The 50,558-nt window shown below is 63.8% G+C and carries 52 protein-coding genes and 1 pseudogene; 23 read left to right on the top strand and 30 right to left on the bottom strand.

Annotated features, from left to right (window positions below):
• The 6 genes from smc to B3H47_RS02945 form a co-directional block, all read left to right on the top strand.
• On the top strand, positions 1–2,355 hold a 2,355-nt coding region (gene smc, locus B3H47_RS02970), incomplete at its 5' end, for a chromosome segregation protein SMC (RefSeq protein ID WP_286985979.1).
• Positions 2,356–2,404: 49 nt separating this feature from the next.
• Positions 2,405–3,460 (top strand): cell division protein ZipA C-terminal FtsZ-binding domain-containing protein, encoded by a 1,056-nt coding sequence (locus tag B3H47_RS02965; protein ID WP_286985977.1) that lies wholly within the window; start codon positions 2,405–2,407, stop codon positions 3,458–3,460.
• A 33-nt stretch (positions 3,461–3,493) separates the two neighbouring features.
• Positions 3,494–5,974, top strand: coding sequence for an NAD-dependent DNA ligase LigA (ligA, locus tag B3H47_RS02960; protein WP_286985975.1), 2,481 nt, complete (start codon positions 3,494–3,496; stop codon positions 5,972–5,974).
• Positions 5,975–6,091: 117 nt separating this feature from the next.
• On the top strand, positions 6,092–6,298 hold the full coding sequence (locus B3H47_RS02955; protein WP_286985973.1) for a hypothetical protein: 207 nt from the start codon (positions 6,092–6,094) through the stop codon (positions 6,296–6,298).
• Positions 6,291–6,506, top strand: a complete 216-nt coding sequence (locus B3H47_RS02950) for a type II toxin-antitoxin system HicA family toxin (protein WP_156052562.1) — start codon at positions 6,291–6,293, stop codon at positions 6,504–6,506. Before B3H47_RS02955 ends, B3H47_RS02950 begins: the two co-directional genes overlap by 8 nt.
• 26 nt (positions 6,507–6,532) lie before the next feature.
• Positions 6,533–7,519, top strand: a complete 987-nt coding sequence (locus B3H47_RS02945; RefSeq protein WP_286985971.1) for an ROK family protein — start codon at positions 6,533–6,535, stop codon at positions 7,517–7,519.
• Here the strand turns inward: B3H47_RS02945 and msrB are convergent.
• Together msrB and B3H47_RS02935 are read right to left on the bottom strand one after the other, a co-directional pair.
• The gene (msrB, locus tag B3H47_RS02940) at positions 7,471–7,917 is read right to left on the bottom strand and encodes a peptide-methionine (R)-S-oxide reductase MsrB (protein ID WP_286985970.1); all 447 of its coding nucleotides are present in this window, start codon (positions 7,915–7,917) and stop codon (positions 7,471–7,473) included. The two genes, B3H47_RS02945 and msrB, sit on opposite strands and share 49 nt — an antisense overlap.
• A 12-nt stretch (positions 7,918–7,929) precedes the next feature.
• Positions 7,930–9,471, bottom strand: a complete 1,542-nt coding sequence (locus tag B3H47_RS02935; protein WP_286985965.1) for a protein adenylyltransferase SelO — start codon at positions 9,469–9,471, stop codon at positions 7,930–7,932.
• A gap of 81 nt (positions 9,472–9,552) precedes the next feature.
• Here B3H47_RS02935 and B3H47_RS02930 point away from each other — a divergent pair, with 81 nt between their 5' ends.
• The 6 genes from B3H47_RS02930 (at position 9,553) to B3H47_RS02905 (ending at position 13,189) form a co-directional block, all read left to right on the top strand.
• Positions 9,553–10,065 (top strand): methylated-DNA--[protein]-cysteine S-methyltransferase, encoded by a 513-nt coding sequence (locus B3H47_RS02930; protein ID WP_286985962.1) that lies wholly within the window; start codon positions 9,553–9,555, stop codon positions 10,063–10,065.
• Positions 10,058–11,011 carry a site-specific tyrosine recombinase XerD gene (xerD, locus tag B3H47_RS02925; protein WP_286985953.1) on the top strand — a complete coding sequence of 318 codons (954 nt, stop codon included), beginning with the start codon at positions 10,058–10,060 and terminating at the stop codon, positions 11,009–11,011. The genes B3H47_RS02930 and xerD overlap by 8 nt, the downstream gene beginning before the upstream one ends.
• Positions 11,012–11,029: 18 nt before the next feature.
• Positions 11,030–11,626, top strand: a complete 597-nt coding sequence (locus B3H47_RS02920) for a MarC family protein (protein WP_286985952.1) — start codon at positions 11,030–11,032, stop codon at positions 11,624–11,626.
• Between the two features lie 81 nt (positions 11,627–11,707).
• A complete protein-coding gene (locus B3H47_RS02915) occupies positions 11,708–12,208 on the top strand; it encodes a Crp/Fnr family transcriptional regulator (protein ID WP_013105874.1) in 501 nt (166 codons plus the stop codon).
• Between the two features lie 37 nt (positions 12,209–12,245).
• Entirely contained in the window at positions 12,246–12,647 is a 402-nt protein-coding gene (locus B3H47_RS02910; RefSeq protein ID WP_286985947.1) for a DUF488 domain-containing protein, read from the top strand.
• A complete protein-coding gene (locus B3H47_RS02905; protein ID WP_286985942.1) occupies positions 12,644–13,189 on the top strand; it encodes a DUF924 family protein in 546 nt (181 codons plus the stop codon). The genes B3H47_RS02910 and B3H47_RS02905 overlap by 4 nt, the downstream gene beginning before the upstream one ends.
• A 10-nt stretch (positions 13,190–13,199) precedes the next feature.
• On the opposite strand, the gene B3H47_RS02900 is transcribed toward B3H47_RS02905, so the two are convergent.
• The 4 genes from B3H47_RS02900 to B3H47_RS02885 form a co-directional block, all read right to left on the bottom strand.
• A complete protein-coding gene (locus B3H47_RS02900) occupies positions 13,200–13,712 on the bottom strand; it encodes a DUF2237 family protein (RefSeq protein WP_013123131.1) in 513 nt (170 codons plus the stop codon).
• A 149-nt stretch (positions 13,713–13,861) separates the two neighbouring features.
• Entirely contained in the window at positions 13,862–14,686 is an 825-nt protein-coding gene (locus tag B3H47_RS02895) for a ferritin-like domain-containing protein (protein WP_286985940.1), read from the bottom strand.
• Positions 14,683–15,588, bottom strand: a complete 906-nt coding sequence (locus B3H47_RS02890; protein WP_286985938.1) for an SPFH domain-containing protein — start codon at positions 15,586–15,588, stop codon at positions 14,683–14,685. The genes B3H47_RS02895 and B3H47_RS02890 overlap by 4 nt, the downstream gene beginning before the upstream one ends.
• Positions 15,589–15,627: 39 nt before the next feature.
• Complete coding sequence (locus B3H47_RS02885) at positions 15,628–16,104, bottom strand: NfeD family protein (RefSeq protein ID WP_276710090.1); 477 nt, start codon at positions 16,102–16,104, stop codon at positions 15,628–15,630.
• 93 nt (positions 16,105–16,197) lie between these two features.
• Between B3H47_RS02885 and B3H47_RS02880 the strand changes: the two genes are divergently transcribed.
• The gene (locus tag B3H47_RS02880; RefSeq protein ID WP_276710093.1) at positions 16,198–18,462 is read left to right on the top strand and encodes an arginine/lysine/ornithine decarboxylase; all 2,265 of its coding nucleotides are present in this window, start codon (positions 16,198–16,200) and stop codon (positions 18,460–18,462) included.
• Positions 18,463–18,596: 134 nt separating this feature from the next.
• Here the strand turns inward: B3H47_RS02880 and B3H47_RS02875 are convergent, their stop codons facing one another.
• The 6 genes from B3H47_RS02875 to mltG all read right to left on the bottom strand — a co-directional run bounded on the left by B3H47_RS02875 (position 18,597) and on the right by mltG (position 23,133).
• Positions 18,597–19,232 (bottom strand): ankyrin repeat domain-containing protein, encoded by a 636-nt coding sequence (locus B3H47_RS02875; protein WP_286985937.1) that lies wholly within the window; start codon positions 19,230–19,232, stop codon positions 18,597–18,599.
• 73 nt (positions 19,233–19,305) lie between these two features.
• Positions 19,306–20,088 carry a TatD family hydrolase gene (locus B3H47_RS02870; protein ID WP_286985936.1) on the bottom strand — a complete coding sequence of 261 codons (783 nt, stop codon included), beginning with the start codon at positions 20,086–20,088 and terminating at the stop codon, positions 19,306–19,308.
• Positions 20,089–20,111: 23 nt separating this feature from the next.
• Positions 20,112–20,486 carry a PilZ domain-containing protein gene (locus tag B3H47_RS02865; protein WP_013105864.1) on the bottom strand — a complete coding sequence of 125 codons (375 nt, stop codon included), beginning with the start codon at positions 20,484–20,486 and terminating at the stop codon, positions 20,112–20,114.
• 3 nt (positions 20,487–20,489) lie between these two features.
• Positions 20,490–21,494 (bottom strand): DNA polymerase III subunit delta', encoded by a 1,005-nt coding sequence (locus B3H47_RS02860; protein WP_286985935.1) that lies wholly within the window; start codon positions 21,492–21,494, stop codon positions 20,490–20,492.
• Positions 21,491–22,138 carry a dTMP kinase gene (gene tmk / locus B3H47_RS02855; protein WP_286730171.1) on the bottom strand — a complete coding sequence of 216 codons (648 nt, stop codon included), beginning with the start codon at positions 22,136–22,138 and terminating at the stop codon, positions 21,491–21,493. The genes B3H47_RS02860 and tmk overlap by 4 nt, the downstream gene beginning before the upstream one ends.
• Entirely contained in the window at positions 22,135–23,133 is a 999-nt protein-coding gene (gene mltG, locus B3H47_RS02850) for an endolytic transglycosylase MltG (protein ID WP_286985934.1), read from the bottom strand. Before mltG ends, tmk begins: the two co-directional genes overlap by 4 nt.
• A 118-nt stretch (positions 23,134–23,251) precedes the next feature.
• Here mltG and B3H47_RS02845 point away from each other — a divergent pair, with 118 nt between their 5' ends.
• Complete coding sequence (locus B3H47_RS02845) at positions 23,252–24,196, top strand: YgfZ/GcvT domain-containing protein (RefSeq protein ID WP_286985932.1); 945 nt, start codon at positions 23,252–23,254, stop codon at positions 24,194–24,196.
• On the opposite strand, the gene B3H47_RS02840 is transcribed toward B3H47_RS02845, so the two are convergent.
• From B3H47_RS02840 to B3H47_RS02820, 5 genes are all read right to left on the bottom strand, one after another.
• Positions 24,172–25,167: an alpha/beta hydrolase gene (locus tag B3H47_RS02840; protein ID WP_286985931.1), complete on the bottom strand. Its 996-nt coding sequence runs from the start codon at positions 25,165–25,167 to the stop codon at positions 24,172–24,174. The two genes, B3H47_RS02845 and B3H47_RS02840, sit on opposite strands and share 25 nt — an antisense overlap.
• Positions 25,155–26,021, bottom strand: a complete 867-nt coding sequence (locus B3H47_RS02835) for a CoA transferase (protein ID WP_286985930.1) — start codon at positions 26,019–26,021, stop codon at positions 25,155–25,157. Before B3H47_RS02835 ends, B3H47_RS02840 begins: the two co-directional genes overlap by 13 nt.
• Positions 26,022–26,037: 16 nt before the next feature.
• Positions 26,038–26,466 carry an RNA-binding S4 domain-containing protein gene (locus tag B3H47_RS02830; RefSeq protein ID WP_286985928.1) on the bottom strand — a complete coding sequence of 143 codons (429 nt, stop codon included), beginning with the start codon at positions 26,464–26,466 and terminating at the stop codon, positions 26,038–26,040.
• Positions 26,463–27,461 (bottom strand): LLM class flavin-dependent oxidoreductase, encoded by a 999-nt coding sequence (locus tag B3H47_RS02825; protein WP_286985927.1) that lies wholly within the window; start codon positions 27,459–27,461, stop codon positions 26,463–26,465. Before B3H47_RS02825 ends, B3H47_RS02830 begins: the two co-directional genes overlap by 4 nt.
• A 114-nt stretch (positions 27,462–27,575) precedes the next feature.
• Complete coding sequence (locus tag B3H47_RS02820) at positions 27,576–28,043, bottom strand: winged helix-turn-helix transcriptional regulator (protein ID WP_013105855.1); 468 nt, start codon at positions 28,041–28,043, stop codon at positions 27,576–27,578.
• A gap of 119 nt (positions 28,044–28,162) precedes the next feature.
• Between B3H47_RS02820 and B3H47_RS02815 the strand changes: the two genes are divergently transcribed.
• Positions 28,163–29,464, top strand: coding sequence for a D-amino acid dehydrogenase (locus B3H47_RS02815; protein ID WP_324344996.1), 1,302 nt, complete (start codon positions 28,163–28,165; stop codon positions 29,462–29,464).
• Between the two features lie 38 nt (positions 29,465–29,502).
• Here B3H47_RS02815 and ftsH read toward each other — a convergent pair whose 3' ends face one another.
• Positions 29,503–31,392 (bottom strand): ATP-dependent zinc metalloprotease FtsH, encoded by a 1,890-nt coding sequence (gene ftsH / locus B3H47_RS02810; RefSeq protein ID WP_414718221.1) that lies wholly within the window; start codon positions 31,390–31,392, stop codon positions 29,503–29,505.
• Positions 31,393–31,799: 407 nt separating this feature from the next.
• Here ftsH and B3H47_RS02805 point away from each other — a divergent pair, with 407 nt between their 5' ends.
• The gene (locus tag B3H47_RS02805) at positions 31,800–33,041 is read left to right on the top strand and encodes a molybdopterin-dependent oxidoreductase (protein ID WP_286985925.1); all 1,242 of its coding nucleotides are present in this window, start codon (positions 31,800–31,802) and stop codon (positions 33,039–33,041) included.
• A 14-nt stretch (positions 33,042–33,055) separates the two neighbouring features.
• Positions 33,056–33,400: a cytochrome c gene (locus tag B3H47_RS02800; protein WP_013105850.1), complete on the top strand. Its 345-nt coding sequence runs from the start codon at positions 33,056–33,058 to the stop codon at positions 33,398–33,400.
• Between the two features lie 56 nt (positions 33,401–33,456).
• On the opposite strand, the gene B3H47_RS02795 is transcribed toward B3H47_RS02800, so the two are convergent.
• From B3H47_RS02795 to B3H47_RS02755, 9 genes are all read right to left on the bottom strand, one after another.
• The gene (locus tag B3H47_RS02795) at positions 33,457–33,822 is read right to left on the bottom strand and encodes a c-type cytochrome (protein ID WP_156052587.1); all 366 of its coding nucleotides are present in this window, start codon (positions 33,820–33,822) and stop codon (positions 33,457–33,459) included.
• Positions 33,823–33,833: 11 nt separating this feature from the next.
• The gene (locus B3H47_RS02790) at positions 33,834–34,181 is read right to left on the bottom strand and encodes a c-type cytochrome (protein ID WP_013105848.1); all 348 of its coding nucleotides are present in this window, start codon (positions 34,179–34,181) and stop codon (positions 33,834–33,836) included.
• Between the two features lie 190 nt (positions 34,182–34,371).
• Positions 34,372–34,998: a hypothetical protein gene (locus B3H47_RS02785; protein WP_286985924.1), complete on the bottom strand. Its 627-nt coding sequence runs from the start codon at positions 34,996–34,998 to the stop codon at positions 34,372–34,374.
• Between the two features lie 9 nt (positions 34,999–35,007).
• A complete protein-coding gene (locus B3H47_RS02780; protein ID WP_286985923.1) occupies positions 35,008–35,739 on the bottom strand; it encodes a cytochrome c oxidase assembly protein in 732 nt (243 codons plus the stop codon).
• Complete coding sequence (locus B3H47_RS02775) at positions 35,736–36,401, bottom strand: SCO family protein (protein ID WP_064135049.1); 666 nt, start codon at positions 36,399–36,401, stop codon at positions 35,736–35,738. Before B3H47_RS02775 ends, B3H47_RS02780 begins: the two co-directional genes overlap by 4 nt.
• Before the next feature lie 4 nt (positions 36,402–36,405).
• Entirely contained in the window at positions 36,406–38,109 is a 1,704-nt protein-coding gene (locus B3H47_RS02770) for a cbb3-type cytochrome c oxidase subunit I (RefSeq protein WP_013123107.1), read from the bottom strand.
• Positions 38,106–38,642: a cytochrome c oxidase subunit II gene (locus tag B3H47_RS02765; protein WP_013105843.1), complete on the bottom strand. Its 537-nt coding sequence runs from the start codon at positions 38,640–38,642 to the stop codon at positions 38,106–38,108. Before B3H47_RS02765 ends, B3H47_RS02770 begins: the two co-directional genes overlap by 4 nt.
• Before the next feature lie 8 nt (positions 38,643–38,650).
• The gene (locus tag B3H47_RS02760; protein ID WP_276708382.1) at positions 38,651–38,845 is read right to left on the bottom strand and encodes a hypothetical protein; all 195 of its coding nucleotides are present in this window, start codon (positions 38,843–38,845) and stop codon (positions 38,651–38,653) included.
• Positions 38,846–39,009: 164 nt separating this feature from the next.
• On the bottom strand, positions 39,010–39,498 hold the full coding sequence (locus tag B3H47_RS02755; protein ID WP_286985922.1) for a group III truncated hemoglobin: 489 nt from the start codon (positions 39,496–39,498) through the stop codon (positions 39,010–39,012).
• Between the two features lie 67 nt (positions 39,499–39,565).
• On the opposite strand from B3H47_RS02755, the gene B3H47_RS02750 reads away from it, so the two are divergent.
• Together B3H47_RS02750 and B3H47_RS02745 are read left to right on the top strand one after the other, a co-directional pair.
• Entirely contained in the window at positions 39,566–40,030 is a 465-nt protein-coding gene (locus B3H47_RS02750; RefSeq protein WP_286985921.1) for an RrF2 family transcriptional regulator, read from the top strand.
• Between the two features lie 6 nt (positions 40,031–40,036).
• Positions 40,037–40,489 carry a DUF2214 family protein gene (locus B3H47_RS02745; RefSeq protein ID WP_286985920.1) on the top strand — a complete coding sequence of 151 codons (453 nt, stop codon included), beginning with the start codon at positions 40,037–40,039 and terminating at the stop codon, positions 40,487–40,489.
• A gap of 17 nt (positions 40,490–40,506) precedes the next feature.
• Here the strand turns inward: B3H47_RS02745 and B3H47_RS02740 are convergent, their stop codons facing one another.
• The 3 genes from B3H47_RS02740 to purL all read right to left on the bottom strand — a co-directional run bounded on the left by B3H47_RS02740 (position 40,507) and on the right by purL (position 45,597).
• On the bottom strand, positions 40,507–40,692 hold the full coding sequence (locus B3H47_RS02740) for a hypothetical protein (protein WP_286985919.1): 186 nt from the start codon (positions 40,690–40,692) through the stop codon (positions 40,507–40,509).
• 3 nt (positions 40,693–40,695) lie between these two features.
• On the bottom strand, positions 40,696–41,415 hold the full coding sequence (locus tag B3H47_RS02735) for a DUF1624 domain-containing protein (RefSeq protein WP_286985918.1): 720 nt from the start codon (positions 41,413–41,415) through the stop codon (positions 40,696–40,698).
• Positions 41,416–41,589: 174 nt separating this feature from the next.
• A complete protein-coding gene (gene purL, locus B3H47_RS02730; protein ID WP_286985917.1) occupies positions 41,590–45,597 on the bottom strand; it encodes a phosphoribosylformylglycinamidine synthase in 4,008 nt (1,335 codons plus the stop codon).
• On the opposite strand from purL, the gene map reads away from it, so the two are divergent.
• The 4 genes and pseudogenes from map to B3H47_RS02710 all read left to right on the top strand — a co-directional run.
• Positions 45,540–46,535, top strand: coding sequence for a type I methionyl aminopeptidase (gene map / locus B3H47_RS02725; RefSeq protein ID WP_286985916.1), 996 nt, complete (start codon positions 45,540–45,542; stop codon positions 46,533–46,535). The genes purL and map overlap by 58 nt on opposite strands.
• Positions 46,536–46,581: 46 nt before the next feature.
• Positions 46,582–49,194 carry a [protein-PII] uridylyltransferase gene (locus B3H47_RS02720; protein WP_286985915.1) on the top strand — a complete coding sequence of 871 codons (2,613 nt, stop codon included), beginning with the start codon at positions 46,582–46,584 and terminating at the stop codon, positions 49,192–49,194.
• A 19-nt stretch (positions 49,195–49,213) separates the two neighbouring features.
• Positions 49,214–49,528 (top strand): nucleotide pyrophosphohydrolase, encoded by a 315-nt coding sequence (locus B3H47_RS02715; protein WP_013105833.1) that lies wholly within the window; start codon positions 49,214–49,216, stop codon positions 49,526–49,528.
• 405 nt (positions 49,529–49,933) lie between these two features.
• Positions 49,934–50,558 (top strand): annotated as a pseudogene (locus B3H47_RS02710) (type I secretion system protein TolC); the annotation flags it as partial.

The following is a 50,558-nucleotide window of genomic DNA, read 5'->3' as shown; positions in this document are numbered from 1 at the left end:
GCCCAGCAGGCGCTGCAGGCCGAGGCGACACGGCAGCGCGGCCTCGGGCAGCAAATCCAGCAGTTGCAGCAGCGCGCCGAGCGGCTGCGCGCCGAGCAACGCGCCGTGGTCGCGCCCGACAGTCTGCGTCTGGCCGATCTGCAGCGGCAGCAAGAAACCCTCACCGACGCGCTCGACACCACCCGCGCGCAGCGCGAACAACTCGACGATACCTTGCCCGAGCTGCAACAGGCGCGGCAGCAGGCGCATCAGTCGCAGCAGGCCGCCGCCGCGCAGCTTGCCGCGACCAGCGCGCGCCTGGCTGCGCTCAAAGCCCTGCAGGAACGGGTGCTCACCGAAGGCAAGCTGCGGCCCTGGCTGGCCAAGCACGGGCTCGACGGCCTGTCGCAACTCTGGTCGCGCCTGCAGGTGGAAAACGGGCTGGAAACCGCGCTCGAAGCCGTGTTGCGCGAGCGCCTCTCCGCGCTGGAACTACGCCAGCTCGACATGGCCGCAGGCTTTGCCAGCGATGCGCCGCCGGCCAAGCTGGCGTTTTATTCAGCAGCGGTGCAGCCCCCGGCCACCGAAGCGCGGGCGATCTCCGTCCCGCCCGCAGGCTGTCGGCCCTTGCGCGAGGGCGTGCGCAGCGGTGATGCGGGGCTGGCCAGCTTGCTCGACGACTGGCTGACCGCCGTTTTTATCGCACCGACGCTGCAGCAGGCGCTGGCGCTGCGCGCCACTCTGCCTGCGCAGACCGTGCTGCTCACGCGCGAAGGCCACGCGGTGTCGCGCCAGAGCGTGAGTTTTTACGCCCCGGATTCCGAGCAGTCCGGCGTGCTCGCGCGGCAGCAGGAAATCGACAATCTGGAGCGCCAGATCAAGGCCGAGCAACTCATCGCCGAGCAAAGCCGCGCCCAGCTTCATCAGGCCGAACACGATCTGGGGCAGGCGCAGGAGCAGCTCGCCGCGCTGCAACGCCGCCAGCAACAAGACACCCAGCAACTGCACACCGTGCAGGTGGAACTGCTCAAACTCACCCAGCAGGCCGAGCAAAGCGCCGCGCGCAATGAGCAGATCGCCACCGACCTTGGCGACATCGACGCCCAGCAGGGTGAATTGCAGGCGCAGCAGGCCGAGAGCGAAGCGCGATTCGAGGAGCTAGACGCGCGCCTGGCCGACCAGCAGCAGCTGCAGGCCGATCTCGAAACCGAGGTGATGGCCGCGCAGCAGGCGCTCGCCGATGCGCGGGCGCAGCAGCGCCAGCTCGAATCACAAGCGGCCGAGAGCGGCTATGCGGTGCGCAGCCTGCAACAAAAGCGGGCCGATCTGCAACGCGAGGCGCAGATGGCGCTGGAACAGATCGCGCGTCAGACCAGCGCGCGCGAAGCGGCGCAGGCCGAACTCGCGCGGCTCAACGAAGAAAGCGCCCAAACCGGTCTGCAATCGGCGCTGGCCGAGCAGCAAAGCGTGCAAGCCGTGCTGGGCGCCCGCCGCAGCGAAGCCGACGACATCGCCCAGCAACTGCGAAAGCAGGAGGAGGCTCGGCTGACGCTCGACCGCGACCTCGACCCGCTGCGCCAGCGCATCACCGAATTGCAGCTCAAGGAGCAGGAGTTCCGGCTGCAGGCGGAGCAGTTCGCGCAGCAGCTCGCCGAGGCGCAGGCCGATATCGAAGCGGTGCGCGCCAGTCTGCCGACCGATGCCCAGGCCCCCGCGCTGGCGCGCGAGCATGAACGGCTGCAGCGCGACATCGCCGCGCTGGGGGCGGTGAATCTGGCCGCGCTCGACGAGCTGGGTCAGGCGCGCGAACGCAAACAGTTTCTCGACGCCCAGCTCGAAGACCTGCAGACCGCCATCACCACCCTCGAAGACGCCATCCGCAAGATCGACGCCGAAACCCGCGACATGCTGGCCACGACTTTCGAGCAGATCAACGACCACTTCGGCCGTATGTTCCCGCTGCTGTTCGGCGGCGGCAATGCGCGGCTCATCATCACCGGCGAGGAGATTCTCGACGCCGGGGTGCAGGTCATGGCGCAGCCGCCGGGCAAGAAGAACAGCTCGATTCACCTGCTCTCCGGCGGCGAAAAGGCGCTGGTGGCCATCGCCCTGGTGTTCGCCATCTTTCAGCTCAACCCCGCGCCGTTCTGTCTGCTCGATGAAGTGGACGCGCCGCTGGACGACGCCAATACCGAGCGCTACGCCCGGCTGGTCAAAGACATGTCGACGAGCACGCAGTTCCTGTTCATCTCGCACAACAAAATCGCGATGGAAATGGCCGACCAGCTCATCGGCGTGACCATGCAGGAGCAGGGCGTCTCACGCACCGTTGCCGTGGAAATGGACGCGGCGCTACGCTTTGCCCAGGCTGCTTGATCCACACACTAAGCCGCGCACACACTCACACACCCCCGAGGATTCCTGGATGGGACAGTTGCAAATCGCCTTGATCGTCATCGGCGCCATCATCATCGCCGCCGTCATTGCCTATAACACCTGGCAATCCGGCAAATTCAAGCGCCAGCGCGCCGCCGTCGAAGACGATGTGCAGACCGCGATCGAGCCAGCCGGGCTCGATACCCTGACCTCCGACACCCACGGCCACACGCTCGAACCCGTTGCGCTTAGCCCCGAAGTCGCCCCCAGGCCGCGGCTGATGCCCTTGCAGATCGACCCGCTGATCGACGCCATCGCCAGCTACCTGCTCGAACCCGTGCGTTCGGGCGAGGTGCTGCTGCCGCGCCTGCCCAAAACCGCGCGCGCCGGGGCCAAGCGCATGTTGTTCGAGGGCCGCAACGCCGAAACCGGGCAATGGGAGCCGCTGCAGCCGCAGCATCCCTACGCCGAACTGCAGGCCGCGGTGCAACTGAGCAACCGGGCCGGGCCGATCAATGCCATCGAGTTTTCCGAATTCATCGCCAAGTGCCACGAACTTGGCGAGGCGCTGAGTGTGGCGCCCGATCTGCCCGATATGGCCGAGGCCCTCGAGCAGGCCCGGTCGCTCGACGCCTTCGCCAACGACAACGACGCACAGCTCTCCATCACCCTGCGCGCCCGCAGCGTGCCCTGGGGCATCGACTTCCTGCGTCAGCGCGCCCAGGCTGCCGGTTTCGTTCCCGGCGCCGAGGCCGGGCGCATGGTGCTGCTCTATCAAGATGTGGAGCAGGCGCCCACGCCGCTGGTGCATCTGCAATTCGACGCCCGCGCCGACCTTTCCGACAGCGCCGCCGCCGTCAGCCATGCCACCTTGCTGCTGGAAGTGCCGCAGGCTCCGGCCGCGCAAAAGCCCTTCGGCCGTATGCGCCAGGCCGCCCGTGAACTGGCGACCGCACTCGACGCCGCCGTGGTGGACGACAACAACGCCCCCTTGGCCGACGCCGCGCTCGACCACATCGAAAAACAGCTCGATCTGCTGTACGAAGTGCTGGAACAACGCGGCCTGCCCGCAGGCTCCGCCGCCGCGCAGCGGCTGTTTTCTTGACGCACAGGCTTTGACGACCCGCTTGCTTTCCTGATGACCCAGCCCGATCTTTTCACGCAGCCCGCCGAGCGCGCGGCGCAATTGCGCGCCGAAATCGCCCGCCTCGATCACGCCTACTACGTGCTCGACGCCCCGCTGGCGCCCGATGCCGACTACGACGCGCTGTTTCGGGAGTTGCAGCAAATCGAGGCCGATCATCCCGAGCTACGCACCCCCGACTCGCCGACCCAGCGCGTGGGCGGCGCGCCCCTGCCCGAGTTCGCCCCGGTGCGGCACGCCGTGCCCATGCTGTCCATCCAGACCGAAACCGACACCACGCCCGAAGGCGCGGTGGCTTTCGACCAGCGGGTGCGCAACCGCCTCGGCCTGAGCGCCGACGATCCACCCGTGAACTACTGCGCCGAACTGAAGTTCGACGGCCTGGCCATCAGCCTGCGCTACGAGCACGGCCAGCTGGTGCAGGCGGCCACCCGCGGCGACGGCGAAACCGGCGAAGACGTCACGCAGAACGTGCGCACCATACGCAGCGTGCCGCTGCAATTGCGCGGCAACCCACCGGCGGTGCTCGAAGTGCGCGGCGAAGCCCTGATGAAGCGCGCCGACTTCGAGCGCTACAACGCCCGCCAGCGCGACAAGGGCCTGCCCACCCTGGTCAACCCGCGCAACGGCGCGGCGGGCAGCATTCGCCAGCTCGACCCGGCCATCGCCGCACAGCGCCCGCTGGCCTTCTACGCCTACGGCTGGGGCGAGATTGTCGGCTGGGCGCAGCAGCCCGAAACTCACCACGCCATGCTCGATGCCTTCGAGACCTTCGGCCTGCCCGTTGCCCCGCAGCGCGTGCATGGCCCCGGCGCGCAAACCCTCATCGACTTCCACGCCCGCATCGCCGCCGAGCGCGACAGCCTGCCCTTCGACATCGACGGCGTGGTCTACAAGGTCGATAGTCTCGCTCTGCAGCGCGAACTGGGCTTTCGCAACCGCGAGCCGGTGTGGGCCGTGGCGCACAAATACCCCGCGCAGGAACGCAGCACCAAGGTCATCGGCATCGACATTCAGGTCGGCCGTACCGGCAAGCTCACCCCGGTCGCCAAGCTGGAGCCCGTGTTCGTCGGCGGCGTAACCGTGACCAACGCCACCCTGCATAACGAGGACGAAGTGCGCCGCAAAGACGTGCGCGTGGGCGACACCGTCATCGTGCGCCGCGCGGGCGACGTGATTCCCGAAGTCGTCAGCGTCCAACTCGACCGGCGTCCGACGGATGTGGGCGCACCGTTCGATCTTTACAAGGTGCTGGATGGCCGCTGTCCGGTTTGTGGAGGGTCAATCGAGCGTCGACCGGGGGAGGCTGATTGGCGTTGTGTGGCTGGATTGGCATGCCCAGCCCAATTAAAAAGGGCGGTACAGCATTTCTGCAGTCGGCTAGCTCTCGATATTGAAGGATTTGGTGAGGAAATCGTCGATGTATTAGTTGATCAGGGATTGATTAAGAATCTTGCTGACGTGTACAAACTTAAAAAACAAAATCTCATCGGATTGCATCTTGGAGGTAACTCCTCAATCCAGGAGCTTATGGCGTCTAATTTGGTTGAATCAATTGAAAGATCGCGGAAAGTGCCGTTACACCGCTTCATATATGCTTTGGGTATCGATGGCGTGGGCGAGGTGACGGCGCGTGACATCGCTATTTTTTACGGCGATCTGGATCCATTCCTCAAGGCATCTCGCTGTACTCACATGCTTATTGATGGAATTGGCTTATCTATCGCGGCAGGCATTGAAGATTTTTTTGCAGACAAAAAAAATCTTGAAGTCATTTCATCTTTGCGTAATGATTTAACAATAGAAAAAAGCAAAAAAAGCATACCGGACGATCTTTTTAAAAGATTTCTTTTGAATTTAAAGGAAATTGATTTTAATAAGGGGAAAAGTGAGCGAACTCTCGCTGGAATCGGTAAGACTTCTATTATTGAAATATCAGAAAAATATTTAACAATAGATAATTTTATTAAGTCTGACGTGAATAATTCAACAGAGATTCGTTTGAAGAATTTTATGTCAGAAAGCATAATTTGTGCTAGTTCCATTGATTTTATTCGATTAGCTGAGATGGATCTCAACTTAAAAAAAACAACAGCGCGAACGAAAATTTCTGATAAGTTGGAGCGAATTTTGTATTCTAAATTCGGCTTAACTGAAGAGCAAATTAAAACAATCTCAGAGTCTGAGGGTTGGGCTCTAGTCTATGCTGCGTCAGGCAATAATAAAAGAAACAAACGCTTAACGCTGTCTGTATGTTTTACCGGATTTTCTTCGGTTGAAAAGGAAAATTTGGAAAATGTTGCGCGCCAGAATGGGGTCGAAGTAAAATCATCAGTAGTAAATAATTTAACTTTTCTAGTTGCCGGAGAAAAGCCTGGCCCCGCGAAATTAAACAAGGCCCACGAAATGAAAATACCTGTGATTGACCGGGAAGGCTTTAATCAATTTATTGAAACAGGTGAAATCCCAAGTTGATGAGAGCTTTGCATTCGGCCTCGCCCTCAGTGGTACCAAAATCGAATGTTTGGTGCCGCCACCCGGATTAAGCTACGCATCCAATAGCAAATTTATTTTCTCCCCTGGAGGCAAGTCATGGAACTAACCGCCGTACTAACCCCCGCCGAAGAAGGCGGTTACGTTGCTTTGAATCCAGAAACAGGCACAACGACGCAAGGTGAAACCATCGAGGAAGCCATCGCCAACCTCCAAGAGGCGACGACGCTCTATCTGTCCGAGTTTCCTGTCGCCACGTCAGGGCACCCGCTGATTACTACATTCAGCGTTCCTGCACATGCCTAAGTTGCCTCACGTTTCGGGGGCTGCGGTAGTTCGAGCCTTGGAGCGTCTGGGGTTCCAGAAGATTCGCCAATCCGGAAGCCATGTCATCATGCGTCGTGGCACCAAAGGCTGTGTGGTTCCACTGCATGATGAAGTCAAAGCAGGCACATTGGCAGGCATTTTGCGTCAGGCCGAGGTATCGCCTGACGAATTCATCGCTGCTCTGTAAACGTGATACCCAACCCACCCAGCAACGTGGACCGGTCTAAACCGACGGCCTATCTCGGCCTCGATTTGGGCGGCACCAAGATCGAGGTGGCGGCGCTCGACGGCGATGGGCGGTTTTTGCTGCGCGAGCGGTGCGACACGCCGCAGGGCGACTATGCCGCGACCATCGAGGCCATCGCCGCGCTGGTGGCGGCGTCCGATGGGCAACTCGGCTGCAGGCTGCCGCTGGGCGCGGCGATTCCGGGTTCGGTGTCGCCGGTTTCCGGGCTGATCCGCAACGCCAATTCCACCGTGCTCAATGGTCGCCCGCTGCTGCAAGACCTGCAACGGCGGTTGGATCGGCCTGTGCGCTTACACAACGATGCCAACTGTCTGGCGATCAGCGAGGCGGTGGACGGCGCGGGGCAGGGCGCTCGCATGGTGTTTGCGGTGATTCTGGGCACTGGCGTGGGCGCGGGCATCGCCATCGACGGCGCGGATTGGCTGGGCTGCAATGGGGTGGCGGGGGAGTGGGGCCACAACCCGCTGCCCTGGCCGCGCCTGCCATCTGCCTGGCGCGAACTGCCGGGGCCGCGCTGTTGGTGTGGTTTGCAGGGCTGCATCGAAACCTGGCTGAGTGGGCCGGGCTTCGTCGCCGATCATTTCGCGCGGATTGGGCAAGCGAGGGGCCAGCAACGCAGCGCCAAGGAGCTGATCGCAGCCATGCGCGCGGGTGATCGCGCCGCGCGGGCGAGTTTTATCCGCTATGCCGACCGGCTGGCCCGGGCGCTGGCGCAGGTCATCAATCTGCTTGATCCGGACGTCATCGTGCTGGGCGGCGGCATGAGCAATGTGACTGAGCTGTACGACGAAGTGCCGCGCCGCTGGGGCGCCTGGGTGTTTTCCGATACGGTGCGCACCCGGCTGCTGCCCGCGCAGCATGGCGATTCTTCCGGGGTGCGCGGGGCGGCCTGGTTGTGGCGCGATCAGCTTCGCTCGGTTGCGCCTTCTTCTCCCTCTTCGCCTTCCGCCTGACGCTCTGAAAAATCGAGCGCGGCCGAGTTGATGCAGTAGCGCAGGCCGGTGGGATTGGGGCCGTCGGGGAAGACGTGGCCGAGATGCGCGCCGCATTGCCCGCACTGCACTTCGGTGCGCACCATGCCGTGACTGACGTCGCGTACTTCGCGGATCACGGCTTGCGCGGCGGGCTGCCAGAAGCTGGGCCAGCCGCTGCCCGATTCGAACTTGGTGCGCGAGTCGAACAGCGGCGTGCCGCAGCAGACGCAGCGATAGACGCCGTCGCCGTGGTGGTCCCAGTACAGGCCGGTGAACGGCGGCTCGGTGGCGCTGCAACGCGTCACGCGGTATTGCTCCTCGCTCAGTTTGCTGCGCCAGAGGGCGTCATTCGTGTCTTCGGGGGTGGGCTTGGACATGATGCTTTCCTTTCAAGAGGAGCAGGACAGGCAGGCGGGCGGCGCGTGTTCCGGCGGGGGTTCAGCGTAATGCGCTGGCGCGGCGTGCGCGTCGAAAGGCCGCGTGAGCGCGTGCAGCAGGCGGCGCACTTCGCTGAAGTCGCCGACCTCGGCTTGGGCGATGGCGGCCTGCGCCAGATGGTGGCGCAGCACCACGAGGGGATTGACGGCATTCATCGCCACGGCGCGCGCTCCGTCGTCGCGGCCTTCCGCCCGCAGGCGCTCGCGGTAGCGGGCCGCCCAGTCGGCGAAGCGTTGCGGCTCGCGCGCGAATTGCGCTGCGAGGGCGGGGGGGATGGGCGCGTGTGCGTCGGCGGCAAGCTGGGCGAGATGGCGAAAGCTCAGCGTCCAGTCGCTGCGGTTGGCCGCCATGGTGTCGAGCAGATCCTGAAACAGATCGCCGTCGCCAGGATGCGGCTCGGTCAGCCCGAGCTTGGCGGCGAGTTGCTGCTGCATGGCTTGCACATACTGCGGGCGAAATTGATCGACCGCGGCCAGCGCCGATTCGGGCTTGTCGATCAGTGGCAGCAGGGCTTGGCCCAGCGCCAGCAGATTCCAATGCGCCACGGCGGGCTGTCGGCCGTAGGCGTAGCGCCCGCCGCGGTCGGTGGTGTTGGGGGTGTGCAGCGGGTCGTAGGCGTCGAGAAAGGCGAAAGGGCCGTAATCGATGGTCCAACCCAGGATGGACATATTGTCGGTATTCATCACCCCGTGAATGAAGCCCACGGCCTGCCACTGGGCGATGAGCCGCGCGGTGCGGGCCACCACCCATTGCAATAGCGCCAGCGCGGGCTGCGGGGCGTCGGCGCAGTCGGGGCAGTATTGGGCGATCACCCAGTCGGTCAGCGCGCGCAACTGCTCGGTCTGCCCGCTGTAGCTGAAATGCTCGAAATGCCCGAAGCGCACGAAACTCGGACTCAGCCGGGTGACCATGGCCGCGGTTTCGATGCGCTCGCGCCGCACCGGGCGGCTCGATCCCACCAGGCACAGCGCCCGCGTGGTCGGGATGCCCAGCGCCGCCATGGCTTCCGAGCACAAAAATTCGCGGATGGAAGAACGCAGCACCGCCCAGCCGTCGCCCATGCGCGAAAACGGCGTGCGGCCGCTGCCCTTGAATTGCACTTCCCAGCGGGCATAGCCGCCGCTGTGCCGCCCGCCACTGGCATCTGGCCAGTCGCCCAGCAGCAGCGCGCGGCCGTCGCCAAGCTGCCCCGCCCAGTTGCCGAACTGATGTCCGGCGTACACCGTGGCACGGCTGCCGCCGCTGATCGCCGCGACATGGCCGCCGAAAGCCCGCGCCCAGTCCTGCTCGTCTTGCGGGGTGACGGGCGCAGTCAGGCCGACCAGCGCCGCGGCGTCGGCGCTGGTGGCCACCAGCACGGGGTCGGGCAGGGGGCTGACCGCGACCGGCACGCTGAATGCGTCGCCTAAGGCGGCAAACTGCTGCGCCAGCGGCGGCCAAGAGCGGCTCGCGGGGGGAGCAGAAGCGGGAAAATCCAGAGCAGCGGAAGTCATGCCTGCATTCTCGGAGAAAGCCGCAGCCCCGGTGGGTATCGGGGTATCCTGTGCGTCTGCTTTTTGCCTGATGTTCAAGCCATGCCGCTCACACAAAATCCGGCCCATCCAGATGCGGTCATCGCGTTGCCTTTCGGTCGCATGGGCCTGTTCTGCACCGACGACGTGGTGTTGCGCCTGGAATATCTTCCGCCAGAAACCCCTCTCACCCCGCCCTCCACGCCGCTATGCCGCGCTGTGGCTGCGCAACTGAGCGCCTACGGTGACGATCCGGCGTATCGCTTCGATCTCCCGCTGGCGGCGGCGGGCACGGAGTTTCAGCGCCGGGTCTGGGCGCTGTTGCAGCAAATTCCGCCAGGTCAGACGCGCACTTATGGCGATGCCGCGCTGGAGTTGCACAGCGCAGCACGGGCCGTGGGGCAGGCTTGCGCCGCCAATCCCTTCGCCCCCGTAGTGCCATGTCACCGCATCGTCGCGCAAGGCGGGCTGGGCGGATTTGCCCATTCCACCGCGCAAGACGGGTATCTGCTGGGCATCAAACGCTGGCTGCTGCAGCATGAAGCCAGCTTGCGATCGGCTCGTCCCCATGCCTGAAGCCCCGCTTTACCTCGAATGGCCGCCCGCGCCCGAAGCTTGCGCCGCCACGATCGACCGGTTCTGCGACGCCCTCTGGCTGGAAGACGGCCTCTCGCCCAACACCCTCGCCGCCTACCGCCGCGACCTCACCCTGATGGCGCGCTGGCTGGCTTTTTCGCAGCGCCCGCCCTTGATCGAGGCGACGCTGCGCGATGTGCAGGCGTATATCGCCGCCCGTTTCATGCAAAGCAAAGCCACCTCGTCCAACCGGCGACTGGTGGTGTTGCGCCGCTTTTACCGCTGGGCGTTGCGTGAGCACTTGCGCACCGACGACCCCACGCTGCAGCTCGACACCGCCCGCCAGCCACCGCGCCGCCCCAAGACCCTGAGCGAAGCGCAGGTGGAAGCGCTGCTCGCCGCACCCGAGGTGGAGACGCCGCTGGGCCTGCGCGACCGCGCCATGCTCGAACTGCTCTACGCCAGCGGCCTGCGGGTGAGCGAGCTGGTGGCGCTGCCGGTGGTGCGCGTGTCGCTCGATCAGGGCGTGGTGCAGATTGCGGGCAAAGGCGGCAAAGAGCGACTCGTGCCGTTCGGCAGCGCCGCGCAAGACTGGCTGCAGAACTACCTGCGCACTGCGCGCCATGAGTTGCTGCAGGGGCGCGACAGCCCCTTTCTGTTCGTCACCGCGCGCAGCGGGCAAAGCGCCCGCGAAACCACCGGCATGACGCGGCAGATGTTCTGGATGCGCATCAAGGCCTATGCGCGCAAGGCCGGCATCGACGTACCGCTGTCGCCCCACACCCTGCGCCACGCTTTCGCCACCCATCTGCTCAACCACGGCGCCGACCTGCGTGTGGTGCAATTGCTGCTCGGTCATGCCGATATTTCCACCACGCAGATCTACACCCACATCGCGCGCGAACGGCTCAAGACGCTGCACGCCCGCCACCACCCCCGCGCCTGATCGCGCTCAAGCCCCGCTATGGCCCAAGACAATTTCTGGTCCGCCTTCGTCCTGCTGCTGCTGATCCTCGATCCCTTCGGCAATCTGCCGTTTTTCATCGCGGTCATGCGCAAGCTGCCGATTCAGCGTCGCCTACCCGTGGCGATGCGCGAAATCGGCATCGCCTACGTCGTGCTGCTGGCTTTCATGTTCGGCGGACACGGTTTTCTGAAACTGATGAACCTCAGCCAGCCTTCCATCGAAGTGGCCGGCGGGGTCATTTTGCTGCTGGTGGCGATCAAGATGATTTTCTCCACCACGTCTGAAATTTTCGGCGGCGAGGGCGGACGCGAACCCTTGATCTTCCCCCTGGCCGTACCGCTGCTGGCCGGGCCGTCCGCTCTCGCCACAGTCTTGCTGCTGGCCTCGCGCCAGCCCGGCGAAATCTGGACCTGGGTGGGCGCGCTCAGCTCGGCGGTGGCCGTCACCGGCGGGTTGCTGCTGATGAGCGAAACCCTGCTCAAGTGGCTGGGCGACTCGGTGATGAACGCCGCCGAAAAACTCATGGGCCTCATCCTCACCGCCATTGCCGTCAATATGCTGCTGTCGGGTATTCGCAGCTATTTCGGGCTATGAATTCGCCAGTGCTGCCGATAGCATGCCTCTGTGCAACGCTTTGAAGCGATTTCCCTCCAACCTACTCAGCAATCAATCACCATGGAACGCCTGACTTTCACCCCGGAAGACCGCGAAGCCCTGGCCCATTTTCTGGGTCAGCTCGTGGACACCACCATCCTCACTCGCCGAGAAATTCATGACTTTCTCGACTACTGCGATCTCATGGCGCCGAAAAAAGGCGAAGTCATCGCCGATATCGGCCAGGTCGGCGAGAGCCTGTTTTTCGTGCTCGAAGGGCAGGGCTGCCTGATGGCGCAGTTGCCCGAAAGCGAAATGGAAATCGGCAAGATCATGCCCGGAGAAATGCTCGGCGAGATGAGCTTTTTCGACCGCAAGCCGCGCGAAATCCGCCTGCGCGCTGGCGAAGACACCCGCCTGCTGCGCATCAGCCGCGCCATGTACAACCGTCTGCGTCTTGAGCGCCCGCTGCTCGCCGTGCTGCTGCTCGAAGTGGCCATCATCAGCCTCGATCACCTCTACCGCCGCACCTCCTCGGAGATGGCGCAGATCAACCGTTATATGTACCGCACCGGGCGGTAAACGCCGTACCGCCCGCCGTTTCGCCCGCTGTTTCGTCATGACCGCGCCACGACTCGATCTGCAGATTCGGCGGGCCTACGACCCGCCGAGTTCTGACGACGGCACGCGCATCCTCATCGACCGCCTCTGGCCGCGCGGTCTGCGCAAAGACGGCGCCCACATCGACCATTGGTTGAAAGACCTCGCGCCCAGCCCGGCGCTGCGCGTCTGGTTCGGCCATGAGCCGGAGCGTTTTGCCGAGTTTTCAAAGCGCTACACGGCCGAGCTCGATGCCTTGGCGGATGACGCTGCGGCCCTACAAACCCTGGGCGAAGCGCTGCGGGCAGGGCGCGTCACCCTGCTGTTCGCTGCGCACGACCCGCAAATCAACCACGCCCGGGTGCTCGAAGACTGGCTGCGTCGGCCGCACGGCTGGCTCTCGGCAAGAAAGGCCAAATGATCTTCGCGCCCGATGCCGTCCTCGATTTCTGGTTTCGCGAAATCGAGCCCGCGCAATGGTTTAAATCCGACCCGGCTTTCGACGCGCTGCTGCGCACGCGTTTCGGTGCACTTCATAACCAGGCGGTGCGCTGTGAACTGTTTACGTGGAGATCTACGCCGCAGGGTCGGCTGGCGGAAATCATCGTGCTCGACCAGTTTTCGCGCAATCTGTTCCGGGGCGATCCGCGCGCCTTCGCCGCCGATGCGCAGGCGCTCACCCTCGCGCAGGAGGCGGTGGCCTGCGGCGCCGATCAGGCGCTGACGCAGCAACAGCGCATCTTTGCGTACATGCCCTATATGCACAGCGAATCGGCCTCGATTCATGTCGTGGCCGAAACCCTGTTCCGCGCCAACGGACTGGCGAACAACCTCGACTTCGAGCTACGCCACAAGGCCATCATCGACCGCTTTGGCCGCTACCCCCACCGCAACGCCATCCTCGGGCGGGAATCGACGGTCGAGGAAATTGAATTTTTGAAGCTGCCGGGCTCCAGTTTCTGAGTGCCACCCCCTACGGAAGCTGAGGGGGCGGCAAATGGGCGGGCGGGTCTACCGCATGCTTGGCCAGATCGTCCAGAAATAAGGAGTCCAGCACGTCCTTGCTCGTCGCAGCAAGAACAACCTTGGGTGCCACACCGGCGTCAAGTGCTTGCTGCCAGCGCCCAGCACAGACGCACCAGTGGTCGCCGGGTTTCAACCCAGGGAAGCGCAGTTTTGGGTTGGGTGTGGACAGATCATTGCCTTGCGATTTTGTGTATGCGAGGAACTGTGCGTCCATCAAAGCGCACACGCCATGCACTCCAGCGTCCTGTGCTGTCACCGCGCAGTAGCCGTTGCGCAAATATCCCGTCTGTGGAGCCTGGCTGCAAGATTGCAAAGGCTGATTCAGGACATTGAGCAAGGCCGGATCGGCCTCAGACTTATTGGGCGTTTGCGCAAACGCGGAGGTTGAAATCAAGACCGTACCAAGGCATGCGATGCTGGACGCAAAAAAACGACGGTAGTGCGCGGTGATGGTTGCCAAAACTCTTCTCCGAACCCAAACGAGGCTCAAGAATATGGCGCTGTGAGTGCCCTCATCCGTTGTGAGGGGGATTTGACGTCGCGTACCCAATTAGCCAGGGCCGTGCACGGAGCGTTTTTGCGCCCGTCAGCAGGCGAAGCGAGCAGGCGTTAGATCGCGCGCTCAAGCTGGGCTAGCTCTTCAGCGCTGAACCCCGCCTGCAGCCGTGCGTGGCGATTGAACGGAGGTTTGATCCGCGGGGCGTCGAAAGCGGCGGCCAGTTCGTCGTGTGCGGTGAGGGGGTTGCGGCCCGTCTGGGTGCAGGCCCAGTGATACCAGCGGTTGCCGATGGCAACATGGCCGATTTCGTCGGCCAGAATGTGGTCGAGAATTTCCGCGCCGCGCGCATCGCCAGCGGCGGCCAGCTTGGCGCGAATGCTGGGGTTCACGTCCAGCCCCCGGGCTTCGAGGGTGCGCGGCACCAGCGCCATGCGGGCGAGAACATCGCCAGCGGTTTTTTCGGCCATGTCCCACAGGCCGTTGTGGGCGGGAAAGTCGCCGTATTCAGCGCCGATCCCGCACAGGTGATTGCGCAGCAGGGTGAAGTGTTCGGCTTCTTCGGCGGCCACGCGAATCCAGTCGCGGTAAAAATCTTCAGGCAAATTCTGAAAACGCCACACGGCATCGAGGGCGAGGTTGATGGCGTTGAACTCGATGTGCGCAATGGAGTGCAGCAGGGCGGCGTGACCCTTGGGGTCGCGCGGGTTGCGGCGGGGCATCTGTTGCGCGGGGATCAGTTCAGGCTTTTCCGGGCGGCCGGGGAGGGCGGCGTTTGGCGGCCTCTGCACACAGGTGGGCGGATCGATGCTCACGCGCCCTTGGCGCAGATCGTCGCGCAGGGCCAGCGCCAGCGCTACCTTGTGCGCCGGGTCGGGCTCGATCAGTGCGGCCAATGCGGCCTGGCGCGCCGAGCTGGAAGAGATGGGCGCACTCACTGTGTTTTCTTCAGCACCGTCATGGCCGAGGCGATGAGGCCGGCGGCCTGGCTCATGTCTCCAGGCACGATGAGGGTGGTGCTCGATTTGGCGAGGTTGGCATAAGTGTCCAGACCTTGCTGGGCAACCTTGAGCTGCACGGCTTCGGCGCCGCCGGGTTTTTGAATGGCATTGGCCACGACTTCCAGCGCGTGCGCGGTGGCGTCGGCCACGGCCTCGATGGCGGCGGCTTCGCCTTGCGCATTGTTGATGGCCGCCTGCTTCTGCCCCTCAGATCGCGCGATGAAGGCCTGGCGCTCGCCTTCGGCGACGTTGATGGCCTGCTGACGCGCACCTTCCGAGGTGGCGATCACGGCGCGCTTTTCACGCTCGGCGGTGATCTGGCGCTGCATGGCGTGCAGGATTTCGTTCGGCGGTGTGAGGTCCTTGATTTCGTAGCGCAACACCTTCACGCCCCAGGTGGCGGCGGCATCGTCGAGAGAATTCACCACGCTGTGATTGATGAACTCGCGTTCTTCGAAAGTCTTGTCGAGTTCGAGCTTGCCGATCACCGAGCGCAACGTCGTCTGCGCCAGTTGGGTGATGGCGACGATGTAGTTCGACGAGCCGTAGCTGGCACGCATGGCGTCGGTCACCTGGAAATACAGCACGCCGTCCACGGTGAGCTGGGTGTTGTCTTTGGTGATACAGATCTGGCTGGGCACGTCGAGCGGAATTTCTTTCAGCGAGTGTTTGTAGGCCACGCTGTCGATGAAGGGAATGATGATGTTCAGCCCCGGTTGCAGGGTGGCGTGGTAGCGGCCGAGACGCTCCAGAATCCAGGCGTTTTGCTGTGGCACGATCTTGATGCCGCGGCTGACGAACAGCACGGCGATGACGGCCAGGATGATGGCGATTTCCATGAAAGACTCCCTTGGGTTGATCAAAGCGGGCTAAGCGCGTCAGCCCGGATTATGTTGTGCATACGTGTCGAGCGATGGCGCGGCTTGTGCGCCGGGCAGCGGTTCGATCAGCAGCACATTGCCGTCTTGCCCGGCAATGCGGTGCGGGCCGGTTTGCAGCGGGCCACGCCGCAGCAGCCGCGCAGACCAGTCCGAACCCCGGTAATGCACCCGCGCCACGCCGTCTGCCGACCAGGCGGACACATCGACCGTGGCGCCGAGGTCGAGGTTGTCGTGCCGCACATCGGCGGCGGTGCGTTTACCGAAAATACGCCGGGTCAGATACAACGCGATCACCGCGCCGCCGCCCACCACGGTGAACGCCACCCAATGCCAGGGCATGGGCAGCCCGGCATGCGCCGCCAGTGCGCCGGCCACGGCGCCCACGGCCAGCATGAGCAAATAGAAGGTGCCGCTGACCAGTTCCATCGCGACAAAGAAACCGGCCAGAATCCACCAGGCGGTCGGGTTGTCCATCTCGGGTGCTCCCAATATTGATGGCGCGAAGCAGGGCGCTTCACACAGATTTCCTACACTCTCGCACTTTATCCCTTCCGCGTCGGAGCCGTCATGCACTTTCGTTTTCCCATTGTCATCATCGACGAAGACTTCCGCTCGGAAAACTCGTCAGGCCTCGGCATTCGCGCGCTGGCGCAGGCCATCGAGAAGGAAGGCATGGAGGTGCTGGGCGTGACCAGCTATGGCGATCTCTCCAGCTTCGCGCAGCAGCAAAGTCGGGTGAGCGCATTCATTCTCTCTATCGACGATGAGGAATTCGCCACCGCGGAGGAGGGCGTGGAACCGAAGGCTTTGCACAACCTGCGCGCCTTCATCGAGGAGATTCGCTTTCGCAACGCCGAGATTCCCATCTACCTCTACGGCGAAACGCGCACTTCGGGGCATATTCCCAACGACATCCTGCGCGAACTGCACGGCTTCATCCATATGTTCGAGGACACGCCGGAGTTCGTGGCGCGGCACATCATCCGCGAGGCACGCTCGTACATGGATTCGCTGGCGCCGCCATTCTTTCGTGCCCTGGTCGGCTACGCCGCCGATGGTTCCTACTCCTGGCATTGCCCTGGGCATTCCGGGGGGGTGGCCTTCCTGAAGAGCCCGGTGGGGCAGATGTTCCACCAGTTCTTTGGCGAAAACCTGCTGCGCGCGGACGTGTGCAACTCGGTGGATGAGCTTGGCCAGTTGCTCGACCACACCGGCCCGGTGGCGGCGAGCGAGCGCAACGCGGCGCGCATCTTCCACGCCGATCATCTGTTTTTCGTCACCAACGGCACCTCCACCTCGAACAAGATGGTTTGGCACAGCACCGTGGCGCCGGGCGATGTGGTGGTGGTGGACCGCAATTGCCACAAATCCATCCTGCACGCCATCATCATGACCGGTGCGCTGCCGGTGTTCCTCACGCCGACGCGCAATCATTACGGCATCATCGGGCCGATTCCGCTGGCCGAGTTCCACCCGGACAACATCGCCCGCAAGATTGCCGAGAATCCGCTCACGCGGCATCTCGTCGGCAAAATCAAGCCGCGGGTGCTGACCATCACCCAGTCCACCTACGACGGCGTGCTTTACAACGTGGACACCATCAAGCAGATGCTCGATGGCCACATCGACACCCTGCATTTCGACGAAGCCTGGCTGCCACACGCCTGTTTTCACGACTTCTATCGCGGCATGCATGCCATCGGGCCCGACCGCGAGCGCACCAAAGAGACCATGGTGTTCGCCACGCAATCCACCCACAAGCTGCTTGCGGGCCTGAGCCAGGCCTCGCAGATTTTGGTGCAGAACGCGCAAAACCAGCAACTCGATTTCCATCGCTTCAACGAGGCCTATCTGATGCACAGCTCCACCTCGCCGCAGTACGCCATCATCGCCTCGTGCGATGTGGCCGCGGCGATGATGGAGCCACCGGGCGGCACCGCGCTGGTCGAAGAAAGCATTCTGGAGGCCATGAACTTCCGCCGCGCCATGCGCAAGGTCGACGCCGATTACGGACAGGACTGGTGGTTCAAGGTGTGGGGGCCGAACGGCTTGGCGGAGGAGGGCACCGGCGAGCGCGACGACTGGCTGCTGCACGCCACCGACGACTGGCACGGCTTCGGCGCCGTGGCCGACGGCTTCAATATGCTCGACCCGATCAAGTCCACCATCGTCACGCCGGGGCTGAACATCAACGGCGATTTCGACGCCACCGGCATCCCGGCCGCCATCGTCACCCGCTTTCTGGCCGAGCATGGAGTGATTGTCGAAAAGACCGGGCTTTACAGCTTTTTCATCATGTTCACCATCGGCATCACCAAGGGCCGATGGAACACCCTGGTCACGGCGCTGCAACAGTTCAAGGACGACTACGACCGCAATCAGCCGCTATGGCGCATCCTGCCTGAGTTCGTGGCGCAGAATCCGCGTTACGAGCGCATCGGTCTGCGCGATCTGTGTCAGCAGATCCACGAAGCCTATCGAGAGCAGGACGTGGCCCGTTTGACCACCGAGATGTACCTCTCCGATTTGCAGCCAGCCATGACGCCGACCGACGCCTACGCCAAGATGGCGCACCGCGACATCGAGCGGGTGGAGATCGACCAGCTCGAAGGTCGCATCACCGCGGCGCTGGTCACGCCGTATCCGCCGGGCATTCCGCTGCTCATTCCGGGCGAGCGCTTCAACGCGCCCATCATGCGCTACCTGAAGTTCGCCCGCGATTTCAACCTGCGCTTTCCGGGATTTGCCACCGACGTGCATGGACTGGTGACCGAAACAGACGCCAGCGGAAACAAACGCTATTTCGTGGACTGCGTGCGCAACGCGGACTGAAACAGGTTTCTACCGGCGGCGGCTTCGAGAGGGGCCGCCGTCTATCTCTTGGTGTGCAGAGTCATGTTGCACATTTAACATAATGCACATATGTTCTCTAAATGATGTCCAGCCAAGAGGCTGGAATGGCGCTCTTACCAAGAGCCCTGCGGTCTATCCTTGCCCAGCGCCTTGGCGATCATGTTGGCGATGTCCTTGTGGTTCATTTGGCTTGCCAAGGTCAACGCGGTGTAGCCCATGGCATTTTTGAGCTTCGGATCGGCGCCTTCTTCCAGCAGCAGCTTCACCGTGCTGTCATAGCCAAAATACGCCGCCATCATCAGCGGCGTGGAGCCGTTGGGCGCGGCGGCGTCAATGTAGGCGGAATGTTCGAGCAGATACTTGACGACTTCGGTACGCCCCCGGGTGGCGGCATAGGACAACGGCGTCCAGCCCGGTTTGTTGATTTCCGCGCCTTTTTCGACCATAAGCTTGACGATGCCAAGATCGCCCTGAAGGCAGGCGATCATCAATGCATTTTCGTCGGACGGGTTCAGGTAATTGAGATGAATATGCGGATCATCGATCAATACCTTGGCGACCTTGAGTGAGTTGTAGCGCAGCGCCAGATACAGCGCCGAATTGCCTTTGCTGTCCACCGCGTTCGGGTCGAAACCCTGCGCCAGCAGACTGCGCACGGCGCCCACGTCGTCGATATTGACGGCGCGGAAAAAGTCGGTGTAAGCCCCGGCGTAAGCCCAACCACCCGAGCCCGCGAGCAGCGCGGCCACGGCGGTAGATTGGAGAAATTGGCGCCGAGCTCTATTCATAAAACACCTTAATTATTATTCTTAACACTATGATTTATTGTAGAAATAGCCGGGTGAAATTGTCGCTGGTCTGTTCTGCCAGCGCCTCCCGATCCACGCCGCGCAATTCGGCCAGGTAGTCGGCGACGTAACTCACGTAGGCCGGTTCATTGGTCTTGCCGCGGTGCGGCATGGGGGCCAGATACGGGCTGTCGGTTTCGATCAGTAAGCGGTCGGCAGGAATTTGTACCGCCACATCGCGCAGCGCCTGGGCGTTCTTGAAAGTGACGATGCCCGCGATGGATATGTAGAAGCCCAGATCGAGGGCGCGCTGCGCGACATCCCAGTTTTCGGTGAAGCAATGCATCACGCCCCGCGCACGTCCCTGCCCTTCCTCGGCCAGAATGGCGAGGGTGTCTTCGGCGCTGGCGCGGGTATGGATGATCAGCGGTTTGTCGAGCTGCAAGGCGGCGCGAATATGCACCCGAAAGCGCTCGCGCTGCCATTCCATCTCAGCCACGGTGCGTTCGCCCAGACGGAAATAGTCGAGCCCGGTTTCACCGATGCCGACCACGCGCGGCAATTGGGCCAGACGCGTGAGGTCTTCAACCGTGGGCTCGCGCACGCCTTCGTTATCGGGGTGCACCCCCACAGAGGCCCAAACCCCGGGGTAACGCTGCGCGATGGCGTGCACCGCGTCGAATTCTTCGAGCGTGGTGCAGATGTTGAGCGCCCGCGTCACGCCTTTGTCGTGCATATGCGCAAGCACGTCGTCGAGGCGTTCTTCCAGGCCCGGATAGGCCAGGTGGCAGTGAGAATCGGTCAGTGCAGCGGTCATCTCAAGCGGTATTTCGGGCGGCATCAAATGGTGTTGGTCGGCTTGCCGCTGGCCTCGGCGGCGCCCAGCGCTTCTTCGATTTTCACCTTGAGGTGCCGCGCCTTGTCGTCGGCGGGAAAACGCACGCCGATGCCCTGCGGGCGGTGGTTGGCGGCATTGGCCGGATTGATCCAGGCGACTTTGCCTTCGACCGGATAGCGCTGCGGATCGTCCACAATGGTGAGCAGTAGATAGACGCCCTCTCCCAGTCGATACTCGTGCGGCGTGGGCACAAAAATGCCGCCCTCGGGGAAGAAGGAAATGTAAGAGGCATACAGCGCCGGTTTTTCCTTGATGGCCAACTGAAGGACGCGGGGCTTGTTGGCGGCAACGCTTGCGGCGCGGGGTGCGGTAGCCATGAATCAATCTCCTCGGGAGAAAATCTGGGCAAATTCTAGGAGCAGTGCGTCGCTGGCGAGTGCCTGGTTCAAGGGAAAACCCGCCAGCCGTTGTTTCTGGCGCCAACCGTCCAGGGCATCAGCCAGTTTCAGCGGTGCGATGCGCTGGGCGATTGCGGTCAAAGCCGGCAATTTTTGCGGCAGATAAAGCGGGGGCGCGCCAACCTGCACGCGCTGCAGATCGCTGCCGATTTTCAGCAGGCTCGCGACGCCAGCCGCCTGATCGGGCGGCGGAGGCAGGGTGGACGACTGCGGACGGGCGGCTTGGCGCGACAAGGCGTCCAACAGGCTTTCGGCCCATTCCAGCCCCAGCGCCGGGTTGGCCTGATAGACCGCACCCTGGCTCCAGGCCAGCACGGCCTGCTGTGGCCCCGCCGCCACCGTCTTCCCGCCGAGTTGTTGCTGCGCCTCGGCGGCCCCCGGGCGCGGCAGTGCCGCCAGACGACAGCGGCTGCGAATCGTGGGCAGCAAGGCGTCGAGCCGGTGGGCGCCGAGCAGAAACTGCACGTCTTCCGGCGGTTCTTCGAGGGTCTTGAGCAGCGCGTTGGCCGCGGCCGCATTGAGCGCATCGACTGGATAGATCAGCGCCACCTTGGCGCGGCCGCGGTGGCTGGTGCTCACCGACCAATCGTTGAGGCGGCGGATCTGCTCGATGCGGATCTCCTGGCTCGCCGTCTTGGTTTCGGAGCGCGGCGCGGTCTCTTCAGACGGGTTCAGGCCGAGTTCGGGCCACATCGCCTCGGGCGCTGCGATCAGTAAATCGGGGTGCGTGCCCGCCGCCAGTAGTACGCAACTGGCGCAGTGCCCGCAGGCCTTGTAGGTTGACAGGGCAGCGGGGAGCCGGGCCGCCTCAGGCTCGGAGGCTGCGAGCGACTGGGGCGATTCGCACAGCAGCGCGTTGGCCGTGCGCTGCAGCAGAGGCCATTTGCCATAACCCTGCGGTGCGTGAATCAGCCAGGCAGAATTCATTTTGAATCAAACTCTTGTAAAACTTTCTTCAAGTATTCTGTGATGGTCTTTTGTACCGCCTCCGGGGTTTGCGTGCCATCGATCACACGCCATTTTTCGGGCGCGCTGGCGGCCTGTTGCAGGTAGTTGGCGCGTACCCGGGCAAAAAAATCAACGCTTTCCTGCTCGAAACGGTCGCGCTGCCGCGTCTGCGCCAGACGCTGCGCGGCCACCTCGGGCGGCACATCGATCAGGATGATGCAGTCCGGGCACAGCCCCGGATGCACCCAGCGGGCCAGCGCTTCGAGCCGTTCGGTGGGAATGCCCTTGCCGCCGCCCTGATAGGCGAGCGTCGCCGCGGTGAAGCGGTCGCAGACCACGTCGGTGCCGCCCAGCAAGGCCGGCTCGATGACCCGCAGCACATGCTCCTGCCGCGCCGCGAACATCAGCAGGGCTTCGGTTGCCGGGCGCATGGTCTCGTGCAGCAGTAGTTCGCGGATTTTTTCGCCGATTTCGGTGCCGCCCGGCTCGCGGGTGAGCATGACCTGGCGGTTGGCTGCGCGCAGCACATCGACCACGGTCTGCAACTGGGTCGATTTGCCGGCGCCGTCGATGCCCTCGAGAGAGACGAACAGGCCAGGACGGTAGGGATTGAGTGCGCTCATGGAGTCTTGAGGATGTAACGCGCCACAGCCGCATTGTGCTGGGCAAGCGTGTCGGAAAACTGGCTGGCGCCGTTGCCACGAGCCACGAAATACAGCGCCTTGATCGGCGCGGGATGCAATGCCGCCTGCAGCGAAGCCTCGCCCGGAAGCGCGATGGGCGTGGGCGGCAGGCCGTTGATGATGTAGGTGTTGTAGGGCGTGAGCGTTTGCAGGTCACGTTTGGTGATATTGCCGTTGTAGCGCGCGCCCATGCCGTAGATCACGGTGGGATCGCTCTGCAGCGGCATGCCCGCGCGCAGACGGTTGATGAACACCGCGGCGATTTTTTCTCGATCAGACGGCTTGCCGGTTTCTTTCTCGATGATCGAAGCCAGAATGAGCGCCTGCTGCGGCGTTTTCAGCGGAAGATCGGGCGCGCGCTGCGCCCACGCGGCGGCCAGGCGTTTTTGCATCGCCTGATAGGCGCGGCGCAGCACGTCCAACTCTGACGAGCCTCGCGCATACAGATAGGTATCGGGGAAAAACTCACCCTCGGGCGGCGTCTGCGCCGGAGCGCCGATGCGCTGCATGATCTGCTCAGAGGTGAGGTCGCCCACGTCATGCTGCAGACCGGGTGCCTTCGCCAGCGACTGCAGCATCTGCTCAAAAGTCCAGCCCTCGGGAATGGTGACCGAGAGCAGCGTCTGATCGCCGCGCGCCATGCGTTCGAGCAACACCCACGGCGTCATGCCGGTGCTGATTTCGTAGCTGCCGGCCTTGAGTTCCGTACCGCGCCCGCTCAGACGGGCCAGCCAATAGAACAGGCGCGGCTGCAGGTCGGCGCCCTGCGCCCTGACCTGTTGCGCCGCCGACAGGGCGGAACTTCCGGGGCGTACCGAAAAGTCGAGCGGGCTCTCGCGCAGGGCGATGGGCTGGTTGGCCCACCAGACAAACGCCCCGGCCGCCAAGGCCAGAGCGATCAAACCGAGAAGAAGAAGTTTTCGCAGAAAACGCACGTTGTGAGTGGAGGGAAGTTGCCGCCGGGGCGCGGACCGCCGCGCGCCGGTGGCGGGTAACCTTCCTATACTAGCCTAGCCGAACCCCCATTCCAGGGGGCTTAACCATCAGCCGCTCATGCCTCTGCTCTCCTGTCCTCTCGATCAACTCTCCCTCTTGCGTGTCTCGGGGCCGCAGGGCGCCGACTTGCTTCATGCCCAGCTCAGCCAGGATTTCCAGCACTGGCCGGACGAGCAGGCGAGACTGGCCGCGCTGCTCAACCCGCAGGGGCGGATGCTGGCCGACTTCATCGCGGTGCGCTTGGCGCCCGAGCAGATCGGTTTGCTGCTCGACGCCTCGATTGCCGCCGCCGCACTGCAACGCCTGCGCATGTTTGTGCTGCGCCTGAAATGCACCCTCGACGACGCCAGCGCGCAGTGGGCGCGGCACGGGCTCTTGGGCGATACCGCCGCCGACTATCCGGCCTCGCTCACCCCCCCCGCCCAGCCCTGGGGCGTGCGGCGGCTGGAAAGCGGCGCGCTTTTGCTGCGCCTGCCGCAAGCGGGCTCAGCGGTGCGCTGCGTGCTGCTGATCGAGCGGGATCAAGCTGCGCAGGCTGCACTGCGGGCAGAGCTTGCCGCATTGCCCGCGTTGCCGCCGTCTGAGTGGGCGCTGCAGGATATTCGCGCGGGGCTGCCGCACCTCACCGCCGCGACGCAGCAGTTATTTGTGCCGCAAATGCTCAACTTTGAATTGATCGGCGGGGTGAATTTCAAAAAGGGCTGCTATCCGGGGCAGGAAGTGGTGGCGCGCAGCCAATACCGTGGCACCCTCAAGCGGCGCATGTATGTGGTGAGCGGCCCGGCCGCCATGCAGCCGGGGCAGGAATTGGTGCACGCGGCCGATCCCGGTCAGCCCTGTGGCGTGGTGGTGAATGCTGCGGCCGATGCCGCTGGCGTGTGGTGGGCGCTGGCCGAGCTGAAAATCGCCCTCGTCGAACAGCCGGGCCTGCATCTAGGCAGCGCCGAAGGCCCCGAACTGAAGCTGGGCGCCCTGCCCTACGCGCTCACCGCGCCAGATTGATCCTGCGCCTTCCGTAGCGCAAGCGCGGCGGCTTCCACCGCCTGCACCGCCTCGGGCAAGGCCCGGCTCATTTTGATGAAATTGTGAGTGACACCCGGCCATTGCGTCATCTCGACCTTCACCCCGGCGCGGCGCAACAACGCGCCGTAGGCCAGGCCCTCATCGCGTAGTGGATCGCAGCCGGCAACCGCGATCCACGCCGCAGCCACGCCCCGGTGTTGAGTCGCCAGTTGCGGGGCAAAACGCCAGTCGGCGCCATCTCGCGGGTCGCGCAGGTAGTGACCGAAAAACCAGTCGATCTGTTCTCGGTCGAGCAAAAATCCGTGCCCATAACGCTGTTGCGACAGCGTTTCATGCCCGCAGCCCATGCCGGGATAGAACAGCAGTTGCAAGGCCAGCGGCAGCGCGGCGTCGCGTGCGGCCAGGGCGCAGGCCGCAGCCAGCGTGCCCCCGGCGCTGTCTCCGCCGACGGCGAGGCAGTGCGTATCCACGCCGAGCATCTCGCCGTGGGCGTGCAGCCACTGCAGCGCATCCCAGCTGTCGTTGAATGCGGTGGGAAAGCGGTGTTCCGGGGCGAGCCGGTAATCGAGCGACAGCACCATCCAGCCTGAGCGAAGGGCGAGTTGGCGGCACAGCGCATCGTGCGTGGCCGCGCTGCCGATGACAAAGCCGCCGCCGTGCAAGTAGAGCAAGGCGGGTTGCGGCGCCTGCCAGTCAGCCAGCCGGGGGGCGTAGCGGCGCAGCGTGAGGCGCACGCCATCGCGGCTCGGGCAATCGAGCGTGTCGCATAGCGGTAGGTCGGCCGGGGGAAAGTCGAGCACTTCGGCCATGCGCGCATAGGCCGCGCGGGCGGCTGCGGGGGTGAGTTGCTCAAACGCGGGCTGCCCCGCACGCGCAATGCGCTGCAGCAGCTCGCGCATGCGTGGGGTGAGGTCGGCCTCGGGCGGGCCTTGGGGCTTCAGGTCGTCCATGCCCAAAGCGGCAGGTCGTGTTGCTGCGCCAGCGCGGTGAGCTGCGCGGCGGTGTGCGATTTGCACCAGCGGGCGATGGCGCGGTGCGTCGCCCCTTGCGCCGCCAGCGCCAGCGCCTGTTTGAAATGGGGTTCCAACGCCGCAATCGCCACCAGCCCGTCGGCACAGGCGTAGACGCCATATTCGGGCAAGGCGCCCCCGAGCAGTTGCCCCGGCGCGGTCATGCCCAGCGCGCGGGGCACGGCGGCAAAACCGGCCGCGTCGGACAGCGCAATGTCCAGCATCGCCCCCCTGCCCTGCGCGCGTTGGTGCAGCAGCGCGCCTAGGGCGGCCTCGCTCACCAGCAGCGCGCCCGTCATGTCGGCCAGCAGCGTGGCGGGCGGCTTCGCGGCATCGATCAGCCCTGCCTCGGCCTGAAAGGTGAGATCATGCCCCGGCAGCTGCCCCTGCGCCCCCGGATAACCGACGACGAACACGGCGCTGAGGTGGGGATGGCGCGCGGCCAGACTGCGCCGGTCCAGCCCCAGCCGCTTGAGCGCTGCGGGGCGGAACGCTGTGAGCAGCAGATCGCTTTGTTGCAGTTGCTCGTGCAGCGCGGTCTGGCCTTCGGCGGTTTTCAGATCGAGCTTGCGCACCGGCACCGCTTTGTGCATGGCGCGGTAGAGCGCGGGCGACATCTGCGCCATCGGGTCGCCGCCGGGCGGCTCGATTTTCAGCACCTTGGCGCCCAGCGCGCGCAGGCGGGCCGCGGCGGCCGGGCCCGGCAGGTTAAGCGCCAGAGTGACGATGCGCACGCCACTCAGCGGCTTGTAATTTCGGGGATGACGGGGGTAGAGACGTGCGGTATCCGGCATGGGTTGCAAGGGGGGCTCAATCGAGATGGCTGTCGAGCATACGCTGCAATTCCCGCCGGTCGAGTTTGCTCGGTCGCCCCTGACGCACCGCTTCCGGCTCCGGGCTCAAGCGCCGCAACTCGGCCTGCCTTTCGCGCTGCAGGCGGCTGGCCTCGGTCTCGCGGTATAGGGCTTGCGCCAGCGGTGCGGACTGCCGCTGCAGGCCGACCTGAAGCACCTCCACTTCCCGGCGCTCTCGATCCTGCTGAATCACCAGCACATCGCCGATGCGCACCTCTTTGGCCGGTTTCGCCGGAGCGCCGTTCACCGACACGCGGCCCAGTTCACATTGGGAAGCCGCGAGCGCGCGCGTCTTGCACCAGCGCGCCGCCCAAAGCCATTTGTCGAGGCGCTGCGATGCGGCGGCTGCCGACGTGGCGGGTGTGGAACGCGCCTTGGCGCTCATGTCATCGCTTGCGCGGCGATGTCGAGCGCGCGCAGCCGCAGCGGTGCATCAAACACATCGCAGACCAGCATGAATTCGTCCGCCTGCGTGGACTCGGCCAGCGCGGCAAAGCCCTGCCGTACCGTCTCGGGGCTACCGATGACGGCGGCAGCGAGAAAGTCTTGAATCGCGGCACGCTCCTGCGGGTGAAGCTGTTCCAGATAGTGCGCCACCGGCGGCGACAGTCGGCCGCGCTGCCCGGTGAGAATGCCCAGCACGCGCTGATAGGTGCTGCTGGCGAGAAATTGCGCCTCTTCGTCGGTTGGCGCGGCGATCAGGGGCACGCCGATGATGACGTAAGGCTGCGCCAGCGCGGGCGAAGGCCGGAACTCTTGTCGATACAACTCCAGCGCCTGATGCAGCAAGCGCGGCGCGAAGTGCGAGGCGAAGGCATAAGGCAACCCCCGCTGCGCCGCCAGCCGCGCAGAAAACAGGCTGGAGCCCAGCAGCCAGATGGGCACCTGCGTTCCCGCACCGGGCATGGCGACGAGGCGCTGACCGGGCTCGGCCGGGGCGAGCAGATGCTGCAGTTCGGCCACATCGCGCGGAAAGTCTTCTTCGCGCTCGATACGGTCGCGGCGCAGGGCGCGCATGGTCAGCGGATCGGTGCCCGGCGCGCGTCCAAGACCCAGGTCGATGCGCCCCGGATACAGCTCGGCGAGGGTGCCAAAGGCTTCGGCCACGACCAGCGGCGCGTGATTGGGCAGCATGACGCCCCCCGACCCCACGCGGATGCGTTGCGTGCCGCCGGCCACATAACCCACCAGCACCGCCGTGGCCGAACTGGCCACGCCAGCCAGATTGTGATGTTCGGCCAACCAGTACCGTTTGAAGCCCAGCGATTCGGCATGTTGCGCGGTGCGCAGGGCGATCTGCAGCGCCTCGGCTACGGTGCCGTTTTCGCGCACGGCGACCAGATCGAGCAGAGATAAAGCGATGTTTTTCAGAGCGTGCATGAGCGCATTTTGCGGCGGATGCGCGCGTCTTGCAGGCCGGGGCCTATGACGCCGTCGGCTGCGACATCTGCCTTGCCACCACCACGATCTCGATGCGTCACTCCGGAGAGCGCGCTATCGGTCGGTCGGCAAATACAGACTTTCCTTGATCTCTTCCATCACCACATAGCTGTGCGACTCGGCCGAGACCGGCAGCCGTTTGAGAATATCGCCCAGCAGATGGCGGTATTCCTTCATGCCGCGCAGGCGGAACTTCACCAGATAGTCGAAGCTGCCCGAAACGAGGTGGCACTCCAGCACGTCGGGCATGTGCAGCAACTCCTGGCGCACGCGGTCGAACACATCGCCCGACTTGGACGCCAGTTTGATTTCCACGAAAACCAGCAGGGTCTTGCCCAGCGCCTCCGGGTTGATGCGGGCGTTGTAGCCGGTGATCACCCCGGCACGCTCCATGCGTTTGACCCGCTCGGTACACGGCGAGGCCGACAGCCCGACTTCGCTGGCCAGATCGGTCATGGAGATGCGGCCGTTGCGCTGCAGGAGATCCAGAATGCGGCGGTCGATGCGATCGAGTTCGTACATGGCGGCTGGCGCACCAAAAGAGGAAGCGGTTTCAGCGATTTTCACTGTGAAGCACCCTAAAAACAAGGAATTTTTTTGCAGGTGACCGACTAAATTTCGCCCATCTAGTTATTGAACAGGTGTTTGCCATGAAAGTCATTGTTCTCGGCGCCGGCGTGATCGGAACCACCACGGCGTACTACCTCGCCAAGGCCGGCGCGGAGGTGACGGTGATCGACCGCCAAAACGCCTGCGCAATGGAAACCAGCTTCGCCAATGCCGGCCAGGTATCGCCGGGCTACTCCACGCCCTGGGCCGCGCCCGGTATTCCGCTCAAGGCGGTGAAGTGGATGTTTCAGCGCCACGCGCCGCTGGCGATTCGCCCAGACGGCACGCTGTGGCAATTGCGCTGGATGGCGCAAATGCTGCGCAACTGCAGCGCCGAACGCTATGCGGTGAATAAAGAGCGCATGATGCGTCTGGCCGAGTACAGCCGCGCCAGCCTGCAAGCGCTGCGCACCGAAACCGGCATCGCCTACGAACAACGCACCGGCGGCACGCTGCAGGTGTTTCGCAGCCAAGCGCAACTCGATGCGGTGCAGCGCGACGTGACCGTGCTCGAAGAATGCGGCGTGCCCTACGAACTGCTCGACCGCGACCAGCTCGCCCAGGTCGAGCCCGGTCTGGCGCACGCCCGCGACCGGCTTGTCGGCGGCCTGCGCCTGCCGCACGACGAAACCGGGGATTGCCAGATATTCACCACCCGTCTGGGCGAAATGGCGCGCGAATTGGGCGTGAAATTCGAGTTCGGCCAGACGATCCGCGGACTGTCGAGCGACGGCCAGCGCATCACCGGCGTGCAGGTGGGAGACGCCGTCCTCACCGCGGATCGCTATGTGCTGGCGCTGGGCAGTTACACCCGCGACTTTCTGGCGCCGCTGGGCCTCGATCTGCCGGTCTATCCGGTCAAGGGTTATTCGCTCACCGTGCCGTTGACCGACGAGGCGCTCGCGCCGCGGTCCACCGTGCTGGACGAAACCTACAAAATCGCCCTCACCCGCTTCGATCAACGCATCCGCGTGGGCGGCATGGCGGAGCTGGGCGGATTTGATCTGCGGCTCAACCCGCGTCGGCGCGAAACGCTGGAAATGGTCACCCGCGACCTGTTCCCCGGTGGCGACCTCGCCGCTGCCACCTTCTGGACCGGCCTGCGCCCGATGACGCCCGACAGCACGCCTATCGTCGGCGCCACGCGCTATCCCAACCTCTACCTCAACACCGGCCACGGCACCCTGGGGTGGACCATGGCCTGCGGCTCAGGCCGGGTCGTGAGTGATCTGGTGCTCAACCGCAAGCCGGAGATCAGCATCGCCGGTCTGGGTATCGAGCGCTACGACCGCCCGGCCGTACCGCCCAAAGTGCTGCATTCCAGCCACGCCTGAGCAAACTGCGGCCGCAACGACCTGCGCCTGGGAACGCCCTAAGCCTGGGTCTGCGCAGCGGCCAGCGGTGCGAACAGCGCCTTGAGATCGGCTTCGCTCAGGGTTTCCTTCGCCAGCAGTTGCCGCGCGCCCTCCTCCAGCACGGCGCGTTCGCGTTGCAGAATGTCTTGCGCACGGTTGAAGGCATCATTCACCAGCTCGCGCACAGCGCAATCGATTTCCCGCGCGGTCTGTTCGCTGTATTCATGCTGCGGCGGAAGGCCCGGCATGCCCGGCACGGATTGCTGGGTTTCTTCCAGACTGACGCCGCCGAGCTTTTCGGCCATGCCGTAGCGCGTCACCATGCTGCGGGCGATGTCGGTGACTTTCGCCAGATCGTCCGCCGCGCCGGTTGACCAATGCCCGTACACCAGATGCTCGGCGGCCCGCCCGCCCATGAGCACGGTCATCTTGTTTTTCAACTCTTCCCGGGTCATCAGATAGCGGTCTTCGGTGGGCCGCTGAATGGTGTAACCCAGCGAACCGATGCCGCGCGGAATGATGGACACCTTGTGCACCGCATCGCTGCCCGGCAACGACATGGCCACCAGCGTATGCCCCATTTCGTGATGCGCCACGATCTCGCGTTCTTTCGGGTTGAGCAGGCGGTTGCGCTTTTCCAGCCCGGCGACGATGCGCTCGACCGCGCGGGTGAAGTGCGACAGGGTGACGGTGCGCGCGTTTTCCCGCGTGGCCAGCAAGGCCGCCTCGTTCACCAGATTGGCCAGATCGGCGCCGGAGAACCCGGGAGTGAGCGCCGCCACCTGCTCCAGATCCACACTCGGGTCGAGCCGGATCTTGACCGCATGCACCTTGAGAATCTGCACCCGCCCTACCTTGTCGGGTCGCTCCACCAGCACCTGTCGGTCAAATCGCCCGGCGCGCAGCAGGGCGGGATCGAGAATCTCCGGCCGGTTGGTGGCCGCGAGAATCACAATGGACGAAGTGGAATCGAAGCCGTCGAGTTCGACCAGCAACTGATTAAGCGTCTGCTCTTTTTCATCGTGTCCGCCGCCAAACGGCGCGGCGCTGCGGGCGCGGCCCAGCGCGTCGAGCTCGTCGATGAAAATGATGGCCGGCGATTTTTCCCGCGCCTGCTCGAACAGGTCGCGCACCCGCGCCGCGCCCACGCCGACGAACATTTCCACAAATTCCGAGCCGCTGATGGAGAAAAACGGCACCCCGGCCTCCCCGGCCACGGCGCGCGCCAGCAGCGTCTTGCCCACACCGGGCGGCCCCACCAGTAGCACGCCCTTGGGCGCGCGGGCGCCGAGGCGGCTGTGCTCGCCGGGGTTCTTCAGAAAATCGACCACTTCTTCCAGCTCGGCCTTGGCTTCGTCCACCCCGGCGACGTCGGCAAAAGTTACCCCGGTGCGGTTTTCCATGTAGACCTTCGCCCGGCTCTTGCCGATGGACATGAAGCCCCCCATGCCCATGCCCCCGGCCTTGTCGGCAAACTTGCGCACCAGAAAAAACCATAGCCCGACGAAGATCAGCGCGGGCAACACCCACGACAGAATGTCGGACAGCCAGGTATCGGTGTATTGCTGCGAATACGTCACCCCGTACTTCTGCAACTCACTGGCGAGCTGCGGCTCCACGCGCACCGCGACCACTAGGCTCTTGCCATTGGCGTCGGGCGATTTCAGCGTGCCGGTGATGGTCTGGCCGCTGATCACCACATCCTTGATCCTGCCTTCTTTGAGATAAGTCTGGAACTCGCTGTACGGCACCGTCTGCACATTGCTGTAAGACGACCACAGACTTTGCACCATGAACATCAAGGCAATGGCCAGCAGCCAATAGCCCAGATGCACCTGCGTCTTGGGATTGATCTTGGGCCGGTTTTTCCCGCCTCCGGACGGCGGCGGGTTCTGTTCGTCTGTCATGGAGCTCTCCTCGCGCATGTTGCGGCAAGCATAGCCTGTTGATAGGGGCGCGCACGCTGGCGGTCTCGATCTTCAGGTTCTATTTTTATGAAAGACAAAATGTAATAAAAACGACAAAGTGCGACTATTTTTTGCACTGGAACGAAACGCTATATGAAAATCTATTTTATTTCATTCGAATATTGCAAAATACTCTCCACGTCTGTGAAATTTCCCCTGAATATTCAATATGTTAGAAATTTAATATGTTCGATAGAATATATCGGTGCTTCGCTGATTGTTCATCAAAATAATTCCTTTGATCAACAGGTTTAATTCATTATTCAGGCCTTGCTCGCTTGGTTATAAATCACTACATGGCGCGACGAAATGCGACGCGTCTGTCCATAACACCGAGGAGGAATGGCATGAAACAGACCGACTACAACCCTGACACGCAGGCGCGGCGGCATTTTTTGCAAACTGCCGCTGCCGGGCTGGGCGCTTTGACGCTCGTCCGCACCAGCCTGGCCGCGGAGATGACCAAACTGCCGCTTCCAGGCGGCCCCGATGAGCGCCAGCTCACGACGGCATTCCCTGGCAAAGGCGAGATGATTCTGCAGCGCACCCGCCCGCCGCTGCTGGAAACGCCCTGGTCAGTGTTCGACAAGGGGGTCTTCACGCCGGTCAATCAGTTCTATGTGCGCTGGCATTGGGCGGACATTCCCACGACCATGAACCCGCACACCCACAAGGTGCGGATCAGCGGCCATGTGGACAAGGTGCTGGAGTTCACCGTGTTCGACCTGATGAAGCATTTCAAGCATGTCGAACTGGCGGCCGTCAATCAGTGCTCGGGCAATTCCCGTGGCTATTTCCAGCCCCGCGTGCCCGGTGGCGAATGGAGCAATGGCGCGATGGGCAATGCGCGCTGGGTCGGCGTGCGGCTCAAGGACGTGCTCGATGCCGCGGGCGTCAAGGCCGGTGCGGTGCAGGTGCAGTTCGAGGGTTCCGAGCGTCCGGTCGTGGCGACGGCGCCGAATCTGAAAAAGTCGCTGTCTGTGGATCACGCGCGGGATGGCGACGTGATGATCGCCTGGGAGATGAACGGCCAGGCGCTGCCGCTGCTCAACGGCTTCCCCTTCCGTCTCGTGGTGCCGGGCTGGTATGCGACCTACTGGACCAAGATGCTGCAGCACGTGCGCGTGCTCAACGAGGAAAACACCAATTTCTGGATGAAGCCGGCCTACACCATTCCCGACAACTGGCCGCAGGCCAATATGACTCCGGGGGAGCAGGGTGTGAAGTTCGTGCCCATCAACCGCATGGTGCCGCGATCCTTCATCACCAATCTGAAGGACGGCGCGTCAATCGGTGCCGGTCGTCCGGAACTGGTGCGCGGCATCGCTTTCGGGGGCGATACCGGCGTCAAGGCGGTCGACGTCTCGATCGACGGCGGCAAGACCTGGACGGCGACCGAACTCGGACGTGACTACGGCAAGTTCAGCTTCCGCCAATGGAACGCGCATCTCAAGTTTGCCAAGGGCGACCAGACCGTGATGGTTCGCTGCACCAATACGGACGGCCTGCAGCAGCCCATGACACCCAACTGGAACCCCGGTGGCTTCATGCGCAACGTCGTCGAGTCCACCCGGCTGATGGCCGTTTGAAAGGGAGAACACACATGACTAAGAGCACGACCGGCGCCACGCTGCGCGCCCTGGGCGCCGCACTGATTTTCGGCGCATGCGCCGCAGCACCCGCGCACGCACTCACCCTCAAGACCCAGACCATTGCGCTGCCCAGCAGCACCCGCGTATTTCCGGGTGATGGTCCTGGTGCCAAGGCCGCCAATACCTATTGCCTGATGTGCCACTCGGTGGGCATGGTGATGAATCAACCCGATCTGCCCAAAGCCGCCTGGCTGGTCGAGGTCAACAAAATGAAAAATGCGTTCAAGGCACCGATTCCCGAGGATCAGGTGCCGGTGATCGCCGATTATCTCGATAGCATCAAAGGCAAGAAATAGAGCATGTGCGCGGCGGGCTCAGGCCAACGGGCCCGCCGCACGCAGATCACTGAATTTCAATGCATTTCGTCGCGGATGTAGAGATCGCCCTTCAGGCTGGCGATATAGGCCGCGATGTCTTCCAGGTCTTGCGTGTTGTACTGCGCCACCATGCCGCTCATGATGGCGTTGTTGCGGCCATACAGCGGGGTCTGGTGCTTGGCTTGGTATTGCTGCAGGGCGTGGAACAGATAGCTCTGGTATTGCCCGGCCAGCTTGGGGTAGTTGGGGGCGATGGGCTTGTCGAGACCAGCGCCGTGGCAGGCAATGCAGCCGCCTTTGTTCACCAGTTCTTCCCCCTTTTTGAGGTCGGCGGCATGCGCCGCGCCAGCAAAAGCCAGGGCTGTGGCTGCCGCAGCCAGCGATGCAGTCAGTCGTTTCATATGTGTGCTCCTCACTTGACGCTTTGATTTTTGGGAACGGCGTAATACGCCGACAGGTTGGCGATCTGCTGCGGAGTCAGGATGTCGGCCACGGCTTTCATCGTCGGGTTGCGGCGCGCGCCGCTGCGGTAATCCTCCAGGCACTGCGCGATGTAGGCGGCGCTTTGCCCGTTGAGTTTGGGCGCGCGGTACACCTCGGGGAAATCGGTTTTGAAGCCGCCGTGAGCGGCGTTATGGCAGCCTTCGCACATGGAGGATTCATACTTGCCTGCGGCGGCGTTGCCCGCAGGCGTTTGCGCCTGCGCGCTGGCGGCGAGAAAAAAAGTCATCAAAATCAGACCAATTGAATGATGTTTCATGAGTAGTCCTGAATGGGTGTGCATGAGGGACAGTGTGGAGTTGCGCTGCGGCAACTCCTGTGACAAAGATGGGGGCATGAACGGCGCGCGTAACACCGCTCCCGCGCGACTGCGGGCAGTGCGTGCAGGGTGGGTGCGGCGCGGGGATCGGGTTGCAGCCAGCGAAAGGGCTGCGTTACTCTGGGCTGCGTTACTCTGCCGTGAGCTTTGCCTTGACGGCCAATGGCTCGGGCGACTGGATTCTGGCCTTGAGATCCTGGGGCCAGCTCTGAGTCCAGAGTTCGGGCGGGCAGAGTCTGAAAAATCCGTCGATCTCTGCAGTGAGGAACCCCCTGCCACTGCGCAAAACCGCGATGCGATAGCGATCCGCCGCGGGATTGACCCGGCAGACGGCGTAGACCACGCGGCAGATTTTGCTGTCGTCGCACAAGCGCAGGCTTTGGTAGATCGTCAGCGAGCGATACAACGCGTAGGCGGCGCCCAGGAGCAGCGCGATGATCCCAAGATCTTTGACGATCGCCAGCAGGCTGCCGACGCCCAGCGCAGCGGGCGTGCTGCGCATGTGCGACTGACCCAGCGCAATCAGGCTGCGGGCGATGAAATAGGCAAGAACCGCGTAGGACGCGGCGATGCAAAGTTTCATCTTGCGGCAGGCGCTGCGTACAGACGCAAGGGACGGCGGCTGTCCTGAGGCAATATTGATGGTCGGAATCGCGGGCATGTGCGGGTCTCCACGGGGAATACCGGGGAGAGCATAGACAGCTCGGCCGCATGTGCCGATCGGGAATTGCCCGATGGCGGCGATGGGCTGCAGCACAGGGGCGCATCAGCTTGACTCCTCCTCGCCCGGCATGATGAGCAGCCATGCCGCGCGCAGTTGCAGCGGCAATCCGGCAATGAACATCACCAGCCCGGCGTAGTGTTGGTCGTCCAGCGGACTGAGATTCCACAGGCACAGCACGTCGAGGTAAGGGGTGTAGAGCACATGGCCGCTCCACACCCAGACTGCGGCGATGATCATCATCGGCAGACTGCCCAGCCAGCCGTAGATGCCGGCAATCCAGCGATGGGCAATGCTGGTGCAACCCGGCAGCAACTGCGCCCAGAACATCAACCCGGAGAGCAGCAGAAACAGGCCGATCGGGCCGGAAAAGAAGGCGTTGGCGAGCGCGGTGTTGAACACGCCGGGCAGATTCACTCCCAGGGTCAGAATGATGAACACGGCCGCTGCGACCCAGGCGTCGAGCACCCAGAGGCTCCACCAACTCTGCCTTGGTGCGCGCCACTGCGCGCGTACCTGCGGAGGAAATCCAATCAGGAGCAGCGGCGACACGATCTGGCCCAAGGTCATCAAGGCGATGGTGTAGCCCGTCATCGAGGCCAGCGGGTTGTTCAATCCCCAGGTGCAAAGCAGCGTCAGCGCGCAGCCGACCGCAAAGACCATCACCCGCCACCATGGCCAGCGCCCGCGCCAAGCGGCCAGGCTGTAGCCCGCCAGCGCCAGGCCGGCCAACACGAACCATCCCGCCCATGCCGCGAGCGGCCAAGTGCTTGTCATCCGCGCTCCAGGACGGTGCGCAAGTCGTCTGCAAGCCAGGAGGGATCCGTGAGTTGTCCGTAGCCATATCGCGCGACCAATCGCCCGTCTGGTCCAACCAGGGTGACAGCGGCGGTGTGATCGATCCAGTAGGCGCCGTCCGCCGTATCGACGCGCCGCCAGGTAATGCCCCATTGCCGCGCAGAGACGCGCACCGCGGGCATAGCAGCCCGCAAGCCGATGGTGTCCGGCAGGAAGGCATCGAGATAGGCGCGCAGCACCGGCGCCGTGTCGCGCGCTGGATCGAGGGTGACGAACACCACGCGCACCTGTTTGCGCAGCGGTCCGAGTCGTTCCAGGCTTTGCGCCAATGCAGCCAGGGTAAGCGGGCAGACATCGGGACAGTGCGTGTAGCCGAAAAACACCAGCACCGCCCGGCCGCGTTCACGCGTCCAGGAGAACGCCCTGCCCTGGGTGTCCGTGAATCCAGACAGCGAAGGCGCCGGGACGGGTTTGAGCGGAGATCCATGGAGAGCCGCGGAGTGTTGTTGGAAATGTGACCAGGCCCAGACCGCAGCCAACAGCAGGGCGGAGACCAGCGCCGCCCGCCGCGCCGAATCCTTCCAGCCGCCTCGCTGCGGTTGCAGCGGGGTGGCTGGGGATGCAATGCCGACTCCCTTCATCCGATCACCAGAGCACGAAGCCCGGCGCGTGGATCGGATGGGTGAGCATGGGCCAGAACACGGGGATGTAGACCGCCAGCGTGATGACAAAGGTGATCAGCGTCCAAAGGCCCAGCGGTTCGGCCACGCGCGCCAGTAAGGATCCCTCGCTGCTGGTGATGTACTCGGTGAACGGAATCTCGACCATCGCCTTGGAATCTTTCTGGCCGAACAAGGTGCCGAAGAACACGATGTAGTAGAGAACCGCACCGAGGGCTGCAATGACGCCGCCTATGCCCACGATGATGAGCGCCGGATGCACTGCGCCATAAAGTTGCATGTATTGATCATGCGGCAAGGACGAGACCCAGGCGCGTCGCGGCACGCCGTCCATGCCGGCCCAGTGTCCGGCGAAGCCCCAGGTCATCAGGCCGAGGAACCACAGCCACACGCTCCAGAGGGCAAGTTTCGAGCTGTAGAGTTTGCGGCCGGTCAGGTGCGGCAGCAGCCAGAAACTCACGCCCATGAAGACAAGGGTGGTCATGGTGCCCACGGTGAGGTGAAAGTGCGCCGGAATCCACAGGGTGTTGTGCACCACGTTGTCGAGCTGCCAACTGGCGTTGACGATGCCCCCTGCTCCGCCGAAGATGAAACTCACCAGCGCCAGAACCTGCGCCGCCACCGAGGGATCTTTCCAGGGCAAGGCCGTCCACCAGCCCATCAGCCCTTTGCCGCCGCGACGACGACCGCCATACTCCAGGCTGAGCGCGATGGTGAAGGCGGTGATCAGGCTGGGAATCGCAACCGACAGCGTCAGCGCCGTCACGATCCCTTTAATCACCGGGGAGATGCCCGGATCGGTGTACTGATGGTGGGTGCCCACCGGCAAGGAGAACACGAACAGCAGCAAAAAAGCCAGACGGGCCAGCGGGTCCGAAATCAGTTTCCCTCCTGCCTGCCGTGGCAGCAACGCATAGATGGAGACGTAGCCCGGCATCAGCCAGAAATACACGATGGGGTGGCCGGTCCACCAGAACAAGGTGCGGGCCAGCAACGGATCGATGGTCTGCGTCATCCCGAGCGCCCAGGGATCGAGCAGGAACACGGCCTCGGTGCCCGCGCCGAGCGCGGCGAGCAGCCACATCAGCAGCGTGGTGGCGCTCATATAGGTGACCAGCGGCGTGAGCTGACCGGGATTGGCGCGCTTCCAGCGGGCCCGCATCTCCAGCACGACGAACAGCGGGAGAATGCTCGCCACCACGACTAGCGTGATGCCCAGGTAAAACCAAGCACTGCCCTTGAGTGGCGCGTACATGGTGTAGAGCACGCTCGACGAGTTGTCGAACATGCCGTAAGCCGCCATCAACGTGCCGATGAGCATCAGCGCGTAAGTAAACCAGGCCAGCCCCATATTGGGCTTGAGTTTGAGTTCACGCGCCGGCAGGTACATCAGCCAGCCGGAAATGGTGAAGAAGGTGAACACATAGGCGTTGAGCACGCCGTGCATGGTCAGCCCTTGGTAGTACGACTTGAGGAACGGCTGTAGATAAGGATAGAGATTGATTCCGGCATAGTTGCTGCTCTGGAGCACGCCAATGGCGATGCCCACGGCGAGTGCCAGAAAACCCGTGACCCAGAAGGCCAGCAGCATGGTTTTTTCACCGGCAATCTCACCGGCAGTCGGCGTCGCCAGAATGCGCGGGGCGTTGTTGCTCAGGGTTGCGCTCATGATTGTTTTGCTCCGGTGATGATGATCCTGCCGATCATGGCCTGATGGCCGGCACCGCAATACTCGTTGCAGATGATGTAGAACGTGCCAGGTTTGTTGAAGGTGTAGCTGACATGCCCCACCACGCCGGGAATGGCGGTGAGGTTGATGCTCGTGCCCTGCACTTCGAAGCCATGGATCACATCGCCGCTGGTGACGTTGAACGTGACGTGAGCGCCCACCGGGAGGGTCAGCGGCGTGGCGGTGCCCGGCGTCCAGCTCCAGGCGCGGCCGACTTCATAGACCTCATAGCTGTTCGGCCCGGTTTGCTTCACGCCGGAACCCTGGTAGTTGGCCGTTTCGGCCGGTGTGTTGGGGTTGGAGTAGAACTGCGAGGTCTTGGCCACCAGGCCGTAGTCGTGCACCACGAACCACACCGCCACGATGAACAGTACGGCGATCAGGGACAGGGCGATGAAAATCCAGATGCGCTCATGCCGCAGCGCGACATGATGGAACCGATCTTCAAAGGCGTCGGGAGTTGAAGTTGACATGACGTGCCTCAGGCATGGATGGAGAAATAGGCCGCAACCATCGCCCACAGACCGACGACGACGATAAAGAGCGCGGCTACGATAACCCATGCCCCCATTGGCCGGGCGTATTGCATGTCAGGCAGCGGCATGTCCGATTGCGCATGCGTTCGACCCGCAGGGTCTGTAACCGGCATCGGCAGGTAAGGCATCTCGTCAGGCATTGGTTTTTCTCCTCAGAGTGATGCGACAGAATGTCGCACATGTATGGTTGGTAGAATAAGCAGGAACTTATGCAGCCGCTTGCGATGGATCAACCTGCGCAGATAGGTCGTGTATCTTTTGTCACTGCATGTAAACATCGCGCGGGTAAACCCTGATATTTCCGTCAACGCGAACACAGGCGGCTGTTCAGAGTTGCCGCTATGCGGTGCGCAATGGTCATCAGGTGCGCGCGTGCCGCAGGTGAGACTTCTTCCTGCAGCGTCTGGTCGAACAGATCCAGCCAGCGGGCGAAGTGCGCAGGGTGCAGAGGCAAGGGGCGATGCGCCTGCAAGGCATTGCGGTGATAGCGTCCAGCAAGCAGGCCGACCGAGGCCCAGAAATCCACCATCCGGGCGTAATGCGCCTCCCAGTCGGCCACGTGCGCCTCAAACATCGGACCGAGATCTGGATCAAGCCGGGCATGTGCATAAAACCGACGCACCAAGCGATCGAGGGCGCGCTCGTCGAGCCCCGTCTGTGTGCGGAGCTGTTCGGCCAGAACGCTGCGGCGATCCTCAGGCGCAATCTCGGCTGGCGTTGCGTCCAGCACTTGCCTGAACAAGCTTTGCTGGCTTTCTGGCGTTGTGATTCGACTCGCGGTAGGATGCGTCATGACAACCCCTTATGTGGATTATTTAATTCCACTATAGCTTCACACAACAAGACAGGCAAGCCACGAATTGAAACTGACCCAGTTCACTGACTTTGGACTGCGCGCCTTGATGGTGCTGGCAGAAAACCCAGATCAATCATTAAATAGCAAAGAATTAGCGAAGATTCTTGATATCTCGCGTGAGCATCTTGTCAAGGTGCTCCAGCGTCTTGCTGCCGGTGGCTACGTGCAGAATCAACGCGGCTCCAATGGTGGCGTTCGTCTTGATAAAGACGCTTCAGAAATACTTCTTGGGAATGTCGTGCGCTGGCTGGAAGACGGTCAGGGCCTGGTGGAATGCCTTCGCCCTGACGGCGGCCATTGCAATCTCACTCCGTTGTGCCTGCTGCGGCCCTTGCTGAGCGACGCCGCAGAAGCGTTTTACGCGCGGCTCAATACCTCGACTCTGGCGGATTGCCTGCACCCGCCGCTGCAGCACTTCATCACCCTGCAGACCAGAAAAACCGAGATGATCCATCTCAAACCGGACTGACCCGCCATGTTGACCGATGCTCTGCTGCTTTACCTTCATCTCTCCGCCATGCTGGGGCTGGCCGTTTTTCTCACCGCCAAAACCAGCCTGACACGGGTGGGCGCCGTCGATGCCCAGGTGCTGGCTCGCCTTCGCAGGCTGGATGTGTGGGTCTGGGGCAGTTTTGCCGCGGTGCTGGCCAGCGGGCTGGCGCTGGTGTTCTGGGGCATCAAAGGCCCGCAGTGGCTGCTGCACAACCCCTTGTTGTGGGCCAAGGTGGTTTTGCTGGCGCTGATGGCGGTGATGTCCTGGCCGTCCACGCAGCGGCTGGGGCGCTGGGGCCTTCAGGCTCGGGCAATGGCAGTGTGGCAGCCCGGCGTAGAAGAAGTGAAAAAAGAGCGCCGCTGGCTGATGGCGCAATCGCATGTGATGGTCATCATCCCCTTGCTGGCGACGCTGATGAGCCACGGTTTCGGCTGAATCGCTGCGCTGACGTCTCAAAGCCCCTCTTCTGCTTCTCGGCGTGCGCGAATGTCCCGTCGCAGACGCTCGACGTAGCCTTCGATGCAGAAAAAGTAGCGCAGCGCGTCTTCTTCATCCTTCGCCTGCGGAATGAAAAACCAGTGATCGCTGTCGCCGTAATGCAGCAGATAGTCGATGGAGGCGTCGACAAGTTCTTCCACGAATCACCCCCGCAGATGTGCAGCCAGCCAGACCAGGCCGACGAAAACGGGTTGATGCAGCAGGTAAATGGTCAGGGGCCAGCGCCCGAGGAAAGACAGCGGACGAATTTCGGGCAGATGGCGCAAGGGCCGGAATTGCACCCGCGCCAGCAGCCAGCCCGCGCCGGCGCCGATCCACAGCACACCGATCCACGGCAGCAGTGGCGCGTAGTCTTCGGTGATGGGTTTTTGCGTGATCAGCCCGGTCCAGTTCCACCACGGCGGATTGAAAAAAGCGTGCCCCCAAAGCTGAGGCGCGGCAATGGCGATGGGGGCGAGCAGCAACACCCAGGCGCCTAAGTGGCGAAACACCAGTCGGTGCAACAGCAACATGGCCGCGATGCCCTGAAGAATGCCGAAGTAGATGAAGCTGTGCGGAAACGCGGCGTAGCTGCCTGCCGTGACCAGTAGCGAAGCGCCCACGATTTGCGCCCAGCGCTTCCAGAAATGCCGCGCCGGGCGGCCGCTCGCATCGGTGAAGGTCTGCGTCAGTCCGACGGTGAAAACAAACAGGCTGACGATGGCAATGCGCTGATCGAGCCACCAGGGGCTGGTGTAGAAGTCGGTGTGGATGAAGCCGAACCAGTTCAGGTCGAAACTGAAATGAAACGACATCATCCACAGCACGGCCAAGCCGCGCAGGGTATCGACGCCGCCGTAACGGCTGATTCGGTTTCCCGCCATGATCAACGCACCCACCCCACCGCCGGGCCGCCCCAAGGCGGGGTGCGCCCCCTCGGGGGGCAGCGACCGCGCAGCGGGAGCGTGGGGGCCACCCACCCCGCCGCCGGGCCGCCCCAAGGCGGGGTGCGCCCCCTCGGGGGGCAGCGACCGCGCAGCGGGAGCGTGGGGGCCACTTCACTCACACCACACCCGCGCATTGCGGAACATGCGCATCCACGGGCTGTCGTCGCCCTGCCCCTCGGCGGTCCAGCTCATCTGCACGCTGCGGAACACCCGCTCCGGGTGCGGCATCAGCGCGGTAAAGCGGCCATCGGGCGTGGTCACGGCGGTGATGCCCTCGGGGCTGCCGTTGGGGTTGTAGGGATAACGCTCCGTGGGTTGGCCCTGATGATCGACAAAGCGCATGGCCACCTGCAGCAGCTTCGCGTCGCCCTGCTGCGAAAAATCGGCCCGCCCTTCGCCATGCGCCACGGCGATGGGCGCGCGGCTGCCAGCCATGCCCTGAAAAAAGAGGGACGGCGACTCGGCGACTTCCACCAGCGACAACCGCGCCTCGAACTGCTCCGAGCGGTTGCGGGTGAAGCGCGGCCAGGCGCGGGCGCCGGGAATCATGGGGGCGAGCGCGGCCAGCATCTGGCAGCCGTTGCACACGCCCAGCGCGAAGGTATCGGTACGGCCGAAAAAATGTGCAAATTGATCGGCGAGCTCGGGGTTGAACAGAATGGAACGCGCCCAGCCCTCGCCCGCGCCGAGCACGTCGCCGTAGCTGAAACCGCCGCAGGCGACAAAGCCGCGGAAATCGCCCAGCCGGGCGCGGCCTGCCATCAGGTCGCTCATATGCACGTCCACCGCGTCGAACCCGGCGCGGTGCATGGCGTAGGCCATTTCCACCTGCGAGTTGACGCCCTGCTCGCGCAGGATGGCGACTTGCGGCCGCGCCCCGCTGGCGATGAAAGGCGCGGCGATGTCTTGCTGGGCGTCGAAAGTCAGGTGCAAGTGCAGCCCCGGATCGGCGGCGTCGGCCAGCGCGTCGTGCTCGGCTTGGGCGCACTCGGGGTTGTCGCGCAACATCGCCATGCGCCACGACACGCGGTCCCACATTTGCTGCAATTGGGTGCGAGGTGCGGTGTAAATGCGCTGCGTGTCGCGCCAGATCTCGATGACGTCGCCGTCGTTGACCGTGCCGATGGCGTGGCTGTGCGCCGACAGCCCGTGTTGCCGCAGGGTCTGCAGCACGGCGTCGCGCTGCGTTGCGGGCACTTGCAGCAGCAAGCCGGGCTCTTCGTTGAACAGCGCGCGCAAGGTTTGAATGTGACGGCGCGGACCGACCTGTTTGGCCCAGTCTTTGGCATCGCCCCAGTCGTCGGCTTCGTTGCCTTCGAGCGTGAGCACGTCCACATTCAGGCTGAGGCCGCAATGCCCGGCGAAGGCCATTTCGCAGGCAGCCGCCCACAGGCCGCCGTCGGATCGGTCGTGATAGGCCCAGACCAGGCCAGCGGTGCGCAATTCAGCCAGCGCCGCGGCAAACGATTTCAGCAAGTGCGGGCTGTTGAGATCGGGGGTGATGTCGCCGATCTGCCCGAGCGTCTGCGCCAGGATGCTCGCGCCCATGCGCCTTTTGCCCTGGCCCAGATCGACCAGAATCAGGCTGCTCGGCGCATCGGTGCGCAGTTGCGGCGTAAGCGTGCCGCGCACGTCGGGCAGCGTGGCGAAGGCGGAAACCACCAGCGAGACCGGCGAGGTCACGCTCTTGGCCTGACCCGCGTCTTCCCAGCGCGTATGCATCGACAGCGAATCCTTGCCCACGGGCACCGAAATACCCAGAGCGGGACAGAGTTCCATGCCGATGGCGTGCACGGTGTCGTACAGCGCGGCGTCCTGCCCCGGCTGGCCGCAGGCGGCCATCCAGTTGCACGACAGCTTGATGTCGGCCAGACGTTGCACCGGTGCGGCCAGCAGGTTGAGCACCGCCTCGCTCACCGCCAGCCTACCCGACGCGGCGGGGTTGAGCACCGCAACGGGCGCGCGCTCGGCCACGCTCATCGCCTCGCCCCGAAAACCAGCGTAGTCGGCGAGCGTGACGGCGCAGTCGGCCACCGGCACCTGCCACGGGCCGACCATGGGATCGCGGTGGCTCATGCCGCCTACCGTGCGGTCGCCAATGGTGATGAGAAAGCGCTTGCTCGCCACCGTGGGGTGGCGCAGCACCGCTTCGCAGGCCTGCGCCAGATCGACCTCAGCCAGATCGAGCGCCTCGCCTTGCGGCAACTGCCGCTGCGCCTGACGATGCACGCGCGGCGGCTTGCCCAGCAGCACGTCCAGCGGCAGATCGACCGGACGGGCCAGATCGGGCTGGTCGGCGTGCAGGCTGTCATTCACGATCAGCGTTTGCTCTTGCGTGGCGACGCCCACCACCGCAAAGGGGCAGCGCTCGCGGGCGCACAGCGCGGCGAAAGCCTCTTGCTGCTCTGGAGCAATAGCCAGAACATAGCGCTCCTGGCTTTCGTTACTCCATATTTCTCTTGGACTTAGGCCAGACTCTTCAAGTGGAACATCGCGCAACTGGAACACCGCGCCACGGCCCGCGCCCTCCACCAACTCGGGAAAGGCGTTGGACAGTCCGCCAGCGCCCACATCGTGAATCGACAGAATGGGATTGGCCTCGCCCAGCGCGCAGCAGGCGTTGATGACTTCTTGCGCCCGGCGCTGAATTTCAGGGTTGCCGCGCTGCACCGAATCGAAATCGAGATGGGTGGCATTGCTGCCGGTGGCCAGACTCGACGCCGCGCCGCCGCCCAAGCCGATGCGCATGCCCGGGCCGCCAAGCTGGATCAGCAGCGTGCCTGCGGGAAATGCCTTTTTGTGCGTCAGGCGGGCATCGATGGAGCCCAGACCGCCCGCCAGCATGATGGGCTTGTGATACCCCCAGACCTTGCCGTCCACCGGCTGTTCGAACACGCGGAAGTAACCGGCCAGATTGGGACGGCCGAACTCGTTGTTGAACGCTGCCCCGCCCAGCGGCCCGTCGAGCATGATCTGCAGCGGGCTGGCGGTATGGCCGGGCTTGCCGACTGTTTCTGTGGCCGCCTCCCACGGTTCGCCAGCGCCCGGCAGCCGCAGATTGGAGACCGAGAATCCGGTGAGCCCCGCCTTGGGGCGCGAGCCACGGCCGGTGGCGCCCTCGTCGCGAATCTCTCCACCGGCTCCGGTGGCCGCACCGGGAAACGGCGAAATAGCGGTGGGGTGATTGTGCGTTTCCACCTTCATCAGCACATGTTTGAGTGCTTCTTGTGCGCCGTAGCGGTGCGTGGCGGGATCGGGTTGCCAGGCCTGCACCGTGCCGCCGTCCATCACCGAGGCGTTGTCGGCATAGGCCACCACCGTGCCCTGCGGCGACACCGCGTGGGTGTTGCGGATCATCTGGAACAGGGTGTGCGGCTGATCGACGCCATCGATGGTGAAGCGGGCATTGAAAATTTTGTGGCGGCAATGTTCGCTGTTGGCTTGGGCGAACATCATCAGCTCGACATCGGTGGGGTTGCGGCCGAGCTTGCGGTAGGCGTCGAGCAGATAGTCGATCTCGTCATCCGACAGCGCCAGTCCCTGCTCCACATTGGCACGCGCGAGCGCCGCGCGGCCGGCGTCAAGCGTGCCGGAGAGCACGTCCACGTGCTGCAGCGGCTGGGGTGGCAGTTCGGAAAAAAGACGCTCCAGCTCGCTGCGCTGCAGCGCCACGGTTTCGGTCATGCGGTCGTGCAACAGGGCGGCGAGCTGAAGCAGTTCGGCCTCGGTCAGCGGTTTGGCGGCGCGCAGCAGCCCACTCTCCGCCTCAAGGCGGTATTGCACCGTGCGTTCCACCCGGTGCACTTCGGCGCCGCACAAGCGAGCGATGTCGGTGGCCTTGGAAGCCCAGGGCGAAAGGGTGCCCAGGCGCGGCATGACATACAGGCTCTGACCCTGCGCGGGACCGGCGTAAGGATCGCCATAGCGCAGCAGGCCTTCGAGTTTGTCGTGAAGCGCGGGAGTCGGGGCGGCGTCGAGCGCCAGTGCATGCACATAGCGGGCATGGATACGGCGCACGCGATCGGCGATCTCCGGCGCGGTCTGGCGCAGGCGGGCCTGCAATGCGTCCTGACGAAAGGCGGACAAGGCGCTGGCGCCTTCAAAGAAAAGGATGTGCATGCGGGAAGCCTGAACGGGCTGGGCGGGGTGGGGGATGGCGGTCAGCGGCAGATTATAGAAATCGCCATGACGCGCACAGGCGGCTCACGAACACATGTCAGGAGTGTGATAATTGCGCCATGAGCATCACCATCAAAACCCCTGAAGAAATCGAGAAAATGCGCGTGGCCGGGCGACTGGCCTCCGAATTGCTCGATTACCTGACCCCGCATGTGCAGCCTGGCGTCACCACCAAGGCGATCGACAAGCTGGCGTATGACTACATCACCCAGGTGCAGCAGGCCATTCCGGCCCCGCTGAATTACGCGCCGCCGGGCTACGCGCCCTACCCCGCGTCGATCTGCACCTCGGTCAACAACGTCATCTGCCACGGCATTCCGAATGACAAACCGCTGAAGAGCGGCGATGTGATCAACATCGACGTCACCGTGATCAAGGATGGATTCCACGGAGACAGCAGCCGCATGTTCAGCATCGGCACCGTGCCCAAGCATGTGCAGCGGCTGGTGGACATCACCTTCGAGGCCATGTGGCATGGCATCGCGCTGGTCAAACCGGGTGCGCGGCTGGGCGACATCGGCCACGTCATCCAGACCTTCGCCGAGAGCGCGGGCTACAGCATCGTGCGCGAATTCTGCGGCCATGGCATCGGCCGCAACTTCCACGAAGACCCGCAAGTGCTGCACTACGGCAAGGCGGGCACGGGAGAAGTGCTGCGCGAAGGCATGACCTTCACCATCGAGCCCATGATCAACGCCGGGCGGCGCGACATCCGCGAAATGGCCGACGGCTGGACCATCGTCACCAAAGACCGTTCGCTGTCTGCACAGTGGGAGCACACGGTGCTGGTCACTCCCACCGGCTTTGAAGTGCTGACCACTTCGGCCGGTTGCCAGCCCGCGCCCGCCTTCGTTCGCCAGCCTGCCCTCGCCGCTTGAGCGGCGCTGCGCTGGCCGTCATCGTGACTTCGCGCACGTCAGGCCCATGACCGCATCTGCCGCCGCCCATCCGGCTGAGGTTGCGCTGAGCGACATTCGCCTGAGCTGGAAACAGGGACGTGCCGCGCTACTCGACCACTTCGGGCAGCACCCGCAGCAGGTCACGCCGCTGCTGCACGGACTCACCCGCCTTGCCGATCAGACGCTGCAGACCCTGTGGACGACAAGCGGCATGCCGCCCGATGCGGCGCTGATCGCCGTGGGCGGCTATGGACGCGGGGAGCTGTTTCCGTTCTCCGACATCGATCTGCTTCTGCTGCTTGAGCAGACCCAGGGCAGCAACGCCGCCATCGATGCGGCCGCCTCAGGTTTCATCACCGCCTGCTGGGATATCGGCCTGGAAATCGGCCCGAGCGTGCGCACCATCGAGGCCTGCATCGACGAAGCCGACAAGGACATCACGGTGCAGACGGCCCTGCTGGAATCGCGCTTTTTGTGCGGCAATCGCGCCTTGGCTGATTCGCTGAACCGCGCGTTTTTCGCTCACCTCGATGCCCGCGCCTTCTTTCAGGCCAAGATGCGCGAGCAGCAGCAGCGCCATCTCAAATTCGAGGACACCCCCTACGCGCTCGAGCCCAATTGCAAGGAAAGCCCCGGCGGTTTGCGCGATCTGCAGGTCGTGCTCTGGGTGGCGCAGGCCAGCGGTCTGGGGCGCAGCTGGAAGGAATTGGCGGCGCATGGAATCATCCATGTCAATACCGTGCGCCAGATTCAGCGCAACGAGACCGTGATCAAACGCATCCGCGCGCACCTGCACGTGCTGGCCGGACGGCGCGAAGACCGTCTGGTGTTCGACCAGCAATCGGCCGTTGCCAAGGTGCTCGGCTTTGCGCCCACGCCGACCAAGCGGGCTGGCGAACGTCTGATGCAGCGCTACTACTGGGCGGCGAAAGCCGTCGAGCAGATCAACCAGATCGTGCTGCTCGATATCGAGGGGCGGCTCTGGCCGCAGTCGGTGGCCGTGGCGCAGCCCGTCGTCGGGCTCAAGGACGTGGAAGACGGGCGCTATGTGCTGCGCGACGGCATAATCGAGCCCGCCCATCTCCAGCTTTTCGAGCAAGAGCCTTGGACGCTGCTGGAAATTTTTGCGGTGTTCCAGCGCGCGCCCGGCGCTCGGGGGCTTTCGCCCGCCGCACTACGCGCCATCTACCTGGCGCGCCACCGGATGGACAGCGCCTTCCGCCACGATCCGCGCAGCCGGGAGCAGTTCGTGCGCATCCTGCAGGCGCCGCAAGGCATCGTTCACGCACTGCGGCTTATGAACCGCACCAGCGTGCTCGGGCGCTACCTGTGGGCGTTTCGCCGCATCGTCGGGCAGATGCAGCACGACCTGTTTCACGTCTATACCGTCGATCAACACATTCTGATGGTCGTGCGCAATGTGCGGCGTTTTTTTATGCCCGAACATGCCCACGAATATCCGCTGTGCTCGGAGCTGGCGGCACACTTCGATCCGCCGTGGGTGCTCATCCTCGCGGCGCTGTTCCACGACATCGCCAAGGGCCGCGGCGGCGATCACTCCGAGCTGGGCGCCGTCGAAACCCGCAAGTTCTGCAAGGCGCACGGCATCAGCGCCGAACACACCGAGCTGGCCGTGTTCCTCGTGCGCGAGCACCTGCAGATGTCGCGCGTGGCGCAGAAAGAAGACTTGAGCGACCCCGAGGTCATCGCCGCCTTCGCCCGGCGCGTGGGCGATGAGCGTCATCTCGTCGCCCTATACCTGCTGACCGTGGCCGACATTCGCGGCACCAGCCCCAAAGTGTGGAACGCCTGGAAAGGCAAGCTGCTCGAAAACCTCTACCGCGCCACCCTGCGCGCACTCGGCGGCCAGACGCCGCAACCCGAGGCCGAACTGCAACTGCGCCAGCGCGAGGCGCAGCGCATTCTCAACCTTTACGCCCTGCCCCAGGGCGCACAAAAGCCACTCTGGGACACGCTGGACATGGGCTATTTCCTGCGCAACGATCCGCAAGACATTGCCTGGCACACCCGCAAGCTCTACGCCCGCGTGGCCAGCCAGTCGCCCGTGATCAGCGCGCGACTGGCGCCCGAAGGCGAGGGGCTGGAAGTGCTGGTCTATGCGCCCGACCAACCCGATCTGTTCGCGCGCATCTGCGGCTACTTCGATCATCAGAACTTCAATATTCTCGACGCCAAGATCCACACCGCCAACAACGGCTGGGCGCTCGACAGCTTCGTCGTGGTGTCACCCCACACCAAAGTGCACGACAGGGCGATGACCGGCGTGATCGAAACCTCGCTGCTCGCCGAACTGGGCCGCGCCGCGCCACTGCCGCCCCCGCATCACGGGCGACTGTCGCGGCGGGTGCGCAACTTCCCCGTCAGCCCCCGCGTCGGTCTGCGCCCCGACGAGCGCGGGCAGCGCTGGATTCTCAACGTGACCGCGCACGACCGGGCTGGGCTGCTGTTCGGCATTGCGCAGGTGCTGGCCAAACACCACATCGACCTGCAACTGGCCAAGATCACCACCCTCGGCGAGCGGGTGGAAGATACGTTTCTGGTTTCCGGCCCCGGTCTGGGTGACGCCCGGATTCAGAACACACTCGAAAACGAACTACTGCAGGCGATTACGGATTAGCGTCAGAGGAGCACACCGCTTGGACATTCCCGCCCTGCAAGCCCGCTTGCGACAGTTTTCCGCCGACCGCAATTGGGCGCCCTATCAAACGCCGAAAAACCTGGCGATGGCAATGATCGTCGAGGCTGGCGAACTGGTGGAAATCTTCCAGTGGATGACGCCCGAGCAATCGCAGCAGGCCGGACAAGACCCTGAAATTCAACAGCACCTCGCCGACGAAATCGCCGACGTGCTGATCTATCTCGTGCAGATCGCCGATCACACCGGTGTGGATCTGCAACAGGCGGTGGAACAGAAAATCGGCAAAAACGCCCTGAAATATCCAGCAAGCTGAGCGCCACCCACTGAAAATAGGACTATTTCCGACCGGGCATTTTTGCGTTACCCGGCTCCCCTGAAACCGTCTATCCCCCGCTGCGCCGACCCACTTCCAGTTTCAAGGCAGTTGCATTACTGCTCGATCCCGTTTCGGACAAGATTCTGAGGGCTTTCAATCAGGCCGGCGGCTCCGACGAAGTCTGGTTCGACTCCGCCAGAGGCGACTTTGTGCTCGCGGCGGTAGGTACACTCATGCCCTACCGTGAGCGCGTTCCGGTTGGCACATGAAAGCGTCGTCGGCGCGGGTGCAGACCGCGACACTTCGTACCATTCCCCCATCACGGCATCGATTTTTGCCTCCAGTTTCAGATTCCGACGTCCCTTGTTCAGAACATTCCAAGCCCTTTGGATCGGGTTACTCGTGCTGTGCACGTTGGGCGGTTGCGCCTCGCTGCAAAGCCCCGCCGGTGCACAGATATCCGAAGCCGCAGTGAGCGCCGACTCGGCTCCGAGTATGCCGTGGTGGACAGAGGTCGACGACCCCTTGCTGGCTCGGCTGATCGACCACGGGCTGGCGGCGGACCCGCTCCTGGTCCGCGAAGCCCGCGCCCTGGCCGACTTGCAGGCGCGCTCGCAGCAGTGGCGCTTCCGCCTCGCCCGCTGGGTCGGCCGCATGCTGCAGCAGATGCCCGATTCCCCCGAAGTGCAGGCCGTGCGGCTGGCCGACGCGCGCCAGCGCAAGGCCGCGCGCATCGCGCGTGCCTACGTCGAGGTGCGCCGCCTGCAATGGAACCTGGCCTTGCGCCAGGCGTTCCAGGATCGGTTCCACGACGATGCCGATTTCGCGCGCTGGCGCTACGAGGCCGGGCTGGTTTCGGGGGTTGACAGCGGACTGGCGGCGTCGCTGATCGGCACCAATGCAAGCGCGCTTGCCGACACGCGCGCTCGCCTGGCCGCGGCCGAAGCGACGCTGGCGCGGCGCGCGGCGGTCGCGCCATGGCAACTGGGATTGTGGATCGCCGACGGCGCTCAAGTGCCTTGGCTCG

The organism is Thiomonas sp. UBA7699 (genome assembly GCF_002482605.1).
Classification (GTDB): Bacteria; Pseudomonadota; Gammaproteobacteria; order Burkholderiales; family Burkholderiaceae_C; genus Thiomonas; species Thiomonas arsenitoxydans.
The sequence above is the reverse complement of the archived record's forward strand: the minus strand, read 5'-3'. Positions and strand labels throughout refer to the sequence as shown.

Coding starts and splice junctions, on each gene's coding strand:
- B3H47_RS02965 (WP_286985977.1), top strand. CDS start 2,405: ATGGGACAGTTGCAAATCGCCTTGATCGTCATCGGCGCCATCATCATC.
- ligA (WP_286985975.1), top strand. CDS start 3,494: ATGACCCAGCCCGATCTTTTCACGCAGCCCGCCGAGCGCGCGGCGCAA.
- B3H47_RS02955 (WP_286985973.1), top strand. CDS start 6,092: ATGGAACTAACCGCCGTACTAACCCCCGCCGAAGAAGGCGGTTACGTT.
- B3H47_RS02950 (WP_156052562.1), top strand. CDS start 6,291: ATGCCTAAGTTGCCTCACGTTTCGGGGGCTGCGGTAGTTCGAGCCTTG.
- msrB (WP_286985970.1), bottom strand. CDS start 7,917: ATGTCCAAGCCCACCCCCGAAGACACGAATGACGCCCTCTGGCGCAGC.
- B3H47_RS02935 (WP_286985965.1), bottom strand. CDS start 9,471: ATGACTTCCGCTGCTCTGGATTTTCCCGCTTCTGCTCCCCCCGCGAGC.
- B3H47_RS02930 (WP_286985962.1), top strand. CDS start 9,553: ATGCCGCTCACACAAAATCCGGCCCATCCAGATGCGGTCATCGCGTTG.
- xerD (WP_286985953.1), top strand. CDS start 10,058: ATGCCTGAAGCCCCGCTTTACCTCGAATGGCCGCCCGCGCCCGAAGCT.
- B3H47_RS02920 (WP_286985952.1), top strand. CDS start 11,030: ATGGCCCAAGACAATTTCTGGTCCGCCTTCGTCCTGCTGCTGCTGATC.
- B3H47_RS02915 (WP_013105874.1), top strand. CDS start 11,708: ATGGAACGCCTGACTTTCACCCCGGAAGACCGCGAAGCCCTGGCCCAT.
- B3H47_RS02910 (WP_286985947.1), top strand. CDS start 12,246: ATGACCGCGCCACGACTCGATCTGCAGATTCGGCGGGCCTACGACCCG.
- B3H47_RS02905 (WP_286985942.1), top strand. CDS start 12,644: ATGATCTTCGCGCCCGATGCCGTCCTCGATTTCTGGTTTCGCGAAATC.
- B3H47_RS02890 (WP_286985938.1), bottom strand. CDS start 15,588: ATGGAAATCGCCATCATCCTGGCCGTCATCGCCGTGCTGTTCGTCAGC.
- B3H47_RS02885 (WP_276710090.1), bottom strand. CDS start 16,104: ATGGACAACCCGACCGCCTGGTGGATTCTGGCCGGTTTCTTTGTCGCG.
- B3H47_RS02880 (WP_276710093.1), top strand. CDS start 16,198: ATGCACTTTCGTTTTCCCATTGTCATCATCGACGAAGACTTCCGCTCG.
- B3H47_RS02870 (WP_286985936.1), bottom strand. CDS start 20,088: ATGACCGCTGCACTGACCGATTCTCACTGCCACCTGGCCTATCCGGGC.
- B3H47_RS02865 (WP_013105864.1), bottom strand. CDS start 20,486: ATGGCTACCGCACCCCGCGCCGCAAGCGTTGCCGCCAACAAGCCCCGC.
- B3H47_RS02860 (WP_286985935.1), bottom strand. CDS start 21,494: ATGAATTCTGCCTGGCTGATTCACGCACCGCAGGGTTATGGCAAATGG.
- tmk (WP_286730171.1), bottom strand. CDS start 22,138: ATGAGCGCACTCAATCCCTACCGTCCTGGCCTGTTCGTCTCTCTCGAG.
- B3H47_RS02845 (WP_286985932.1), top strand. CDS start 23,252: ATGCCTCTGCTCTCCTGTCCTCTCGATCAACTCTCCCTCTTGCGTGTC.
- B3H47_RS02840 (WP_286985931.1), bottom strand. CDS start 25,167: ATGGACGACCTGAAGCCCCAAGGCCCGCCCGAGGCCGACCTCACCCCA.
- B3H47_RS02835 (WP_286985930.1), bottom strand. CDS start 26,021: ATGCCGGATACCGCACGTCTCTACCCCCGTCATCCCCGAAATTACAAG.
- B3H47_RS02830 (WP_286985928.1), bottom strand. CDS start 26,466: ATGAGCGCCAAGGCGCGTTCCACACCCGCCACGTCGGCAGCCGCCGCA.
- B3H47_RS02825 (WP_286985927.1), bottom strand. CDS start 27,461: ATGCACGCTCTGAAAAACATCGCTTTATCTCTGCTCGATCTGGTCGCC.
- B3H47_RS02820 (WP_013105855.1), bottom strand. CDS start 28,043: ATGTACGAACTCGATCGCATCGACCGCCGCATTCTGGATCTCCTGCAG.
- ftsH (WP_414718221.1), bottom strand. CDS start 31,392: ATGACAGACGAACAGAACCCGCCGCCGTCCGGAGGCGGGAAAAACCGG.
- B3H47_RS02805 (WP_286985925.1), top strand. CDS start 31,800: ATGAAACAGACCGACTACAACCCTGACACGCAGGCGCGGCGGCATTTT.
- B3H47_RS02800 (WP_013105850.1), top strand. CDS start 33,056: ATGACTAAGAGCACGACCGGCGCCACGCTGCGCGCCCTGGGCGCCGCA.
- B3H47_RS02795 (WP_156052587.1), bottom strand. CDS start 33,822: ATGAAACGACTGACTGCATCGCTGGCTGCGGCAGCCACAGCCCTGGCT.
- B3H47_RS02790 (WP_013105848.1), bottom strand. CDS start 34,181: ATGAAACATCATTCAATTGGTCTGATTTTGATGACTTTTTTTCTCGCC.
- B3H47_RS02780 (WP_286985923.1), bottom strand. CDS start 35,739: ATGACAAGCACTTGGCCGCTCGCGGCATGGGCGGGATGGTTCGTGTTG.
- B3H47_RS02775 (WP_064135049.1), bottom strand. CDS start 36,401: ATGAAGGGAGTCGGCATTGCATCCCCAGCCACCCCGCTGCAACCGCAG.
- B3H47_RS02770 (WP_013123107.1), bottom strand. CDS start 38,109: ATGAGCGCAACCCTGAGCAACAACGCCCCGCGCATTCTGGCGACGCCG.
- B3H47_RS02765 (WP_013105843.1), bottom strand. CDS start 38,642: ATGTCAACTTCAACTCCCGACGCCTTTGAAGATCGGTTCCATCATGTC.
- B3H47_RS02760 (WP_276708382.1), bottom strand. CDS start 38,845: ATGCCTGACGAGATGCCTTACCTGCCGATGCCGGTTACAGACCCTGCG.
- B3H47_RS02755 (WP_286985922.1), bottom strand. CDS start 39,498: ATGACGCATCCTACCGCGAGTCGAATCACAACGCCAGAAAGCCAGCAA.
- B3H47_RS02745 (WP_286985920.1), top strand. CDS start 40,037: ATGTTGACCGATGCTCTGCTGCTTTACCTTCATCTCTCCGCCATGCTG.
- B3H47_RS02735 (WP_286985918.1), bottom strand. CDS start 41,415: ATGGCGGGAAACCGAATCAGCCGTTACGGCGGCGTCGATACCCTGCGC.
- map (WP_286985916.1), top strand. CDS start 45,540: ATGCGTCCTGACGAAAGGCGGACAAGGCGCTGGCGCCTTCAAAGAAAA.
- purL (WP_286985917.1), bottom strand. CDS start 45,597: ATGCACATCCTTTTCTTTGAAGGCGCCAGCGCCTTGTCCGCCTTTCGT.
- B3H47_RS02720 (WP_286985915.1), top strand. CDS start 46,582: ATGACCGCATCTGCCGCCGCCCATCCGGCTGAGGTTGCGCTGAGCGAC.